Raw genomic sequence first — 57671 nt, 5'->3', positions numbered from 1 at the left:
ACATCTCAAAAATTGAATAAATTTCTCTAATCCTTTAAAAATATCAGGGTAATTTGTTTGCACTTGTATCTCTTCTTCTAGCTCTGGAAACTCATCTAATATGTCTTCATTTGCAATATTCAAATAAAATGTAATCGTAAGAATAATTTTTTCTAGATCATCTATTGAAATAGGATTTGAAGGTTTAGAAATGGAATAGGGACTTATATGGACAAAGTTGGATAGATACTTGTATAAAAAGCTGTATCTTTTATTAATCTTTTCTTTATCCTGCTCACATACAGTATTAATTTTTACTAATCTGTTTAAAAGTACATCATAATGCTTTATGAAGCATCCATTAGCCTTGATCACAGCTTTATCGAAATCCTTAGAAAATAAATCTTTACATTTTCCATCCTTAAGAAGATTTTTATATTTTTCATTTTGTAATTCTATTTGTTTATAATATTCATTTTTATGAATTTTGTTTTTTAATTCATCTAATTGTTCTCTTAGCTCTTTTAAGTCCGTTTGTTCTCCTACCTGTTTTAAATCAGTCGCTTTTAATCGCCTAATCATTTCTTGTCTTTCCAAAATATCATGTATTTCAAACATGAGAAATCTAAATTTAAACTCGGACTCATTAATATCAGCAGATGTTAAATAATAAAACGTTTTGTAAGACTCAATTATGCTTCTTGTTAAAATTGCTACCGATGAAAAATCAACAAAATTTGGGTTGTCAATATTTTGATTTAAAATGCGAAAAATAGTTGTGCTGGTAGACTTCATTCTATATAAAATATGATGCCTTAATTTATTTTTATCATCTAATTTTTCATAAGTTTTATTCAAAAAATTAAAAACTTGATTAGTTAGAATGAGAGATGACTTAAAAATCTCTAATAGTTCTGAGTAATTCATACTTATTACTTTGGGAAATTTTGGTTAGTTCAATTTAATCTTTCTCATATTTCATAACTAAAAGAAAAAAGATTAGGGTAAAGAGTATACATAACTCCTCACCCCTCAATCTTATGAATTAAACTCTAAACTAAGCTCCAACAGCTTCCTTCGCAGCGTACAACACCTCAGCGTTGATTTCTTTAAAACCGCGATCGCGCGCAAATTTTTCAGTATTACGCTTAACTTTCCCGCGCACAAATCCCGGAATCTTATTCAATTCTGCTTGACCATCTTTTGTCCAATTCAAATCAGAATCAGCAGAAATTCCCCTAGTAATTACTTCTTTGGTATCGTGACCGCCAAAGATTTCTAATAGGTGATCTTCCATTCCCAAAGTGAAGGAATTGTAGATCAAATCTGTAATCTGATTTGTACCTTCGTAACCCATAAATGGTTTGTAACCAATAGGGAAGTTTTGGACGTGGATGGGTGCAGCAATTACACCGCAAGGAATATCTAAGCGCTTACCAACATGGCGTTCCATTTGCGTGCCGAAAATGGCAGAGGGTTCGACACGAGCGATCGCATCCCCAATTGCACCATGATCTTCGGAAATTAGCACTTCATCGCAATACTCGCTAACTTGTTCGCGGAACCAGTCTGCATCATATTTACAGTAAGTTCCAGCCCAAACAACATGAATCCCCATTTCTCGCGCCAAAATCTTGGTAATGGCGGCGGCGTGGGTGTTGTCACCAAAGACTACAGCTTTTTTGCCAGTCAAGTTTTGACAGTCAATCGAACGGGAGAACCAAGCAGCCTGAGAGACATGTAAGGTTTGCTCATTGATGAAGTCTTCATAGTCAACTTCTGCGCCTTGAGCGTTAATTACCTGCTGAATCTTGCGAATACAACGGGCAGTTTCCACTACGCCCATTGGAGTAATGTCTATATAAGGTGTGCCAAATTGTTCTTCCAGGTAACGGGCTGTAGTCAAACCTAATTCGCGGTAAGGCACTAGGTTAAACCAGGCTTTGGGCATCTTTTTCAAGTCATTCACCGAAGCACCTTCGGGAATTAAGGTATTTACCTCAATTCCCAAGTCAGCCATCAACCGTTTGAGTTCGGTGCAGTCGTGATTGTTGTGGAAACCGAGGGTGGTAGTACCGATAATGTTAACTGAGGGTCTTGCTGTTTTGCCCTCTGCCAATTCGCCCCGCTTCCGGGCTTTTTCAATGTAGTATTGGACAATTTGATCCAAAGTGCGATCGGCGGCTTGCAGTTCGTTGTAGCGGTAGTGGTTCACATCCGCCAGCATGACATCACCTTTCGCTTCCAACTGCGCCCGTTCGACAAAGTTGTGCAGATCCTCTTGCAAAATGCTGGAGGTGCAGGTGGGAGTTAACACAATCAAATCTGGGTGTTCCTCAGCATCCTTGCGGGTGATGTTATCTACCACCTTTTCTTGGGAACCGCGTGCTAAAACGTTGCGATCGACGACACTGGTTGTCACCGGAGTAAAATCCCTTTCCCGCGATAGCATAGAGCGCATGACGTTGAAGTAATCATCGCCAAGTGGGGCGTGCATGATCGCATGAACATTTTTAAAAGAACTAGCGATTCGCAGAGTGCCGATGTGGGCTGGGCCAGCATACATCCAGTAAGCCAATTTCATGTTTGTGTCTCCCTTTTAAACTCAAATAACTAAGTAAATGGGCGTAAAAAATATAAGATAGAGCTTACCATCAACCCCTTTGGTGCGTAGTTTACCGCCGTAGGCATCGCCCAGTGTGCCGTTGGTAGAGAAGGGGAGAGGTTTGGAGAGAGGTATTATCTTTAATTCAGCCCATTTACTTATAACTGCTTGATTATTAAATCGTTTCTGATTTTCTCAAACCTGCTGGCTGAAAAAAAATAAGGTTTGTTGCGGGTTTTAGGGGAGGCGATATGGCTGAAATCTATTTACTGCTTGGGATACAGCTATCAATTTCAACAACATTGCTGGTGATTTTGTAAAAAAATCTTAATGTTTCAGTAAATTAGACCTAACAAGAACAGCCCCTTCCCTACTAGCCTTGGAGAGTAAAATTCAAAGCCTCTCTCCTTTTAGGAGAGAGGAATGGACGTGAGGTCAGAAGTCCCTCATTCCCTACTCAGCAGCGTTTTTACCTAATTCGCTAAGATGTACACAAGCTCATTTTCACAACAATTATGGTGAAATATGGTGAAAACACCCTCCCAGCTTTGGACAATTCCTCCTTTGGAAAATGGCGACAAACTCACCCGTTACGAATTTGAGCGTCGCTACAATGCCACCCCTAACCTGAAAAAAGCTGAATTAATCGAAGGGATTGTCTATATTATGCCTGCTGCTTTGCGTTTCCGAAGTCACGGTCAACCGCATGGTTGGATTTTGACATGCCTTGGTACTTACGAAGCTGCGACTCCTGGTGTAGCGTTGGGAGTTGAACCTACCGTCCGCTTAGACTTAGATAACGAACCTCAACCCGATATTGTTCTGTTGATTGAACCGGAAGCAGGTGGTCAAACGCGGCTGAGTGAAGATGATTATATTGAAGGTGCGCCAGAGTTAGTTGTGGAAATTGCTGCTAGTAGTGCGGCTATCGATCTTCATGGCAAAAAACAGGCTTATCGTCGCAATGGTGTTAAAGAATATATAGTTTGGCAAGTTTTAAACCAAAAATTGACTTGGTTTTCTCTGGAACAGGGTGAATATCTAGAATTAGTACCTGACAATGAAGGTATTTTGCGAAGTCGGGTATTTCCAGGCTTGTGGTTAGCGGCGACGGAGTTATTAGCAGGTAATATGCAGGGTGTGTTGAAGGTTTTACAAGCAGGTTTACAGTCTGCTGAACATGAGGATTTTATCCAGAAATTGGCTAGTGATTAACCCTTTCTAAATAGGTAAAATATCTTAACCAATTATGTTTTCACACCAAATTCTTCTGCTTTAGTATGTATAGTTAATTCAGCAGATATTTCAGAATTTTTGGCAGCCGTCATAATAATTCATGGCTTTCGTTATTACATCTAGTGTAATAGCAAGACTTCAGTCCTAATTTTGTTTGCGTAGGATCTCGTCAGAGAGGACTAAAGTCCTCATTACCAACCATGAAGATTTTGATGGTGTTATATTTATTATTTGAATCACCCACTTTTTCAAGAGGAAAAATGCTGTTTCACCACATCTAAGCGGGAACAGTTCCAATAATCGATATGGGAGACAATCAAACCATCAGAGTTAAGACCTAATTCACTCCAACCAGGAATAGAGATCCGTGGTTTCCAGGGGAGAGGAGTATTCCAACTAAGTGTCCACTCAGTTTTGATTGTGTCTCCTAAACGTTGAATATTATGTAAGTCCATCTTGGGATTTAAAAACCAAGTTTCGATAAAATTAATCATTGCTTTGTAACGTTTAACACCACGGAATTTATTCATCGGGTCTTGAAAATAAACCTCTGGGGCATAAATGCTGTAAGTTTGATTGACTGGGAATCTTTGATAGTCTTCTTTGAGGATTTCAACGAGATTCATGATAGATAAATATATCTGTAAATTGGTTGAATCTAAAAACTGAAAAACCGAAATTAACCCTCATTCCATAAACGTTCTAACTGACGCCGCCAAGCAGTTAAGACTTCTTCTCGTCCTTGTGAAGTTTGATTTATTTCGCCCATCATTCCTTCGGCGTAAAAGCGTTCTAAGCTTTGCATAGTAGCTTGCAGAGATTGTCCTTGCTGTTTTGCTGCCTGAATAATTTGCCGGATACGGCTTTCAATTAATTGATTAAAGACATTATCTAATCTAGCCTGATGGAGAGATAAAAGTCGGTTGATTGCATTGGATAAATCTGCACTCACTAAAGTATCAATGTTATGTTGAAATACCCCCCAAATTACTCTTTCATACAAAGCGTAACGTACTTCTTGAGTGTCATCAAAGTTGGCTTCTAGGAACTGTTCTAAAAATGGTTGGGCTTCTTGGATGGGCAGAATAGGCAGTAAAACTCGCAGCCAAGTATTATCTTCGGAAAGCAGCACCAACAGCCGAAAAGTAGGAGTGTCTACTTGCCACGATCCAGGAGCAGTCGTAGTAACAGCCGATGTGTCAAATAATTCTGTAAGCGTAGCCGCAACTTCTTCAGGTGTCATAACTTTTTATTTATATATAGCCTCTAGATTAGCGCAGAGGTGCATCAACATATTCACTAACTCGATCCAATCTGAAAACGCAGTGGGGGCGCACAGCTAGGTGTACGCCCCCACAAATGAATGTATTCCACTGAATTGAAATATCTGATTTAAATAAGCGAATTACTCAAAAACACAATACCGATCGCACACAAAGCGAAACCAGCAAGGCTGATTTTCCAGGGTAAAATTCGGTTTATCTCTCCCATACCCATCCCAACACCAATTTCTCTAGCACTCATGGCAACGGCAAACAGAGTTAAGGTGATACCTAGTATATAGGCAACTACTGATATTGTTCCTGCACTAACAATAAATTCAGCATTAGCGTAACCCTGAAATAAACCAGCACTGATGCCCACCAGAGCAAGCACCAGAAAGTTTAGTTGATTTGGCATCATCAGCATAGTACCAAAAACAATGGTAGAAATGGCGATGGCTATTTCTGTGCCTGGTAAATCTAGCTGAAATATATGAATTACAATGCCTAAAACTGTTGCCAAGACAAAACATCCAGCGATCGCAGCGCCACGAACAAACACAGATGAGAGTAAGCCAATTGCAACAATACCAACTAAACAATTTAAACTAATTACTGGATCTGCCAATCCCCAGACAAAGGCTTCCCAGCCGTTAGAGATGTTATGGTCAAATGGTGTTCCACTCAATGAACTCAGTAAGCTAATTAAAATTAAAGCTGCGATCGCCCCAACATGGCGATCCATGAACTTTGAGGTCTTAAGTTCCCCCCAAGTATGGGATTCTGATAATTTAGTCTTGAACATCGCTATATACCAAATTAGTTTTTAGGTAATTTATACTACCCACCTATTCCAAAAAACTAACGTGGTAATTACCCTAGATCGTACTAGCTTCAAAAAGTGATGTAAACCCGCAGTGGTAGAAAAAGTTCTTTCATAAGCAAGTAGGATCGGGCTATTGATATTGAGATTCAAGATGCGATCGCTAATCAATCATCATTCCAACGACTGTTGACAATACAACTCAACTATATAAATAAATCTAAACTAAGGTCAATTCCATATATTGGAGCGAGAACTAGAAAGGCTTTCACCAAATATTTTATATATTCCTTAATAAGTAAAAGCACTGAATACAGCAATTCGAGCAATCGCTTAGGCAAGTAGAAAAAAACTTTGCAATAATTAGAACCCGCGTAGATACAGTGGGTTTTTTTACGTGGATCATAACTACTTTTTTATACTAAATTTTGGTAATTGTTGTATAGTGTAATTGCATAAGTTGTTAGTATAATATCATGCAATGAAAATTTTATTAAGCATCGCCACAATATTTACTTTTGCTTTGGGATTTTACACCACACAGACTATTGCTGCTCCTCTGGAAAATCCCAAAAGCTTTACAGATTGGTGTCAGCAGAAATCAACTTTACCTCCACAGACAAAACATACTGTTGAGGTATTGTTAAAAATCGCCCAGACTCAAAATTGCAAGCAGGCTAACCAAAAGCTGACTAATTTAACTTTTCTTGACCTTAACTCAAATCAAATCAGCGATATCAAGCCTTTGTCCGCTCTGACTAATTTGACTTCTCTTTCGCTGAGATCAAATCAAATCAGTGATATCAAACCTTTGTCTACTCTGACTAATTTGACTGATCTTTTGCTCCACTCAAATCAAATCAGCAATATCAAGCCTTTGTCTACTCTTACTAATTTAATTGTTCTCGACCTCGGCTCAAATAACATCAGTGAGATCCAGCTTTTGTCCAATCTGACTAATTTGACTATTCTCTCCCTGAATCTGAATCAAATTAGTGATATCAAGTCCTTGTCCACTCTGACTAATTTGACTTTTCTCGACCTAGGCTCAAATAAAATCAGTGATATCAAGCCTTTATACACTCTGAATAATTTGACTATTCTCTCTCTGAATTTGAATCAAATTAGTGATATCAAGTCCTTGTCCACTCTGACTAATTTAACTTTTCTCGACCTCGGCTCAAATAAAATTAGTGAGATCAAGCCTTTATACACTCTGAAAAAGTTAAAGATTTTTAAAGCTATAAATAACCCGATCGCCAGCAAAATATGTCCTGTAAAACCAGAATCTATTTGTAACTTTTGATGATTATCAGTAATTATTAATTAGATATCTTATTTCTTATAAATTTGTGAATGAAGCATACCCAAAAGGTTATTTTTATATTTGTTTGACGATGCTATCAACAAAATTTTGAATCATTTGGGCATCTGTTTCACTTAAACTTTCTAACTCAATTCTGTTGTTTTCTTGTGGCGTACTAGAGTCGCTATTATATATACGACGAGTCAAGCCTACAGGACTATTCTCATAAAATGTTGTATAGAATACACACGCTGCTACATACGATCCAATCGGACTAGGGTGGCTTCGATCCAAACTGTAAAGGTTTAATTTCAGATTCGCTTCCTGAATTTTTTGCCAAGCTATTCCCACAGGTGCAACTTTAGCTTTCAGTTCTTGAGCAATGCTCATATAAGCATCAGTCAATATCTGTTGCGTTTCTGGTTGATTTTGCTTTGCCCAAGTTAAGTAAAACACTGTTTGGGAATTCACTCGCTTAATCTCGGCATCAAACAGACTAGCGTACTTGTACATTTCCTTGGGATTAGTAATTGGTAAAGTACTTTGCTCTTGCAGTACTACGTAATCCCAGCGTTTTGCTTTCAAAAGCCTGAGTGCTTCACCACGTTTCCAGTGGCTTTTGAGTGTAGCTCCACCAACCACAACCATTTCAGTTTCCAGCGTTTTAGGTTCTTTCGCTGAAGCAGCCAACTGTTGTGTCAACCAAGGAAGATCGTTGAAATATGTATAACTATTGCCAATAAATAAAACTCTGATTGCCTGCTGTTCAGTTACTGGGAAATAATTTGCCTGAGTCTGCCTTCTTAGCATTTGAAACAAGGCAATCATTATCAAGAGGAATAAACATACATATACAATGTTGGCTTTGCTCATCATCCCTGAAATTTTTGCATTATAACTTATTCTTGGACAATATTTTTTTGGCAATAGTTCTGATTATTGATGAGTGGATGAAATTTTTTCCCAAGAGATTGCAAATTTTACCCAACCTAAAACTTCTCTTAACTGAACTGTATTAAGAAGATGCTATGGTATCAAGCCGACAGGAAAACCAGGATACAAAGTTTCTTGCATCAGAGAAGTGATGCAATTCCCGCAATTAACACTACATCAAATACAAGAGTGAAGATGGTTAAAGGCTCCCACTTTCACTACTTTTCAATATATTGGCGCAACAATAGACAAGATGAGTTCACCTACAGATGAGCAAATAGCACGCACTGATTCGGCTAACGCTCGAAGATAGGAAAATGAATTACGCCGATAGATTTAAACAGGAAAAGCTGTTGAATTTGCACAAAGCTAAGATGCTTGTTGAGCAAGCTTTTACAATGTTGAGCCAGTAAACAGCCCCGATCGCAATTTTTAGGTAATTAAACCATAGTACCCGGTAGCACAGATGTGCTGCCCTACGGGGGATTGAAACAAAATCCCTCGATACTTTAGAGTTAATAATAAACTCAACTGCAAAGCGCGATCGCAATGACTGATAAAGAACTCAAACATCTAATTGAGAGTAATGCTAAAACAGTCCAAGCTATGTTAGATGAAATGGCGGAAGCACGTCAAGAACGCCAAGAACTCCGAGAAGGAATGCTCCAAATTCAGAATGCAGTAGCACAATTAACGAATATACAAGAGAGAATAACCAATTTACTAATTTCTATTGATGGCGATCGCCCTACAATTCTTAAAAAACTCTCAGCACTGGAAACTAAGCTTGACCAGTTATTGCAGCAAAACCCAACAGACGAGTTAGGGTAAATACTCATAATAATGCCTAGACGTGTTGAAACAACATTTATTTTCCTTAAACAGTCGATAATGTAAATAAATGTAAAAAATTCTCAGGCAGGATAAAAACATCTATGCGTGTAATTTTAATGACTGGTAAAGGCGGCGTGGGCAAAACTTCTGTCGCTGCGGCAACTGGACTCCGTTGCGCAGAACTAGGCTATCAGACGTTGGTTTTAAGTACAGATCCCGCCCACTCCCTCGCAGACAGTTTTGACATGGAACTGGGACACGCACCCCAAAAAATTCGCCCAAATCTCTGGGGTGCTGAACTGGATGCACTGCAAGAACTGGAGGGAAACTGGGGTGCTGTGAAACGTTATATTACCCAAGTTTTACAAGCAAGGGGTTTAGATGGCGTACAGGCGGAGGAATTGGCAATTTTACCAGGGATGGATGAGATTTTTGGCTTGGTAAGGATGAAACGCCATTACGATGAAGGTGAGTTTGATGTGTTAATTATCGACTCAGCCCCCACCGGCACAGCACTGCGTTTGCTGAGTTTACCTGAAGTCGGTGGCTGGTATATGCGCCGTTTTTACAAACCATTTCAAAACATCTCGGTGGCACTTCGACCTCTGGTTGAACCTTTGTTTAGACCAATTGCTGGTTTTTCGCTACCTGATAAAGAAGTAATGGATGCACCTTTTGAGTTTTATGAACAAATTGAAGCTCTGGAAAAAGTATTAACAGATAATACTCAAACCTCAGTGCGTCTTGTCACTAATCCCGAAAAAATGGTGATTAAAGAGTCTCTCCGGGCCCATGCTTATCTGAGTTTATATAACGTTGCAACAGATTTAGTCGTGGCTAATCGGATTATTCCCAATGAAGTCCAAGACCCATTTTTCCAACGTTGGAAAGAAAGTCAGGAGCAATATCGCCAAGAAATTCATGATGATTTTCACCCTCTGCCTGTGAAAGAAGTTCCCCTATTTTCTGAGGAAATGTGTGGATTGGCTTCATTAGAACGCCTGAAAGAAACTCTTTATAAAGATGAAGATCCAACTCAGGTTTATTACAAAGAAACAACTCTTAGAGTGGTGCAAGAGGAAAACCAATACAGCTTAGAACTTTACTTACCTGGTATTCCTAAAGACCAAGTTCAACTAAGTAAAACTGGAGACGAATTAAACATTACTATTGGCAACCATCGTCGTAACTTAGTTTTGCCACAAGCCTTAGCAGCACTACAACCAGGCGGAGCAAAGATGGAAAATGACTATCTAAAAATCCGCTTTGCTGACAACACAAAAATTTAATTTTGTTGAACGTTACTCTGTCAACAAAAAGTTAAAACTAAAAAACAAGAGTTTTCTCTTGTAGCTAGTACAGACGCAATATTTTTAGCGTCTGTTTTTATGATGTTTTGGTGAATTTTAATAAAAGCCAAAAAAATATTTTTATTAATGATTTGACCGTAGTTTTACTGAAGACAAAATGATGAAATAAAATTCACAATGTCTTTAGATTTAATTATGCCAGTTTTCAAATTATTAATTTATTTTGCTATAACAATGACTTCCAATCCCCAACAAGATTTACCCTTATGTCGCGATGAAGAAAGTTTACTACGCCGCATTACAAATCGTATCCGACGCAGCTTAGAGTTAGAAGAAATTATCACAGTGACAACAACAGAAGTGCGATCGCTATTAAAAACCGATCGAGTGATGATTTACAAATTTCATCCTGATGGTAGTGGTCAAGTGATTGCTGAATCAATTAATAAAAATTGTTTGCCGTCGCTACTGGGGTTAAATTTTCCTTACGATGACATTCCATCCTATGCCCGCGAACTATTTATCAAATCACGCGTGCGTTCTGTTGTGAATGTTGAGACTAAAGAGATTGGTCAAATTCACCTGCGTGACTTGGATAATGGAGATATCTCAGAGGAGATCCGTTACCGCCCTGTAGACCCCTGCCATATTGAATATTTGACGGCAATGGGGGTAAAATCCTCTGTAGTAGCGCCTATTCTTTATCAAGATCGACTTTGGGGACTGCTGGTGTCTCATAATTCCCAAGCGCGTTTGATTTCAGAATATGAGCTAGAAGCCATACAAGTGGTAGTCGAGCAGCTGTCAATGGCGATCGCTCAAAGTACCCTTCACACTCAAGTTCGCAAAACAGCCGAGCGAGAAGCGATCGTTAACCGCATTGCTACCTTATTACATTCACTGCCGACGATCGTCTTACAGCCAGCCCTAGAAGCGGCTGTTGCTGCCTTTAATGGTATTGGTGGCAGGCTTTGTATTAGAAATGAAGCTCTTGATTTCCATAATGGCAACGTCACCAGCTTAACAGAATGCTTAATACCAGGAAATACTTGTATCAAGCTTTATATCTGTGGAGAGCAACCTGTAATGCCAGAACAAACTATATATCCACTGATCGAACAGTATAGTATCTGGCAGGAACACTACAAGTCTACTAACTACGATGTTTGGGCAATTTCAGATATATATAACACTCCTGGCTTGCGAAGTTTGCAAGTTGCTTTTCAACCAACTAAAATTCGCAGCATATTAATGATTCCACTCCAGTATCGTCAGCAGTTGCTCGGCTACCTAAGTATTTTCCGCAATGAAGTAGATACAGAAACTTTATGGGCGGGGCAGCATGAGGGCGACCAAAGGCAACAGTATCCCCGACAATCCTTTGAGGTTTGGCGCGAATTTAAAAAAGCACAAGCTCAAAAATGGACGGTTGAAGAGATTGAACTGGCTAGAGACCTCAGTAAACACTTTGCTTCTGCAATTCAGCAGTATGAATTATACCAACAAGTACAAGTCTTCAATGAAAACTTAGAAAAACAAGTTAAAAGGCGCACTGCTGAGTTACAACGGACTGTTGAACAAGAACAGGCTGTGTTTAAAGTTATTACCGAGATTCGGGAATCTCTGGACACAAATACGATTTTTCAAACCACTACTAAAGAAGTTTGTCAATTAATCAAAGCCGATCGCGTTTCTGTTTATCGTTTTGATTCTAATTGGGGTGGTGAATTTGTCGGAGATTTTGAGGCTGCTAGTCCATACTGGTCGAATGAGTCCGAACTAGGTATTAATACAATTTGGAATGACACCTACTTACAAGACACACAGGGAGGGCGTTACCGCCACAATGAAACATTTGCAGTCGATGACATCTACAAAATGGGGTTTACTCAGTGTCATATCGACAATCTAGAGCAGTTTCAAATTTACGCTTTTGTGCTTGCGCCGATTTTTGTTGGGCAAAAACTTTGGGGTTTACTAGCAACTTATCAACACACTGGCCCTCGGCAATGGAAAACTTCTGAAGTTAACTTCCTCAGTCAGATTGCCGCCCAAATGGGCGTAGCACTCCAGCAAGCTAATTTACTCTCTCAGACACAACAACAGACATTAGATTTACAACAAGCAGCAGAACAACAACGGGTATTGTTTGAAGTTGTGGCAAAAGTTAGAGAATCTCTCGATCTAGATGCGATTTTTCAGACAACCACCCAAGAAATTTGTAAATCATTACAAGCAGATCGAGTTGCAGTCTACCGCTTCGAGGCTGATTGGAGTGGTGAATATATCGCCGAGTTTGTGGGTGATAACTGGTTAAAGCTAGTAAGTTCTGATAGCAATACAGTTTGGCTGGATAGCTATTTACAGGAAACCCAAGGTGGGCGATATCGTCACAATGAAACCTTTGTAGTCGATGACATCTATGAAGTTGGCCACTCTCAATGCCATGTTACGGCTTTAGAGCAAATTCAAGCAAGAGCTTATGCGATCGCACCTATATTTATCGGGCAACAGTTATGGGGCTTATTAGCAGCTTACCAAAATTCTGCACCCCGCCATTGGGAAGCTTCAGAAATTAAATTTATTACTCAAATTGCCAATCAGCTTGGGGTTGCACTCCAACAAGCCCAATTGCATAATCAAACCAAAGAGCAGACGCAAAAGCTAGCTCAAGCTTTGCATGATTTACAGCAAACTCAAACCCAACTGATCCAAACTGAAAAAATGTCTTCACTAGGTCAATTGGTAGCTGGTGTGGCTCACGAAATTAATAATCCCGTAAACTTTATTTATGGCAACATCAATCATGTCAACGATTACACCCAAGATTTACTCAGTATTCTAGAACTCTATTTACACAATACTCCCAACCCTAGTCTTGAAATTCGCGATCGCGCCTTTGAGATCGACTTAGAATTTATCATAGAGGATTTGCCCAAAACTCTATCTTCGATGAAAATTGGGGTCGATCGCATCCGGCAGATTGTCTTGGGTTTACGGAATTTCTCTCGTCTTGACGAAGCAGAAAAAAAACCAGTTGATATTCATGAGGGTATTGATAGCACCTTGCTAATTTTGCAACATCGCTTGAAAGCAAAACCAGAAAGTCCGGCGATTAAATTAGTCAAAGAATACAGCAACCTTCCTTTAGTAGAGTGCTATGCCGGGCCGCTAAATCAAGTATTCATGAATGTTTTAAGCAATGCGATCGATGCTTTAGAAGATTACACAGAATCTCAATCAAAACCTCATAGCAGCCAAATTACTATCCGTACTGCTTTTGGAGAACTTGAAGGCAATATCAAGAGTGTAGTAGTTCGGATTGCAGACAATGGGCCAGGAATACCCGAAGCTCTCAGAGCAAGAATCTGCGATCCCTTTTTTACAACTAAGCCAGTGGGAAAAGGCACTGGTTTGGGATTATCAATTAGTTATCAGATTGTTGTAGATAAACACGGTGGTGTTTTTAAATGTGATTCTCAACCGGGGTTAGGTACAGAATTTTGGATTGAAATTCCGATTAAACAAATTCGTCATTAATTATTTGTCATTTGTCATTTGTCATTTGTCATTTGTCATTTGTCATTGGCCATTGGCAAAGACTTTTACCTTTAACTGAAGCGTATTGCCGATCTCCAATTTTTTGAAAAAGTTGGGGATCTAAATCAACGTGAGTTCGACAAGCCCTTTTTTGACCTCTCCCCCAACCCCTCTTGGACACAGAGAGGGGAGCCAAAACCCTAATTTCTCGTTGCTCCTCCCTTTCCCCGTGGGAGAGGGAGGTTGTCCGGGAGAGGTTCATCGAACTCACGCTAAATCAGGGTTAAATAACATTTTATTTTACAGTAAGAAGACTTACGCAACTGGCACAGTGCGATCGCCATTTTATAGTTTTGTTGAATGTACCTTGCAGTAGGCAAGATAAGCGTAATTAATCGGAAGGGAGCAAGCGTACACAACAAACTTTGCTGCCAATTTTCTAAGCTCGTCCTGCTAGGTCTGCAACTAACAACGCTAATTGATCTGGCTCGACAGGTTTAGCAACGTGCATTTGAAACCCAGCCTCAATGCTCTGTTGTTGTTCTGACTCACTTACATAGGCAGTCAGTACAATGGCTGGAATTTGCCCTCCGGCTTCTGCACTGAGCGATCGCACTTGCCGAATCAACCAGTAACCATCTTCCTCTGGCATTCCCAAATCGCAAATTAGCAGATCGTACCGACTGGGGTTTTTACTTAGAACCGCTAGAGCAACTCTTGCAGATGCCACGGTCAGCACTTGGGCCCCGTACTCTTCCAGCACAAATTTAACTATCTCACGGGCATCGGCTTGATCGTCAACCGCTAAAATCTGCAAACCCGACAATGAGGGGACAGCATCGCTCGAACGATCTGGGGCGACTTCTAACGCAGTCGGCTCTAAATCGCTCGACAGTGTAAACTCCCCTTGTAGATCCCTTTTTGGCAGCCTGACGGTGAACGTTGCTCCTTGTCCTGAACCCGGACTCTCTGCCTGAACCGTGCCACCATGCAGTTCAACCAGATGCTGCACAATTGATAGCCCCAGTCCCAGCCCTGGCTTCGCTTTCGTGGTGCTGGAATCTCCTTGACGAAATCGCTCAAAAATATACGGCAACAAGTTTGGCGAAATTCCTTGTCCTGTATCACTGACTTGAATTTGAGCGTGAGTTCTGTCAGACATGAGCCTAACTTCGACTCGTCCACCTTCGGGCGTAAATTTGATCGCATTCGATAAAAGATTATACAGGACTTGCTGTAAGCGCTCGGCATCGCCGATGACGATCTCAGAATTCAAGATTGAAACGATTTGAATATTTTTTGCTTCGGCTGATAATTGCACTGTCTCGATCGCGGCTTGCACTACTAAAAGCAGATCGATCGGACTGGTGCTGAGATTGAGCTTACCGCTGACAATCCGAGAGGTATCTAAAATATCATCAATTAACTGAGATTGCGCTTTTGCACTCCGCTCAATGATTTCTAAAGCACGAGTTACCGCGGCTCGATCGAGTTCGCGGGTGCGTAGTATTTGTGTCCAGCCCAGCATGATGTTTAGGGGATTGCGGAGTTCATGCGAGAGGTTCGAGAGGAATTCATCTTTGGCTCGGTTAGCGGTTTCTGCCTGCTGACGAGCTAACTCTAACGTGGCGGTATGGCGTTTGAGCGCGTCAATATCCAGGAAAACCATTGTCACCCCATCAATCTGGTTTTCTGTTGTGCGATAGGGGCGAATGCGGAGGGTATACCAATAGCCTGCTTGAGTTTGAATTTCCTGTTCTTTGGTGTTAAGTGTCTCCAGCACCTCTGATATCATCGATTTTAAGTTGGGAACTTCAAAATTGATGCGGAGGTCGCTAAAAGGTCGCCCGACATCGGCAGGGATGAAATTGAAGACTCGCTCGGCTGCGGGCGTAAAGCGGTGAATAATTAAATCGTTGGTCAGCATCACAATCAGAATACTGATGCTGTCAATAAAATTATTCAGATCGCTATTGTCTCGGTTTTGGCGCAAGTTGCGGTTGCGAAGTTCGTCGTTGGTCGTGGAGAGTTCTTCATTGGTGGCTTGAATCTCTTCTTTAGCCGTTTGGAGTTCTTCATTTGTGCTTTGCAACTCCTCGTTGCTCGACAGAACTTCTTCGTTCGCCACTCGCAGGCTTTGGTTGAGATAATTGTGTTCTTGAATCACCGCTTGCAGATGCGCTTGAACTGAAAATTCGCGTTGCATCGCAGCTGCTAGCGCCTGCCGTAGCTGAATAACTTCCCGTTCTAAGCTTTCATTTTCTAATTCTTGGCTTTGAGCAGTAGCAAAGCTTTGTTCAACCACAGGTAAAACCGCTTCAAAAATCAGCAGCAAATAGGGAGGCTTCGGCGTAGTGGTTGCGGCTTTGAATGGAATCACTTCCAAATTCAGGAGGGTCGAGCGCTCACCCGCTTCAATGCGAATTTGCTCTTGTCGAACTGAAAGGTTTTGGGTTTGGGCTTGATAAATTGCAGTTTGCAGCACGACGGTCAATCCTTCTCTTGCTATCAGCAGCACATTTAAGTTGGTTGTGTCAGTAGGCAACTTCAGGTAGAGATCGGTGTCTCCTCGCAGTTGCAAAATCTGCATTTGGTCATCGACTACGACAGATACAGGCGCGTAGCGATTTGAGATTATTTGATCGACTTCTCGCGCTAAATCAAAATTAGCAGCGATGGTTTCAGTTTTTCGCTGCCGCTCAACGTTCATGGCGGGGTAAGAATTGGTCGTGAACGAAAACAAAGGACGGCTCAAGCTGAATTTTTTGGCATAGATTTTGAAGGTCTCGTGGATAGGCTTAAACAGGTCTGAGGAGTTTTTGACGCTTTCTGAACTACCCAACATCAGAAAGCCAGTCAAGTTGAGACTGTAGTGAAACAGGGACATAACGTATTCCTGCAACGAATCTGATAAGTAAATCAGCACGTTGCGACAGCTAATCAAGTCGAGATTCGAGAATGGCGGGTCGCTCCCCAAATTATGCCGAGCAAAGACGCACAGTTCGCGGACAGTGCTGCTAACTTGATAGCCACCGCTTGCCAATGGCACAAAAAAGCGGCTGCGGCGCTGTACTGAAATTCCTTGCAATTGAGTGTCTAAATAAAAACCTGAGCGAGCTTTTTCGATCGCAGTTTCGTTGATGTCTGTGGCAAATATCTGAATTGGAGGAACGCTGGCGCGATCGCTAAAAAACTCTAATAGGCAAATAGCAATCGTATAAACTTCTTCACCGGTTGAACATCCCGCTACCCAAATCCGAATCGGATTGTCTGCTGATTTGTTTTGACTAATGCTAGGAAAAACCTGGCTTTTCAAGTATTCAAAGGCTTCTGAGTCACGGAAGAAACTGGTGACGTGGATCAGGATGTCTTCATACAGCGCTTGCAGTTCATTAGGATGCGCTTGCAGGTACTGAGCGTAGTCTTCCAGCCTATTTAACTTGTACAACACCATCCGTCGCTGTATTCGTCGATCCAGTGTTGTTGGTTTGTAGAGGGTAAAGTCAACGCCAGTGGTTGTCCGCAGCAGCGCAAAAATGGTGGTCAAAGGATCGCCTGGTTGAGGCAGTTGTTCGATCGCCGTTAGCGGCTCTGGGTGCAACAAAAAGGGATTATGACTAAGCTCTGCCAGTTTTTTAGCAATGGCTTCCGGCGGCAGCACAAAATCAACGTTTCCGGTGGCAACGGCAGTATTCGGCATATCGTCAAATCTAGCCGTGTTTTGGCACTGAGCAAAGGTGACGCCTCCTGCAACCTTGACGGCTTTCAGTCCTTCCGCCCCGTCTCCATCAGTACCCGATAGAACGATCGCGATCGCTTTGTTGCCCTGCTCTGCTGCCAATGAGAAGAAAAACGTATCTCCCGGCATATATTTTCCAAAAGTTTTCTGACGGGGAGCCAAATGCAGCATTCCATTTTTTAGCGTCATTTGAGTGTTAGGCGGAATGACGTAAATTTTGTTTGGCTCGATCGTCATCTGGTCTTGCGCTTGACACACAGTTATTTCGGTCACTCTACCTAGAATTTCGGACAGCACGCTTTCGTGGTTTGGGGATAAATGCTGAATCAGCACAAATGCCATACCCGTATCTGTAGATAGATGGCTGATGAGTTCTGTAAATGCTTCTAGCCCACCGGCTGAAGCAGCGATGCCGACGACAGGAAAAAGGGCATCGGGTTTAATTGGGTCAGATGCAATATAAGTATTCAATCCTGATGAACTGTCTGGAGCAGGTGAGTTAGAAGTCATAGAAGCAGGAACGGATGGGGTCTTGTGAGGCTGGGGCGATCGGTCTTTAAGAAAATACTGCGTTAGCAGACGGTAAGCACTCTGTTGGCTAGCCTTAATCTCAGACTGACTCCTTGTGAGCAGCAAGGCTTGCAGTTATCGGAGTGCCAGAGGTATAGGGGGATTCATTGAAGAAGACACGGCGACGCGGAGCGTCGCCGTGTCTTCTTCGATAATTCGAAAAAATGTAATGGGAATATTTGGCAAATTAAAAACTCGAAGCCGCTGCGATTTCGCTGCCATACCGGGCATTCCTTTACTGCCAATGTCTTGTTGAGTCAACAAACTGAGAATATTGAAAATACCTTGTGGTCGGCTGTTCGAGCTTTAGAGGAAAAAGTAACATTTTCGCGTGAAATGGCTGAACAAATGAAAAGTTATAATTTGCAGAAAGCAAGCATAAAATATGAAGATTATGCGCGTAATTTAGACAAAGAGGTGTCAATTATTCGCGGATTAATCCTCAACGGCTTTGCTACGAACCGAGACATTGTAGAGTCAACTCAAGAACAGCAAGAATAAGGAGAGACTTGCTTGTGTTGCGATCGCACCTCCTTTGATGTCAGTCGTCATTAGTGCTAGTGCTGACGATACACGAACAACCAGTGATATCGTGCCCGGTGGGTGAAAGACTTATCATTAAGACGGCAGGGAGCAGGGAGCAGGGGGAAAGAGGGTTTCCTGCTTTTTGCATAGATGACAGTAATTATAACTAATTAACCGGACATGATATGAACAGGCAAATCTCAAACAAAGCGCGATGGCAGCTTAAGCGCCCGCCTGATTGCGATCGCGATTTGTTAACGTGAGTTTGACGGACTAAAAAAGAGCAGGAGGTAGTGCAGGCAAGTCTTTAGGGTAAAGAGTACAAGCTCCGTTTCAGCCTCTCTCCCCTGCTCCCTGCTCCCTGCTCCCTTGCCTCTTTTGACCTCTAACTTCTAAGTTGCACCGGCATAGCTAAATACGTCATTTTCAAACCTCCCAATGGTGTAAAAATCACTGGAGTTAGGCTTTGATTTAAATGCATTTGAATTTCAGAAGATGGCAACTCTTTCAAGCCTTCCATCAAATATTTAATATTAAAGGCAATCTCGATATTTTCACCAGAAATTTGGGCAGGCATCGGCTCTCTACCACTGCCTACATCTTGAGCTTCACAAGATAAGGTAATTTCTTGGGCTTCGCTATCAATACTGAGTTTAACAATATTATTTTTTTGATCTGCTAACACAGCAATCCGCTCCAAAGTGCTGACAAACTGTCGCCGTTCGATTGTTACTTGTCGCTCAAATTGGCGGGGAATTAATTGTCGATAAGCAGGATATTGCCCTTCTAATGTGCGACTAGTCAAGCGTTGATTTTGCCATGCAAACACAACTTGACCTCGATCGAAATATAAAGCTACAGGTTCATCTGATGAGGCGCTATGAGCTAACATTCGTTGAAGTTCGCGTAATGCTCTAGCTGGTACTGTCACTTCTACTTGACTAGTTCCGCCTAAAGGACGCTCGTTGCTAGTTTCTACGACTGCGAGGCGATGTCCGTCTGTAGCTGCAAATTCTAGGGTGTCTTGTTTAACTGTTAAATGCACGCCAGTGAGTACTTGCTTGGTTTCATCAGCACTGGTAGCAAACAATGATCCGCGTAATCCTTCAATTAATGCGGTGGTGGTGAGATGAATTACTTCTGTATTTTCAATTACAGGGAGTTCGGGAAATTCTTCCGGCCCCATTGCTCGGACTTGGTAATGTCCACTCTTGGGTGTGAGTGTGACAATTAAACCTTCTCCACCAGATGTTGCACCTGTCAAGGCTGATTCATCGTCTAAAGTGATTTCGCCTTCTGGAAGACGAGAGGTGATGTCTACAAGTAACTTAGCAGGAAGTGCGATCGCCCCACTTTCCCATACCTCTGCGTTAAAGCTGGTGCGGATTCCCAAGCTGAGATCGAAGGCTGTTAAGCTTACTTGGTTAGTTTGGGCATCCGCTTGTAACAGCACATTGGCAAGTACTGGATGAGTTGGTCGTGAAGGTACTGCACGACTAACAAGTGAGAGGTTTGTACTGAGATCGCTTTGGGAGCAAACTAATTTCATAAGTCAGATACAGCTTGTGAAAGATATCCTAACATCCTTATGTTTATAGGCGATCGCTATTTGTTTGATTAGCGCTTAGGCGTAGTCCGCCACAAGTATCGCTTCTACGCTTCAAACTGTAATAATTGAAACACTTGCAACAAATATTCTTCCATGTATAAGAAACCCTTAAGTATTTCCAAAAAATATATAAGCATTTGCTGCAAAGGCTTAATACTTTGCAACACACATTCTTCCATGTATAAGAAACCCTTAAGTATTTCCAAAAAATATATAAGCATTTGCTGCAAAGGCTTAATACTTTGCAACACACATTCTTCCATGTATAAGAAACCCTTAAATCATTGCAGCATTTGTTGTAATGAACTTATAAATTTATTTACTACCTAAAATGTCAAAATAATCTAAGTAAAATTAATTAAACTTTGGGAGATGGGATGCCTACTATGGTCTATGTCTACGCAACTTATTTGTAGTATTTCCCCATGACATAAAATATATTTTTGTATAAAACAGTACTATAAATCTAGTAGCAGAGATGGATTATGGCACGTCGCAAAAGAAATTCCAGCGTTTTAGAACGAGCCGATCGCCGAATTGAAAGTTTACAATCTATCAGCGTAGAACTTGACTTTGGGGAAGGACTAACTATACAAGCTTATAATACGACAATTAACGATCTCCGGTCTAAGCTTGCTGCTTACAATACTGCTTTATCTACCATTGACAAACTCACTGATGACGTGAATAACGCAGAACAGGCTGTAATAACCATGTCAGAAAAAATGTTACTAGGAGTTGCCAGCCGTTACGGTAAAATCAGCCAAGAATACGAGATGGCGGGTGGTACTAGACGAGGTAATACCAAAAAGAAGCGAGGCGTACTAGGCAATTCCAAAGTCACCAATTCTTTAGCAGCCGATTCTATTCAGCCTTCTTCTGGAAATAAATCTATGAATGGGGTGTCGGGTGCAAATATAAGTTAGCTAAAATCCAATAGGAAAACAATACCTACCAAACGGGAGATTCACAACATCGTCACTCTCCCGTTCAAGGAGTTACCTCTTGGCTGAATCTATTTGAGTAACTTCAAGGCGAACGAATCGAAAATCAAGGTTTTTAACTCAGCAAAAGTGGGTTTTGCCTATGTAGCCACAAATTCTATTCGCTTGGTGTAATATCCGTAGCTCAAAAAATATTACAATTCATCAGAAATACTTTTAACACCACTAAGATGCTTCATAATGGCAACCACATCTAATGTTCAGGTGACTATTTCCCTGTCGGAACTGGGTTTAGACGAAGAGGAGTTGCAAGCAGAGACACAGAATTTGCTCCCACAGCTTAGAGAAGTTGATGGAGTAGAAGAAGTAGGTTTAGTGGCTGCAACAGAAGCCCCAGAGCATTCAAAAGTTGGTGGCGATTTTTTATGGCATTTGTTAAACGCACAAGTAAATCCAGCCAGTTTTAAGGCTTTATTTGGGTTTTTGAGCGATCGCTTTGGCAATAAACCAATTAAACTAGCACTCAAAGCACCTGATGGCAGAGAACTTAACTTAGAAGCCAGCAGTCGCAAAGAGTTTGAATTTGCTATGCAGCAAGCTCAGGATTTTCTGAACAATACAAAAAAGACACAAGATAGTAAAGATGGCGAAGGTAGCACTGCTAATCGGGATTAGTGAGTATGAGCCGGGGTTAAACTCGCTACCTGCTGCTGTTAAAGATGTCGAGGCGATGCAGCGAGTGTTAGTAAATCTAGAAATGGGTGGCTTTGCTGAAGCAGATATCACAGTATTGAAAAATCCTCAAAGGCAGGAAATAGAAGATGCTATCTACCACCTTTTCAGTAGCCGCCAGAAAGATGATTTGCTGCTATTTTACTTTTCTGGGCATGGAATTAAAGATGATAGAGGCAAACTTTACTTATCAACTCGTGCGACCAAAACACAAAATGGCAAACTGGTAACACCTTCAGCAGTTGCAGCTAGTGTTTTGCACGACAATATTAACGATAGCCGATCGCAGAGACAAGTTGTAATTCTCGACTGTTGCTTTAGTGGCGCGATCGCTCAAGGCATGAGTGTCAAAGATGCTGGTATCATCAATGTGCAAGAGCAACTAGGCGGTAAAGGCAGGGCAATCTTAACTTCTTCCACTTCTACCCAATATTCCTTTGAGCAAGAAGGCTCAGAACTCTCCATTTACACCCGCTATTTAGTTGAAGGTATTGAAACAGGTGCAGCCGATAAAGATACCGATGGCTGGATTTCTATTGATGAACTGCATGATTATGCCAGTACAAAAGTGCAAGAAGCTGCGCCTGCAATGACTCCCAAGTTTTACCCAGTTGAAGAAGGTCATAAGATTCTGTTGGCAAAGTCGCCTAAAGATGACCCAAGGCTGAAGTATCGCAGGGAAGTAGAAAATCGCATCAATCGCGGCAAGTTTACCATACCCGCTCGTCGGATGCTAAATTCGCTACGCCTCGAATTAAAACTTACCTCAGAGGTTGCCGATGCCATCGAAGCCGAAGTTAAACAACCTTATCAGGAGTATCAGCACAAATTAGAAGAATATGAAGCAACGCTGATTGAGGCAATTGCAGCTGAAACAACTCTAAGTGAAACTACATTTAATGACTTGAGAGATTATCAGCAATATTTAGGGCTGAGAGATGAAGATATAGCTTCAATAGAAAAACGAATTATTGGTCAGCAAAAACCGACTGTAGCCATAGAATCAAAGCCGTTTGAGTTTGAGGTAGTGACGGTAAATACTAAGGGAAAACCAATCAATCGTAGTCAGCAACGAGCCGAGTTTTTCTCAGAAAATTTGGGTAATGGTGTAGTTCTGGAAATGGTTGCAATTCCTGGTGGAAAATTCTTGATGGGTTCCTCAGAGAATGAACCAGAACGATCTTATTCTGAAAGTCCACAGCACACCGTCACCGTTCAACCCTTTTTCATGGGGAAATTTCCAGTTACACAAAGCCAATGGACTATTGTAGCTGCGCTGAAAAAGGTAAATATTGATTTAAATCCCGAACCATCCAACTTCAAAGGCGCTAATCGACCTGTTGAACAAGTCTCTTGGGATCATGCAATTGAGTTTTGTGCCAGATTGTCTAACAAGACTGGGAAAACCTATCGCTTGCCTAGTGAGGCAGAATGGGAATATGCTTGTCGTGCGGGAACGACTACCCCATTTTATTTTGGTGAGACGATTACAACTGATTTAGTGAATTATAACGGAAACAACATTTATAATTCTGGGACAAATGGTGAATTTCGTCAGCAGACAACAGATGTTGGACAATTTCCACCAAACCCCTTTGGTTTATTTGATATGCATGGCAATATATGGGAATGGTGTCAGGATGCTTGGCACGAAAATTATAACGGAGCGCCAACAGACGGCAGCCTTTGGGAGGGTGAGAATAATAATCGCAGCCTGCGTGGTGGTTCGTGGGGCGACAGCCCTGTGGGTTGCCGCTCGGCGTTTCGGGGCAATATTGCGCGTGAGAGTATGCTCGGCGGCTTGGGTTTTCGGGTTGTGGTTGCTGCTTCGCTCACGACTTAGTAGCCCTTTACACTTTTGCCCTTTTGTACTGTTCGCTTTTTTATTTTCCCTTCTTTTCTTCTTTCTCTCGCGCTCTGTGCGAGCAATGCTCAGAGTCAGTCCATATTACTGCATTGTTGCATAATTGGATTTTAGACTTGTCCAGCCGTCAATATTTGGACTGCGGTTATATCCAGCATTGGAAAAGTCTCTGACTTAATAATGTCTGTTCCCTGAAATACAGTTTCTTCATACAGTCCATCTACCAGAGTCAGCAGGGTAATTCGGGCTTTCTGGGCATCAACAATCCAGTATTCAGGGATACCTCGTGCGGCATACTCAGAACGCTTATAGCGGTAGTCTCTATCCTCATTTACCTTTCCAGGAGAGACGACCTCAACCACTAATGTTGGAGAAGGCATATCTGGAGTGATTGTCGCTCGTCCGCCTGCGATCGCTTCTAGTAACTCTTGTGTCAATATCATTAAATCAGGTAGCCGTACACGAGTGCGATTGCCTATGACCACGAGTTCTGTATCTTTATGCCGAATCAGTTGAATCGGGACAAACTTGAGAAACTGTGACAGTAGATAGAGAGAAATCAAGTTATTCTTATCGCTTTCCGGTGGCATTTCAACTAACTCTCCATCCACAAGTTCATAGCGAACATCTGTGCCATCATCATAGACAAGATACTCGTCCAGAGTGAGTTTTTTAATTGCTGTGGTCATAAACTTTTTACTTAATCATCACTCTAAACATAGATTTTACCTTTTTCTGATGGGCTACGTTCCACATTTTGGTGATGGTGTTTTGCCAATAGGACTACTATTTGATTTTTCAAAAGATACGTAGGGTGTGAGCGCGGAGAGTACGGCACCAAAGCCTTAAGAATGGTGCGTTATGGCTTACGCCTAACACACCCTACAAATACTGTTTCTGTTTGATATTAGGCAAGACTATCTGTGGAAAACTTGTGGAAAAACTCAATTACTTTTCCACAAGGTAATTATACTTAATTAAGTTTTACTAGCAAAATATCAAGTTTTCCACAGTTTTTTCCACAATCTAAGTTAAATTTAATCAATTTTTAGACGTTACTTAATATTCTTGACTAATTCTTGACCCGTCAAAGCTCATAATTCAGACTGCTGCTTGTGGAAAACTTACAATACATCTTCAAGATGGTTTTTGAGAACGGCTAGTCATATTGATGCGATCGCTCAATTCACGTAGAGTTTGTACTAAGGTGCGATCGCTCTCTTGAAGTTGGGTAATTTTATCGCAACTATAGATTACCGTTGTATGGTCTTTACCACCAAACTCCTCGCCTATTCTCGGCAAACTCAAAGCCGTGTGTTGGCGCATGAGATACATTCCTAATTGACGCGCCCAGCTAATCTCTCTTCGTCGCGAGTTACCTTTGAGGTCATCTATTGAAACATCAAAATTATCCGCCACCACCTTTAAAATTGCTTCTGGGGTAGCTGCCATTTTTTCGTTAGGCGGTTCTAAAACTGGCGTGATATTTTCTACCGTCATCGGTAAACCCCAAATAGAAATATAAGCCACCGCTCGAATTAAAGCTCCTTCTAATTCTCGAATATTAGAAGTATAGTTAGAAGCAATATACTCAATCACATCGCAGGGAAGATTAATATTTTCATCCTCAGCTTTTTTCTGCAAAATTGCCATTCTCGTTTCTAAATCGGGCTTTTGAATATCTGCAATTAAGCCCATAGAAAACCGAGAACAAAGACGTTCTTGCAAGCTAGGAATCTGGTTAGGCGGACGGTCGGAAGCAATGACAACTTGTTTACCAGCTTCATGTAGAGTATTAAAAGTATAAAAGAATTCTTCTTGGGTATACTCTTTCCCTTCAAGAAACTGAATATCATCCACTAATAAAACATCAGCCGCTCGGTAATGCTCTCGGAAACTTTGCATACTATCCTTACGGATGGCTGTAATTAAATCATTAGTAAACTGCTCAGTAGAAACATAAAATATTTTACAATTAGGAAAAATTGCATAGCGATAATGACCAATAGCTTGCATCAGATGAGTTTTACCCAAACCGACACCACCGCATAAAAATAAAGGATTAAACTCTTTACCTGGAGATTCTGCAACTGCTAAAGAAGCAGCATGAGCCATGCGATTATTAGCACCAACTACAAACCGCGAAAAGACATATTTAGAGTTTAAGTCAGTAGTTTGATGATTGCGATTAGGAACAGCTTCAGAAATACTGCTGGAATTTGGTGATTCCCAAGCAACCTCTCGTTCACTAAAATGAGAAACTTCATCACCTTGAGCAACAGTAATGTAAATTCCTACGGGATGACCGAGAATATCTTGGACTACATGAGCAATCGTATTGATGTAATACTTCTGTAACCAATTACGAGCAAATGGGTTAGGAGTGCGGATAACCAAACAATTATTTTCTAATCGCTCTGCACTAGCAGTTTTGATCCAAGTTTCAAAGGTAGGTCGGGATAGTTCAAGCTTTAGGCGCTCTAGTACCTGACTCCACAGACTTTCTATGGGAATTTCCATTATCCACCACCTTTGCTGCTAATCGTCACAATAGAAGAGAAAGCACTAATTTAGCATTGAGACACGCTAGACCTAAAATAAGCTTTTAAGTTGTAACCATTTTGGGACATACCCAGTAGGCAAGATCCTAACACCCACTGACTGACAAGGGAGAAGCAACGATACATGAAGATAACAAACCATCACTCAGCACCCAAAAAAATTAAAACCAGAGGCTTACCCCATAGGTTGTGGATGCTCTCATACGGGGTAGCAGTGGTGTTCCTGGGGAGCTGCTCTCTTTTACCTGCTAGGACTGTTGATAATCAGCAAAGCGATACTCAAGTCCAAAACACAACACAACCTAATCCGGCAATTGTCCCCCCGCCGATTTTTTCTTCATCTGGAGATCCTAATTTTGTCGTAAAAGTAGTGCAACAGGTAGGGCCTGCGGTAGTTCGCATTGATTCTTCCCGAACAATCACTTCTCGCGTACCAGACGAATTTAACAACGATCCATTTTTCCGACGGTTTTTTGGAGAGGGAACCCCACAGCCTAGACAAAGGGTAGAGCGCGGTAGTGGCTCTGGATTTATTATTAATTCTTCCGGTCAAATTGTTACCAATGCCCATGTCGTAGATGGTGCTGATAGAGTGACTGTTATACTCAAAGATGGCCGGACTTTTGATGGGAAAGTTTTGGGTGAAGACCCAGTAACGGATGTAGCAACGATCAAAATTAATGCGAATAATCTGCCAACTCTAGCTGTGGGTAACTCCGATGCTTTGCAACCAGGAGAGGCTGTAATTGCCATTGGTAATCCATTAGGCTTGAATAATACCGTCACATCTGGAATTATTAGTGCTACAGGGCGTTCTAGTAGCGATATCGGTGCAAGTGACAAGCGGGTTGATTACATCCAAACGGATGCTGCGATTAACCCTGGTAATTCCGGTGGGCCATTGCTCAATGCTCGCGGTCAAGTGATTGCAATGAATACAGCGATTATCCGAGGCGCTCAAGGCTTGGGATTTGCTATACCCATTAATACTGTGCAAAGGATTGCCCAAGAATTAATTGCTAAAGGCAAGGTGGATCATCCTTATTTGGGTGTGCAGATGGTGACATTGACACCAGAAAATAAAGAAAGAATCAAAAATGTCGCAGGCGATCGCTTAAATATTACAGCAGATGACGGCGTTTTGCTGGTTGAGATTGTGCCGCGATCGCCTGCATCTGTGGCTGGTTTACGAGTCGGTGATGTGATTAAAAGCATTAACAGCCAGCCTGTTACTAAAATTGAAGAAGTACAAAAGCTAGTAGAAAAGAGCAAAATCGGTACTAAATTACCCATAGAAGTGGAACGCAATGGGCAAATTGTCCAAGTAGGAGTTCAACCTGCTCCTTTGCCAGTCAGACGTGAAGGATGATGTTTGTCATTTGTCATTAGTCATTAGTCATTTGTCATTGGTCATTTGAAAAACAACTGACATACTCCACTCTCCAATGCCCCATGCCCCATGCCCAATTCCCCATTCCTAAAAGGAGTTTTATCATGACTGAATTAGCGCCAATAATTCAATTAGGCAATCCAACATTGCGCCAAAAAGCTGCTTGGGTTGAAAATATTCAAGATGAGCAGATTCAAAAATTAATTGAAGATTTAATCGCCACTGTTGCCAAGGCTAACGGCGTGGGAATCGCTGCGCCTCAAGTAGCACAATCCTATCGTTTATTTATTGTGGCTTCCCGTCCTAATGCCAGGTATCCCAACGCCCCAGAAATGGAACCTACTGCCATGATAAATCCCAAAATCATTGCTCATTCAACTGAAGTTGTCAAAGATTGGGAAGGTTGTTTAAGTGTTCCAGGAATTCGGGGGTTAGTTCCTCGGTATAAATCTATTGAAGTCGAATACACTGACTCTGAAGGCAATTTACAAAAACAAGAATTAACCGATTTTATCGCTCGGATTTTTCAACACGAGTACGATCATCTCGACGGTATTGTATTTGTAGATCGTCTAGAGAACACTCTTGATATGATTACTGAGCAGGAATACCAACAACGAGTAGTTAACAAATAAATGGGAGTGGGGAGTGGTGGTGAAAAAGCTAACGATTAACCTAACCCCCTAACCCCCTTCCCGACCTTTACGGAAAATTATGTATAAATGTTAAATAGCTAAGGGCAACACCAAGTTAAACGCGAAGTAGCAAGAGTCCACTTCTTAAAGCTTGATTCCACAGAGATGATTTTTGCACTTCTGGCAAAGAAAGAGGCTGATTTACTGATAACGGTGGCTCTTGTTGCAGAGATAATTGCCACCAGCCAACATCGTGCCATTTACTAAATTTATACCCAACTCTGTAAAAAACACCTAGAGGCGAAAAACCGACAGCCTCATGCATAGCTACACTTGCTGGGTTGGGTAAAGCGATCGCAGCAAAAACGTTATAAAATCCTTGGAGTTGCAGCAAGCCAAAAAGAGAAGTGTACAAAGCTTTAGCAACTCCTTTTCTGCGATATTCAACATTTACATACACGGATGATTCTACAGACCATTGGTAAGCAGCACGAGTCCGGTAGGGAGTAGCATAGGCATAACCTAGAATCTCACCGTTAATTTCACACACTAGCCAAGGCATCTGCTGTTGATAGTTATTGATGCGTTTTTCAAATTCCGTTTTGCTGGGAGGCTCTATCTCAAAGGAAATTGAAGTTTCCCACACAACTGGCGCATAAATTGCCAGCATTTTTAAAGCATCACTTTCGTTAGCTAGTCTAATTGCAGCTTTCACAACAGATCCTTTTTGGATTTTAATAATTCGCTAGAAACGAGGTTTGAAAAGGCTTTTGGCTTAAGTTTACATCAATGTCACGCATGAGGGTGCAATGACTGTGAGAATTAGACTTTTTGCAGAAATCGGGAAAAGGTTTGGTATTTTCCCTTTCCCCAATAAAGATGAGTCCCTTTTCCCACAAGAGTGCAAAAAGCACAAATGCCAAGAGGTCTATTGTCTTAAGCATGTGCTTCACAAACTTGCTCGCCCCGCCACAATTGATATAGCCGCGTCGCTGGCATTGTCATATATAAAACGTCACCATCACTGAGATTAGTTTCTAATAAATCCCAGCCGTGAAGAGTTTGGTGGTTTGTTTCTACGTACAAAGGTACACAGTCAGCAGACATTGCTACATCTTTCACCCATTGACCGCAAAAGACGTGTGAAGCTGTAATTACAGTGGCAAAAGCTACCCAAAGACTATCGGCTGTGATGCCATTGCCCAGGATACGTCCCCCTAGCGCAGCAGCAGCAAAAGCTGGCGCTGCTAATTCAGCCGGACTCAGCACTGCATCGAAGCCAAATAGCTGTTGGGCTATGCCAGCAAAATCAGGATCGCCATAATGAACAATCACCGGAATACTGGGTGCCAAACCTTTGGCTTTGAGGGCAATTTCCAAATTGGTAGCATCATTGCTAGTAACAGTAATCACTGCGGCAGCAGAGTTTATATTGCTAGCTTTGAGTATTGTGCGGAAGCTGGCATCACCCTGAATCACAGGAATACCGAGTTCGCGGGCGGTGTTGATATATTTACTGTTGGAGTCGGGTTCAACGACGACAACTTCATGTCCGCTGGCGTGGAGTTGCTGAACAATTCTCACCCCAATACCACTTAAGCCACAGACAATGTAGTGCGATCGCTGAGGAATTCGGGCTGCATCCCAAAATTGCTTAAAGCGGCTTCCTAAGACAAAATCCGTGAGCATGGCATACCAAATACCAATCACTACTGCTCCAATCAGCATCATCACAACAGTAAATAACTTAATACTGTTAGGAGCATTTTCTACTACTTTGTCATTACCACCGGCTCCGGTAATCATGCCGACAGAAAAATATAGAGCATCCACAGGAGACAAACTCAACTCAGCCGACATATAAGTGAATGTAGCGATCGCAATAACCGTCAATAGTGCAATAGCACCCACCACTACCGATCGCCCGTGTTCCTGAAACTGCCTAAAATTAGTCATAACTTTTAGCAGTTTTCTAATCAACGATCTCCGGGGGGAACGGATGCGGGGTTGTGTACCAATAATTATGCGATCGCCTACTTGAATCTCTTGGCCAGCTATGACAGCTGATACCAAATCCATCTCACCTTTGACTGGTAAGTAATAAATTAGCATCCGCGATCGGTCTGACCACAATTCACTCAGCTTTCGACCTTTCCAGAAGTGGTTTTGATCGATGTATTCTTCGTGAATTGGCCAAGTTTGCTGAAATAATTTAATTTGTCCGATCGCTCGGTTTCCCAGCGCTGCAAAGGTGAATACGGGTGCTGCTAATCCGACAACACTCATACTCAAATGGTCTGGCAAACTTTGATCTAGGCGCTCTCCTAAATTTGTATTATAAAAACGGTTGATAATCCGAATCTGGGGATTCAGCACCCGCGCTTGCATCATAATAGATAAATTCAGAGCATCTTTAGATCCAGCGATGACTAAAGTGTGTGCCTGTTGAATTCCTGCTGCTGTCAGGGTGGAAGCTGCTTGTAAATCTCCAACAATCACATCTCCTGCGGTTTCGCCGGGGATAGATTGGTGATGAATGCCAACAACGAAGGCTCCCTGATGTCTCAGCAGACGAAAGGTTTTATATCCGGTACGTCCTAAGCCACAAACAATAATTCTGGGTTTCATGAAACGGCAGCATCTTTTACAGGTAGGGCTGCATTTCTAGTTAGTTATCAATATTGTTGCCCATTTTCCTGGAATATTACTGTAGCTGACAACACGATTGTTTTAATTGGAGGCAGAAGGCAGGGGGCAGAGAAACAGAGGGGAAAAACTTACTGCAACTTCTCCCCTGCTCCCCCTGCCTTCCTCGATAAAATAATCTAGAAAAATATGGCAATTTTTGTAGGTTGTGATACGCTATCTGCTTGAGAAGTGTGGAGGAGCCGAAAATGACTAAGCTGCGGGTGGGGTTACTGTTTGGCGGTCGTTCGGGAGAACATGAAGTTTCGATCAAATCAGCACGGGCGATCGCTAACGCCTTGAGTGCCGGGGAAAATGCTAGTAAGTACGAAATATTGCCTTTTTACATCCAAAAAGATGGCCGCTGGCTAGCAGGAGAAGCACCCGAAAAGGTTTTAGCAACCGGCACTCCGCTACTGGAATCGGCATCAACTTCTGTTGGAAACCTGACATCCAACCCTCAAGCCCAAACTCTGAGCAATTGGCAATCTCCCTCTCAAGTTGCCCAAGTGGATATTTGGTTTCCCATCCTCCACGGCCCTAACGGTGAAGATGGAACAATTCAAGGGTTACTGACTTTGATGCAAGTCCCCTTTGTCGGTTCTGGGGTGTTAGGTTCGGCAATGGGAATGGATAAAATTGCCATGAAAATGGCCTTTGAGCAAGCGGGATTACCACAGGTAAAATACAAAGCGGTAACTAGATCGCAGGTTTGGTCTAATCCGTGCGTATTTCCGAAACTGTGTGATGAAATTGAGGCAACATTAGGTTATCCAGCTTTTGTCAAGCCTGCTAATTTGGGTTCATCAGTGGGTATTGCCAAAGTGCGATCGCGCCCAGAATTAGAAGCTGCTTTAGATAGTGCTGCCAGTTACGATCGCCGACTAGTTGTAGAAGCTGGAGTAGTCGCTAGAGAAGTTGAGTGTGCCGTTTTAGGTAACGATCGACCCCAAGCCTCTGTCATTGGAGAGATTACTTATGACAGCGATTTTTATGATTATGAAACTAAATATACTGAAGGTCGGGCAGATTTACTGATCCCCGCACAGCTTCCAGAGGCGATCGCCCGTCAAATTCAGGACATGGCTTTACAAGCTTTTGCCGCTGTTGACGCTGCTGGGTTAGCAAGGGTAGATTTTTTCTATGTGGAAGCAACACAAGAAGTATTTATTAACGAAATCAATACCTTACCAGGCTTTACTGCGACAAGTATGTATCCTCAACTCTGGGCACATAGTGGAGTCTCCTTTCCAGAATTAGTCGATCGGTTAATTCAACTTGCTCTTAAAAGACATTCTCCTAGCTGACAGAATAAATCAGCAAACTGATTTCAGATTAGTACGGTAAAAAGTCACAATAAATACAGAACTTTGGCAAAATTTAGCCAGATTTTGTAGCTGATGTTTTACAAAAAAGCTACTAAAATCTGAAATTTGTTACGGATACCTGATGCTTGACTCCTCCAGTACAATTTATTCACTAGAGGGGTACAAATCTGAAAGTAATCATGGAAAAAAGTCAGAGTGTACAGCGCGAGCGAACCCAATTTAAAAGGGCTACTCCAGAGCTGACAAACAGGAAATCGAGACTAAAAAACAGCTCGAATGTTCTGATATATCTGGTTGCACATCATCCTTGGCTATTGTTAACCGGGTGTTTAGCCATGTTTCTAGGTGGTGGTGCCTTTGCCTTATACAGCTTAGGTAATGCTGGCCCGGTAGCACAAGAAGAACCAGAAAAAATCCCAGTTATCGTTGAAGAACCAATCGGTGTGCCCTCTGAGAGTAGTAATCCTACACCTTTATGGATGGTTGCTGCGATCGTTCTCAGCTGTGGTGGTGGTTCTTTGCTGATTTTCCGAATGCTTAACCGCACAAAGCAACCGCAAAAAGTTCAAAAACAGGTTAATCGCCAGCAGGTACGCTTGGCACAGAAGCATTACCAAAAATTGGAACCAAATCTTCCCAAGAGTCAGCCAATTTTTGTGCCACAGCCACAACTAATGCCCCTGATGCAGATGCAACCTAAAACAAAGCATCTGGTAACTGTTCTCCCAGCAGAACACAAGCACCACCTGGATACGCGCACAGAATCCTTAGCAGAATTGATGGATCTTCGTAAAAATAGTTCATTGTCTGCTATTTTACGCCAGTCTTAATACTACGGTAAAGTAAACCCCGTTAAATTAACACTTTTTGCCAATTAGCTAGGCTTAGATTCCCGACTTTCTCTAAGAAGTCGGGAATCTTGTTATAGCGTTTTCCATTCAGATGTGGTACGAGGTCATATCGCAAGGTGTAGGGGCACGGTATGCAAAAATCTCGTTTCTAGCCAGAGGCTAGAAATGCTGCTCCTGGCGGCTCTGCCGCGAGTTCGGGAGGCTCTGCCTCCCATTAGGCATTCCCAGTCGGAGACTGAGAACGAGATAAAGGTGTAGGGAACATAACGTGCCCCTACTTAAACAAGAACCGCTATATGTACGAATAATTTATTTGCTATATAGCGGTTTAACTGCTTTTCAAAAGTTAGATATGAGCAATTAGGAAATTTAAAAACTTGCCAAAATGGCAACCAGCTTTTGATGATTCAAGTTAAATTGTATGAAGATAAACGACTTCAAGGGTTTGATTATCAGGGACTACCACCTAAGCGAATTCCTTTTGTAAAACACTATTTACCAAGTGATTTACAAAAACAAAAAGCTATCTCCAACAATTCTTTGCTAAATAAATTCAATAATCAGGTTTGGCATTTGCTGCAACAGGAATATTAAATGCGTGCAGGCGTTGTTGAACTACGCATTAGCCCCTAATAAGGGTAACGTCTGTATACATTCCTGTTCACTTCAGCAGCAAATGATAGAGTGGGAGTTTGAAAGCTGACTGATATGCTTCCTCCCACTCTCTTTTTATCGAAACAGAATTCAGGAGTCAGGATTCAGGAGTCAGAATGAATTTTGTGCAACTGGTATATAGCGCAACAGTAGCACTCCTGTACAAAAGCAAGCTACGCGCATCGTCTATCTGCAACACGCTGCGCGAAGTAGAGAGCGTCTGAATCACCAGATTAATATTACTGAATTCTGAATTCTGGCTTCTGAATCCTTCTTTAAAAGTTAGTATCTTGTAAAAACTCAAGAATCGTTTTATTCAACACCGCAGAAGCCCCAGTTGAGGCATCATGATAGCAGTTAGATAAAATCTGTAATTTAGAATTGGGGATATGTTGATGTAATTTTTTACCATGACTAGCAGGAAACCAACTATCTTGCTCACCCCACAAAACTAGTGTGGGACACTTAATTGCACTCAGGTTATTTTGAATTTTGGTGAGCATATTAGGCTTATTTGCTTGCCAATTCTCAATTTCTCGCGCGGCTATTTGTAACTCTTCGGCAACTTTTGCGATCGTACCAGGCAATTCAGTAAACGGGTAAGTTATCCAATAGATATCTTCCTGCGTTAAAATTGAGGGATCGAATAATACTCTACGTCTTTCTATTGCCATAACTTCTCTAAATAGAGGTGCAAACAAATATGTCAGACGTAAAGAATCAATTGTTTGCATTATTTCTAAAGGCATTTGGGCAAGCAACCACATAGACCAATGGGGTAGCTGTTCGGCAAAAACAGGTACGTTTACTACTATAAGCCGTCCGATTAACTGCGGGTTTTCTTGAGCAAGAGCAAGGGCAACTAATCCCCCTAGAGATTCGGCCACAATGACTGCGGGTTCATTACATAATGCCTGAATAATTCTTTGAAACTCAATAACTTGATGACCGTTGTGTTCTTTACGAGACAATGGTTTTTCAGAAAAACCAAAACCTTTGGCATCAAAACAAATTACTCGGTAATATTTAGATAATGCTGCTACGCTGTGCCGCCAATTGTAGCTCCAACTCCCCATACCATGTAATAAAATTAGCGGTTTACCTCTACCTTTTTCGCCATAAGCAATTTGTACGGGATACCCTTTAGCATCACTAATAACTAAACTTTGCCGCCCTTTGGGAAAAGTAGCTTGCCACCAATCTTTCATTCTTTTATCAATAAACAATTTAACCGCCTGTAAAAACGCTCCACAGGATTCTAATTAAGATCACAGGCAATGCTACTAAGACAATGGAGATGAGCAATAATCCAGCCAAAACGGCAAAGATAAACCATCTGTCTGCACTCTTTTGCTCGCTAGGAAACTTTAAGTATTCTTCCAAGAGCTTGATATTATTAGTGTTAGCTCTCCAGGCAAAATCAAAAAAGTCTCCCAAAACTGGGACAGCTCCTACCAAGCCATCAATGATTACATTCAAAACCATTTTACCTAGAGTGGCTCTAGATACGCCTAACCGTGCTGCTTCTAGAATGATGTAGCTAGAAAACATTATTCCCAAAAAATCACCACCAATCGGTATGAATCCTAAAATTGGATCTAAACCAAAAGCAATCTTTGTGCCAGGAATGGTAATAACATTATCCAGCAGCCGACTTAGCTGACGCAGGCGCTTCAAAGTGGGTGCTTTGGCATCAGGTTCAATCATCGGAAATCGAGGAGGAGAATCAGGCATGGAGGCGATCGCTTACTTTGTATTGAATCGTTAGATATTTTACTCCCCTACTGAGCTTTTGAAATCATTTTCTCAGGGATTTACGAATTAATATTTTACTTTCGATTGCGGCTGGGCTTTTAAGCGCATATCTTCGCCGACAGTCACGTTTAACTGATCGCCGATTAACAGAACAGCAGCACTCATTGACAGCCAGAGCATTAAAACTATCACTGCTCCTACAGCACCATATACTTTATTATAATTGCCAAAATTCGCCACATACAGCCGAAATAGGGCAGACAACATTGCCCAAAAAACAGCTGCTAAAATTGCTCCAGGCATCATTGGCGTGCCTGAGTTCCACTTGCTTGGGCCATAGCGATAGACAAAGCCAAAGGCGACAGCAACAATACTTAAAGCTAAAGGCCAGCGTAACAGTAGCCAAATATGCAACAAAAAGATCAAAGAACTATTTTCGCGCACTACTATTCCCAAAAGCCAGTCGCTAGTAAACACTGAGAAAGAAGCCAAGACTAAAAGCAACATAGTACCGACTGTTAATCCCAGAGAGACAAGCTTGGCTTTCCAAAAGGGACGGATGTTTTCTGAGGGAATTTGATGGATTTGATCGAGGGCTGTCATTGCGGTACTCACCGCCCCAGAAGCAGTCCAAATTGCTAATACAAAGCTTAGAGAAAATAAACCACTGTTTTTGGAGTTAGTAATTTCTGTAGTAGCAAAATCACGAATCAGCTCCAAGGCTTGATCGGGTAGGACTTGACTTAGTTGTGCCGCCAGCTGTTTAAAGGTATTTTGTAAAGATTCTGCCAATAAGCCAATGGCTGTGATGATAGCAAGAATTGCTGGAAACAGCGATAGCATGGCATTAAAGGCGATTTCCGAGGCAAGTCCAAAAAGTCGCCTTTCGATTGTTCGGGAAAAAGTTTTTTTAATCGTGCGCCAATTGAGGTGGCCAAAGAAGCGAAAAAAACGAAGCTTTGGCATAATTTAGAGTTAAAACTGGTTGGGTTGATTAACTACTGTGCTAAATTTTGCGTAGCGATCGCATCTGTCTTTCTACCGCAAGAATACCGAGTCAAGAGTTTCTAACTAATGACCATTGACCAATGACTAATGACTAATGACTATTAATGTATGAATCAAGATTTAACACAACAGTGGTTGACAGAAATCCAGGTAATCAAAGAGCAGATGGCACAGCTGCAACACGAGCGCGATACAGCTTGGGAAAGTGCCCAAAAATGGCGTCAGCTTTACAATACAGAAGCAGAACAACGCCGTACAGATACTCAACTTTCCCAACAGACGATCGCCTCCCTCAAGGCAGAACTGCATAAACTCCAAGGTTTTGAAATAGAAACACTAGCTGCTGGGACACCAGTAGCTATCCAACAAGAAATAGAACAGCTAAAATCTGTGGAAGACTTGCAAGCTAAACTGATCGCCGCAATTAAAGAACGCGATCGCCTCTTGCAAGCTTTGAAAACTGAGCAAGACAACCATACCCAAAGCCGCAATAGCCTTACTACTGCCTTGGGTGATGCTATTGATAGCTTGACGCAAGAGCGAGCAGGAGCAGCGAGAAAGGGGGAGTAGGGGAGCAGGGGAGCATAAGGGAGAAATAACCAATGCCCAATGCCCAATGCCCAATGCTTTAAAATCCCATTGCCTTGGCTACTGCGCCCAGTTCTGCTGCGATACCTTGTTGAAATTGACTTTGATTGTGTTTAATGGCTGTATCTGGGTCTTTTAGTCCATTGCCTGTGAGGACACAAACCACTGTCGCACCTGTGGGAACTTGGTCTTTTACCTGTAACAACCCGGCTACAGAAGCGGCGCTAGCAGGTTCGCAGAAGATACCTTCTGATGCTGCCAAAAGTCGATAAGCGTCGAGAATTTCGGCATCGGTAACGGCGTGGAAATTCCCCTGACTGGCGGTTTGGGCTGCGATCGCTAACTCCCAACTTGCAGGATTGCCAATGCGAATTGCTGTCGCTAGGGTTTCGGGATGCGCCACTGGCTGACCGTGTACTAAAGGGGCTGCTCCTGCGGCTTGGAATCCCATCATCCGGGGTAGGCGATCGCACTTTCTGGCTTGATGATATTGACAAAATCCCATCCAATATGCTGTGATATTCCCCGCATTTCCCACAGGAATACACAACCAGTCTGGTGCGTCACCCAATGCATCGACAATTTCAAAGGCTGCTGTTTTTTGTCCTTCTAACCTGTAGGGATTGACCGAATTCACCAAAGTGATCGGATAGCTTTCGGCCATCTCGCGGACAATTTCTAGGGCTTGGTCAAAATTACCTTTAATTGCCAATACTTCTGCGCCATATAGTAATGCTTGAGCTAACTTGCCCAGTGCCACATAACCGTCGGGAATCAGTACAAAGGCATTCATGCCTCCCCGTCTAGCATAAGCGGCGGCGGCGGCTGAGGTATTGCCCGTGCTAGCACAAATTACTGCTTTTGCCCCTGCTTCCTTGGCCTTGGAAATTGCCATAGTCATTCCCCGGTCTTTGAAGCTGCCGGTGGGATTGAGACCGTCATATTTTACAAAAACCCGTACTTGTCTGCCAATGCGTTCTGCGATCGCTGGCGCTGGTATTAGAGGTGTATTGCCCTCCAATAGAGTCACAATCGGGGTTTTTTCGCTGACAGGCAAGTATTCGCGATAGGCTTCTATCAGTCCGGGCCAGGGTTGGCGATGAGATGTAGCAACAGACAGGCTCAAAGTCACGGGATTTAAAATTTCTTAATGTAAGGATTGGATATTTAGAAAGGGTGGGATCGGGAAGCGCAAAATGGGAAAGAGGAAGAAAGTAGATTTTTCGTTACCAGTTGCCTATTCAGAGTTCCCTAATCCAAAATAATCTTGTTAAGAATATTATTTTTTGTGGTGCAGGCGTTTCACTTGCTATTTTTATTTAGAACGTTAATTTATCATAAACCGCCACGGCGACCTTCGGTTCAACAAATTACCTTAGAGGAGAATGACGAGATGAAAAATCATCTGTAAATCTATAGGACTCTTATTTTATTTTTTAACAAGACTGAGTACGTATTTATCCTATTGCTTATTCCCTGTTCTCTGTCTATAGAAGTAAATTTAGAAATCAAGCCTAATTCCCATATCAGACTTATGTCATAACTCTCTGAAACTCTTATTTATCCGTGTTTAAAGTTGCGTTTAGTGAATTATTTTATTCAAAATTATCTATGTATTTTCACACCCTATACGTTTCAGTGAAGATAGGAAAATACTTAAGAGGCTGTCTCTTTTTGATGTTAGCCTTCCACCTCCCTTTCTACGAGAGATTGCACCAAATGCAAGTGCTTCGCCCTAGGTTTTTTCATGATTTAGCATAATTCTTGATATAGTCTACATATAATTTCTTGCGTAAATTCCCTAAAAACGGCGATAATCATTAGTACAACCATAATTGACAGACTATAAATTAACTACTCCTAAGTACCGTCCAGCGGAAGGAAGCTTTACACACTTGAGTCAGTGTTTTTTTGGAACACAGCGATTATAATCACCGTCTTTTATGATTGAACGCAAAATCCATTAGAGTAATTGATTGAAAATATACAATAATGTAATAAAGCTTAAAAGAGCATTATTATAATATTTCTAATGGTGTGAGTTAAATAGTGGATTTAATTAGCGATGCCTACTTATTTATCTAGTGTTTCCGATGGCGAGTCCCAGACTGCCTGGGTCAGTAAGTTAACCAAGTCTTATTATCAAGACGATCAGCAAGCTAAATTGATGCATTTACAAGCAGAGGTAGACTCTCTGTTGCAGCAATTGGAAAATCTGAAGCACCAACGTTTAGCCGAAACCAACCAAAAAGAAGAATAAGTCAGTCTTCTAGATAGCGATTAGATAGCGATGTCTACGACGGGCTATTCGGCGTCGCTTTTCTCCTCTTTAATTTAAATTTGAGTAAAGGGGAAATTTGAGTCAGGGGTGCGTTATTCAAAGCGCTGATTTTTCTCTGACCAGCGCCTCAAACTGTAGTTATGAGCATTTTCTACCAGTAAAGCTAAGGATTGCACCCCTGAAAGCTTGGCGATCGCAGACAGTCTTTGTAAGTAATTTCCTGTAAAATCAGTGTAAATAACTTTATTTACATCAGACAAAATTATAGTCCGGTCGCGGCGCTGCTCTGTGTTTTCTCTTTGAATTTCAGGTGTCCCCTGATTCAAGGATGCTATTGCTTCTGGTGAAATAGTTAGGATTATTTCTGGTTGAGCGTTATTTGTTAAATCAATCACTTGAACGGGCCAATCACCCAATTTTTCCTGCATCTGTTCAAAGCTGGGAATAGCACCAACCGGAAATTCACCAGATTGCTGCAAAGATTGCCACAAACTCGATAACATTACCTTTACCCCTTGGGGATTTTGTTGATGCAGCTCTCGTAGAGTAATAGGAGATGGTTGCACCCATTCCAATGCTGCATTTGTCAAAGCTAAAGGTTTGGGTTGGAGAACATCGTTTGGATTATCTGGAATTTTGGGGCCAGCAGCTAATAGGCGCAAAACTTTACCCCGTAGTTGCACCGCTTTGATAGCGGCTATAGTAATTTTTTGTTCTCCATTTGGCAACCAGACTACAATCTGGATTTCCGGGTCAGAACTGATTCCCAAAGTTTTCCAGAGAAATTTGGCGGCGTCAGTTTTCGGTGGGTTGAAATTATCAAAGGGGAAATTTAGCCAGCGTTTCCCGTCATTAAATGCACTCACCTCCACCTGATACCAAACTTGGTTATCCGTAAGTTTCAAATCTGCTGGGGAATTTGGTTGCAGCCATTCGGTGTTAGTAACTTGAGTGATTGGTTGCACCGTACCAACAATCTGACTAGGGTGAGTAGAGGATATTTGCGATGTACCCTTACCATTGAGTCTTGCCAACAGACCTTGAATATAGTCAAGATTCTCTTTTGTAATTTTTGGTTGCGCCTTTAACCAAGAATTAGCATGTCCTTCTCCTCGCTGAACTGCTAAAATCAACGCGAACCAAGCTTGCACCTCTCGTCTATTTGGGTTTACCTGCAACGCTGCTGCTGTGCGATTCCACAACCGTTTTTCATCAGATTTAAGTAGAGTAGCAATTTCTTGGGCATTATGTGGCGACGCTTCAAACACCTGTAAAGCTTTCTCCCAGCGACCATCAATCAAATCTGCCAGCACTTCTTGACTAGGACTTGCCCAAATTTTCTGGGCTTGGGTTTTAGTAAGTTGGGAATGCAAGCGAATCAAATCCATTTGCGCTTGCGCCGTTTCTGGTAAAACTCCTTTGTGCTGTTTCTTGATAAATTTCAACCATTCAAAAGCTGGTGTCCACAATCCACTACGGGCAATTGACAAGGCACTTTGGTATCCAGAATCCTTGAAGGTCGATGATTGGAGGCTAATCGCCTCCAATTGAATTGGTTTGAGGAATAACTTCAGAGGTTTGACTTGGTAAACCTGTAAATGCGGTTCTAAACCTACTGTTTGATCGATAACTAACTCTTTTGTACCATCACCAGTTACCTGCTGCCATTTCGGCAATTGTCCGTTAGGACTAGTCCAAGACAACATTTGTAGTAAGTTTGTGCGTTCTGGATTGTAGTATACGACGTAACCGTAGCGGATCGTATCAGTTGCTTGTTGGCGTTTACCCCGCAAATCAAACCAAACCCCTGATGATGGTGTCTTACCTTCAAAGCGTTGCACTTCAGTTAAAGGTAGGGAAATACTGATATCTTGGGGTTCTGAAGTTCCATCAAGCAAAGAAGAAATCACAAAGGATTCATCTGGGCCAGTTACAGATAATTGAGTCGCTAAATAGTAGTAATTTTCTGACTGAGATTTAAACTCTAACTCTTCTGAGCGTTCGTAAACCCTGAGTTCCACCAGTTCTTTACAATCAGATTGACAATTAGCACGTTGTTGCAAAACTGGTAGTAAAAATGAGGTTTTCACATCTTGATTTAAAGGCAGAGTTTCCCCAAATATTTGGTTTTTTTTACTCAAATCCAGTTGAATTTGTTTGAGAGTTTGGGGGCGTTCGTGTTTACCAAGGGGAATTTGTGCCCATGCAGGTAAAATTTTATTTAGCCAGCTTACTTCGTCTGGATTGAAGATGAAGAGAACACTAATCCAGGCAAAAGCCATAATTAGACTAGCACTACTTAAGATAATTGCGTAGTTTGCCGCCGTAGGCATCGCTAATATTGATGACAACCAACTTCCTCGTTTTAGCTTTTTCTGGGGTTTTTTAGCGACGCGTTTCATCGCACCAGCAGGAGGTTGATTTAGTTTAGAGGCTTTTGGCTTCAGCTTGCGTGAACGATTTGCCATAGATTGGGGATTAGGGATTAGGGATTGGGGATTGGGGATTAGGGATTGGGTATTAAGAAAACTCTTTCCTAATCCCCAGTACCTAGTCCCCAGTACCCAGTCCCCAGTAACCAGTCCCCAATACCCAATACCCTGTTATACTCGCCCTTTCAAAAGTTGCCCAGAAGCATTAAGTCTAATTTGGGACAAAATCCGTAAATGTCCCCATGTGAACCCTAGATAATCGCGAATACACTCTTCACTTAAGTATGTGAGCAGAGTGTAAAAAATTGAAAGGTAGACTTATTAGCCGCAGTTATCGCAAAACCTGGATGCTCGCATCGTTACTAATTGCGGGAGTAAATGGAGTTGCACAAAAAGCATTAGCACAAGAGTACATCAATCCAGAAACTACTCAGGAGATAGGAGTCAAGGACGATAATATTATTCCCCCATCCCCCTCCCTCTCTCCAAAAGAACCGATGGCGCAAGTTACATCGGTATCTCAACTCAAGGACGTACAACCCAACGATTGGGCATTCCAAGCCTTGCAGTCTTTAGTAGAACGTTATGGTTGTATAGCCGGCTATCCAGATAGCAGCTATCGCGGTAATCGCGCCTTAACTCGATATGAATTTGCTGCGGGTGTAAACGCTTGTTTAGATAGAGTCAACGAATTAATTACTACAGCCACCAGTGATTTAGTTACTCGTGAAGATTTAGCAATATTACAAAAATTGCAGTTAGAATTTGCCCCTGAATTAGCAACTTTGCGGGGTCGTGTCGATAATTTAGAAGCCAAAACTGCTGAAATCGAAGCCAACCAATTCTCAACAACAACTAAACTCAGTGGACTACTGATAGTTGGCATTCAAGGACGGACTAATAATCGTGGTGATGTTAATCCTAGAGATGGACAAAAAGATACAGATGATAGAGGGACAAATATTGATGTTATATCCTTGGCGCAACTGTATTTAACTAGTCAAATCACTCCTAGCAGTTACTTGTTTACAGGTCTTTTAGATGGTAACGGTACTAGTGGCCCTAGATTTACCAATAGTGTTTCTCGGAATGATGTTTTACTTGGCTACGAATTTCCTACAGAGAATTTGATTGTAAGTGACCTCAATTTTCATTGGCTGGTGACAGATAAATTAGCAGTAATGGTAGGAACAGAGGGCGTAAGTATGCCAGCTGCTTTCCGAGGCCCCAATCGGGTAGAAAGTGCTGCAACAGGGCCATTATCTTATTTTGCCCAAAGAAACCCAATTTTAAATATGGGATATGGTCACGGTGGTATAGCTATTGATTGGCAATTTGCTAAACGCGCTAGTTTGCAGGCAATTTATACTAGTTATCAACCAGGAAATCCTGGTAAAGGTAGCGGTTTATTTGATGGAACCACCACTACAGGTGTGCAATTACTGCTGACACCAACCGATACTCTAGATTTAAGTTTATATTACGTTAATAATTACGCTTCAGATGGTTGTTTGCTAACCTTTGTTGGTGATGAATGCTTAACTACAGTTAATACCACTACTGGAAAATCAGCACCGCTACAAACTAACGCTGTGGGTGCGACTCTCACTTGGCAAATTTCTCCCCGTATTAGTGCAGGCGCATGGGGTGGTTACACTAAATCTTATATTCCTGGGCAATCGGGAAGTGTAGAAACGACAAATTATATGGTGTTTCTGAATTTCCCTGATTTATTGAAGAAAGGAAATTTAGGAGGAATTTATGTCGGTCAACCTCCTAAAATCACTAGTAGTGACTTACCTGTAGGAAATAATGTCCCTGATTTTATCAATACAGGTTTAGGACGAGCAGGTGGACAACCAGGCACGACCACTCAAATTGAGGCATTTTATCGTTTTCAATTAACAGATAATATCAGCATTACACCAGGAATAATTCATCTTATCCAGCCTGGTAATACACCAGATAGTGACTCAGTTACTATCGGCATTTTGCGGAGTACTTTTAGTTTTTAATTTCAGTTTCACATAATAAGAAGCTTCTGCACCTTAACACAGGATTCCCTGTAAGCCAACGCTCAGAACTTTGGAAGATGCGGAGATTCATTGATAATAAATCTTAGAAGCTTGGTATAAATAATAAACATATCTCCCTTTATGGCTAGCAATAAAAAAGACGGGTTTAGCCGCCTTCTGTATAATAAGTAAAAACATCTTGATAATTTATGCAATATATCAAGATACTCTAATCGCAATCTGCCAAATTGCCAAATACTTACTTATAAAACACAAATGTTAATTCTCTGTAATTGGATATTTTTATCAGCTATAACTTTTACAATAAACATAATTTAATAGTTAAGCTTCTATAGCAATCCGATTTGATTTCTGAATTAATCGTAGGGGCTAGGGACTGGGGACTGGGGACTGGGGACTGGGAAGAAGGAATAAAGGTGTACTGAGTTTTTTTCAAAAATGAAATATGAGTCCTATATCTTATTTAGTGTTCTGTGTATTAAGGGACTTGCAAAAAATAAATTATCCCAAATTATTTATAGATTTGTAGGGGCGCAAGGCCTTGCGCCCCTACAACGGGATATTTTTTTAACTGGAAGTCCCTAACCACCGGCGACAGCTGGGACAATACTTACTTCATCGCCATCTTTAAGTGTTGTGTTTATACCATCTAAATGGCGAATATCTTCGCTATCGACGTAAAAATTTACAAACCGACGTAGCTTACCTTGTTCATCGCACAACCGGGATTTAATGCCAGGAAAGCTTTGTTCTAAGGAGTCCAACAATTCAGCAATGGTGCTACCGTTGGATTCTAGACTAGCTTGATTATTAGTCAAATTCTGAAGAGTTGTAGGAACTAAAACTGTTACAGCCATAGAAGTACAAAGTGAAGAGTTAAAAGTGAGGAGTATAATTTAAGAGTTAGGTAGTCATGAATAAAAAACTCATAACTCATAACTCCTAACTAAACGAGAACTTGTTGCCATTCCAAGCGATCGAGAGTACGCGATCGCTCTAACGCACGTTCAAAACTATCGAGTTTCGCATCAATAGTCAAGGGTTCACCAACGTAGCCTTGGACTGCTTCTTGGGTTTTCAAACCATTGCCTGTGATGTAAACCACGGTAGTTTCATCTGGATCGATTTTGCCAGCTTCTACCAGTTTTTTCAGCACGGCCACGGTTGTACCACCAGCCGTTTCTGTGAAGATGCCTTCGGTTTCTGCCAGCAACTTGATGCCATCAATAATTTCGGCATCATTGACTGATTCAATGTTACCACCAGTTTTCTGAGCTAGCTCCACAGCATAAATACCGTCTGCTGGATTGCCTATTGCTAGCGATTTCGCAATTGTATTCGGTTTAACTGGTTTAATAAAGTCACGTCCTTCTTTGAAGGCTTGGGCGATGGGCGAACAACCTTCAGCTTGAGCACCACTGAAACGGACGCTCTTGTTTTCTACTAAACCAACTTCGACAAATTCTTGGAACCCTTTATAAATTTTTGTAAAGAGCGAACCAGACGCCAAAGGAGCAACTACATGATCGGGTAATTCCCATCCTAGTTGTTCTGCAACTTCAAAACCTAGCGTCTTAGAACCTTCAGAATAATAAGGACGCAGATTAATATTGACAAAACCCCAGCCATGTGTATTTGCAACTTCCGAACAGAGACGATTGACTTGATCGTAGTTGCCTTTGACGGCCATGAGGGTGGGACTGTAAATCAAGCTACCGAGAATTTTACCGGCTTCTAAATCTGCGGGGATGAACACACAGCAGTCTAAACCGGCATGAGCTGCGATCGCAGCTGTAGAATTTGCTAAATTACCAGTGCTAGCGCAAGAAACAGTAGTGAAACCTAACTCCCGCGCTCTGGATAGAGCGACTGACACCACCCGATCCTTAAAGCTCAGGGTGGGCATATTCACGGCATCATTTTTTATATAAAGCTTATTTAGACCCAGGCGACGGGCAAGACGGTGAGAACGAACTAGGGGAGTCATACCAGTTCCCACATCTATAACATTGTCAGTTGCGACAGGCAAAAAGGGGCGGTAGCGCCAAATTGAATTAGGCCCAGCTTGAATTGTTTCACGAGTGACTGTCAGACGTAGGGTGTTGTAGTCATATTTAACTTCTAAAGGGCCAAAACATAACTCACAAACATTACTGGCTTTGAGTTCATATTCTGCACCACATTCCTTACACTTCAAGGCTTGAAAGTAGGCAGTGCTGGTTTGGGTTTGGGTTTGGGTTTGGGTTTTGATTGCCTGAGTCATAAACTAGCTTTCCCTGTTTGTCTGTCACTTGTCGCCTGATATTAACACGAGCAAAAATACCAGTCAAACATACCCGACTAAAAATATCGGATATGTCTGGTATTGATAGGATTGATTCTTGTAAAACTTTAATACTAGTAATCTCCATTTATAGTATTTACACGTACATTGTTAATGTTATGAAAAAATAAAATGGCTTTCATTATCCAGCATTAACACTGAAAAACACTATGATAAAATTGCATTTTTTTGTGATAAAATTGCATTTGTTGAAATTGCTATCCTATTTAAGCGATCTAGAACGCTTAGTTAATTTTCAATTTTTTTTATCTAAATGACTCTCCAGGGCAGTATATATTTCTGATAACAAAGACTCAAAAACATTTTTATATATAAGTTTTAGTGTTTTTAGCATCTGAATCAAGCCACTAAAATTCCTATGTGTGTTGCCAAAATAAAGTTAATTTTTCAGCTTTGATGCACTCATTCATAGCTCAAGAAGTTACTTATTTATACGGAAGATTTTTTTTGCTTTAAAAGCTACATTGCTATTTACATCTCTAACTAAGCAAAATACAGTAATAAATTACACATATTTGCGATTGCCAGTCTTGATTCTCAAGGGTAAGCGTAAAACCACTAGACAAGTTATTTCTGGTTATTGTCTCAATATAATTTCCCAGGAGTGTCAATAATTTAACTCCTTAAATATGCATTCCCAAAACTTTAACGTTTTGGGCAGCCATAATCGGTAATTCTTTAAAGGGAATTGCCGAACTTTATCCTGTTTCAAAATCCGAGATACAAGTTCAGCAAACAAACTACTTATATGGTAAATCGAAATCAATCCGTAAATAAGCAGCGTAAACTTTACCAATTTCTAGTAGCAACAGCATTATTAACTGGTAGCCTTTTCCAATTTCTCGCACCCGTATTAGCTGACGGAACGACTGCGGGTACATCTATCAGTAACACTGCAACAGCAACCTACGAAGATCCTAACAGTCCAGGGACAACTATAAATGCCACTTCTAACACTGTCGTTGTCACTGTAGCAGAGGTTGCTGGAATCACCGTTACAGGGTCTGGAGTTACAGATAACAATGGCGGTAATGTTGCAGTTGGCGACTTACTAATCTACACCTACACCTTAACCAACGTAGGTAATGACCCCACCAAATTCCACATTCCCAATCAAGCGACAACAACTGGGCCGGGTACAGTTTCGGGCACATTACCAAATGGTGGTACAGTTAATAGCCTGCAATATAGCACTGATGGTGGTCAAACTTGGATAAACGTCCCTCAAGGTGGCGTAGACACACCTTCTGTTCCGGTTAACGGTACTGTGTTAGTACGTGTGCCAGTAACTGTACAAGCTGGCGCTCAAACCAATGATGTCATTACCGTCACTCTTGGTAATACTCCTGGTGATGCCCAAAACCAACTGCGGAGTCCTGATGGTGGTGACGTATTCACCGTAGATAACCCCGATGGTAGTACTGGTGAGGTATCTGGCACACCAGTTAATGGTACACGGGAAGCTAGCGCTACCGAGCAAATTAAGGTTGGTTTAACGGTGAAGACCTATGCTTTAGCCAGCATTCTGAAGATTCGCAGTGGTTATAACAATGCTGGCACAACTGCGATTACAGATGATAAATTGACCTACGATTTGAGTTTGCGAGTTGAGTCCAACGATCCCACAGGGCAGGGAATTACACCCTCAGCTTTGACGGGTACAAGCATCAATATTAATGGTGCTACTGGTACTTATATCTTGGTTTCTGATGCAATTCCTGCGGGTACAGATTTAGCAGTAGCACCAACTGCACCTCCTGGTTGGCAAACTGTCTACACCACTAATCCAGTTACAACTAATGCTAATACAGCTAGTTGGACTACGACAGCACCAGCCTCTTTGGCCTCAGTCACTCGCGTTGGTTTTATCAATAATCCAGCGACTATTACTTCCATCGCTCCTGGTACAACGGTAAATGGCTTCTCAATTCAGCTAGCTGTTGAATCAACTGCATCTTCACCCTTAACCGTCGCTAATATCGCTCAATTGTTTGGTCAAACACCCAGTAGCAATTTACCAGTATACGACGAATCTGGCGACCAAAACCCCAGCAACTACAACGGTTCCCCAGGCAGTATGACTCCTCCTCTGGGTACTGATAGCAATGGTGATGGTATTCCCGATACTCTACCACCCGGCAACGTTGATGATGGCTATATTAATACTCCAGCATCTCCAGAAACTGGAACTGACGCAGGTAATAACAACACTGGTACTGGTACAGGTGGTGAGGCGAACGTTTTCACGGTGCAAGCACCTGTTGCTTCAGCGTTACTCAACGGGCCGCAAAATGCCCCAGATGCTACTGGGCCATCAGGTTTAACTAACGATGACTTCACTAATAAATCTTCTCTCGTTCCTGCCGGGACAGCACCTGGTAGTACACTCGATCCTCAGTCAGTTGGCTTCACCAACACTGTTAAGAATAGTGGTACTGACTCAGGTGTCTTGAAGATAGAGCCAACGCCACCAGCAATTCCAGGAGATTTACCGAATAATACAAAGGTGACTATTACTTATGGTAGTCAGTCTGCTGTCTATACCTATAATAATGGAGCGTTTGCATTAACTACTGGTACAGCAATTACAATACCCAACGTTGCTCCTGGTGCAAGTATCAACTATGGTGTGGAAGTTGATTTACCTCCAGGCACGCAGTTATCTACTGATATTAGTAAAGGCTTTCCAGTACCTATCACTGCTTCGATTGACAACTATACGACAGATACCAACGGTGATGGAATTAAAGATACTGGCAACGATAATACCTTTGATTCGTCCAATATTACCATAGATCGCGTGTACACTGGCTTCCTGAAACTGCTGAAAATGTCACGAGTTTTACAAGGAACTGGGCCTGTAGTCCAAGGGAATGATGGCACATTCAGTATCGATCCGAAAAAGCCTGCACCAGGAAACATTATTGAGTACCAAATTCAATACACAAATATTTCCGATCCTCAATCTGGAACTGGGAATGTGATTTTGAATGCTAACAAAGTTGTGATTACTGAAGATGGTACGAAAAGCCCCAATAACTGGGCATTAGACAATGATGCTAGCGGTCAAATTGATACTAGCAATATTGTTGGTTCAGCTAAGGATTCCGGGAGTGCAACCATCCAATTCTTTAGTGGTAATCCAGCTACTAGCTCTGGCATCGACCAAACTGGAACTACGGCAAACACTGATGTTGCTAAGTACATAGATACTGTCACTGGCACGATCGCACCGGGTATTCAAAGAACATTTACCTTCCAACGCAAGGTGAACTAATTCGTTGGGATTGGGGACTTTGAAGTTTGCAGACTCTGGTACAGAAGAGTCTGCGAACCATTTGACCTTATCCCCAACCCCAAACAGCAAGCAAATAGGAGAGTGACTTTTTCTTAGCAAAAGCTGGGAAAGATAAGTCAACAATTCACATTCTGGAAGTTTTTTGAGGTTATTTATATGAAGCGTGTTTCTCTTGCAGGTTTAGGAGCATTCGCTCTCATTACTACAGTTCCATTTTTCGGACAAATTCCGGGAATCGCAAATGTATGGCATTCAGAAAGTGCTGTTGCTCAGAATATCAAAACTCAAGGGCAAATTCAATTGCGTTTAGAAGCAGAAAAGCAAGTGGTGGCACAAGATCAACAGGGTAAGCAAAGCCAGAAATGGGAACCTTTGAAAGGTCAAGTTGTGGTGCGACCAGGAGATGTATTGCGATATACCTTGAGTGGCGAAAATCAGAGCGATCGCCCAGTGAAAAATTTGACTTTTAATCAACCTATTCCTAAAGGAATGGTCTACGTGCTGAATTCTACTACTGTCGCCAAAAATTCCAAAATTACTTACAGCATTGATGGCGGGCGTAGCTTTGTTGAAAATCCTACGGTTAAAGTTACTCTTCCTGGCGGCAAAGTGGAAACAAAACCAGCACCAGCTATTGCTTACACTCATATCCGTTTGCAGATTCCATCACTTGCAGCGAAGACAACAGTCAAGGCAACTTATCAAACCCAAGTGCGCTGATTAACACGCCGCCTTGCTAACTCGAAAAAGAACTGCAATCAAGAATATTTTCAGATTCCACTGGAAACGAGATTTTTAAAGGGTTTTAGCTTAATTGGATTTCCCCGAATAAATAAGTGCTTTTATTAACAACAAGCTTGACATTTCAGAGGAGATGTGGTAAGTGAACCGTCCTCAAAACCAAAAGCAAATTACTTCTAGCGGTAGCTGGTGGCGACGGTTAACAGCTACTGTTCTTCTGGGAAGTTTTTTGCATACTACTATATCTATGCCAGCGATCGCGCAACAGACTAACAATCTGGTTGCGTCTGTGCCATTAATAAATCAAGCTACTTATACTTATACAGATTCTGCTAGCAACGATCAATATCAAGGAAGTTCTGAGCAAATTAATGTTAGTCCTATCCCCTTACTCGATCCATTAGGACGGATTTTAGGTTGTGCTGGCACTATTTTACCTGACTATACAGGTTTTTCAGTTGGCGTATACGAACCCAACTCTAGCGACCCAACGGGGACAGAATTGGGCAGTTTGGTTGCTTTGACCCGAACAGAGTTACCAGATATTCCTAATAACAACGTTCCTGGTGGGAAATCGCCGAATACTGAGAATAGTAATCCCTACTTCGTTACGAATAACCCTGCGGGTGTCTACAATTTCCTACTCGATCCGAATAAGGGTCAAACCGCTCCAGGTAGAACCTACATTTTTGTAGTTAATCCACCACCAAATTCTATCTATAAACAGCGACGGGTCAAGATTGAAATCCTTGCTAACACTGGAACACAAGGTAATGGTGTTGTGCGATATGTCGCCAGTTCTCTAGATGGTCAACCAATCAGTATTACGGGTGAAACCAGAGTAGAGCAAACAGTTGTTTTAGTTCCCAATGCAGAAACGGTGGGACTGGATTTATTAGCCTTTGAATTCACTACAAATTTGTGTCAAGCCAATCAGTTACAGATTATCAAAACAGGCGATCGCGCTACTGCTGAACCTGGAGATACGGTAATCTACCGCCTGTCGGTAAAAAATCTCGCTGATGCTGGTTTGAATAATATATTTGTCACCGACAACCTACCTTTAGGATTCCAGTTTTTACCGAAATCTGTGCAAGGAGAGCTAGATGGTCAACCAGTCGCGATCGCTTCAGAACGCAACGGTAACACAGTGACATTCCGCACAGACGTAACAATTTCCCCAGAGAAAGTCTTGAATATTGCCTACGCTGCTCAACTAACAGCTGATGCGCTGCGTGGTACTGGTCGCAACACTGCGATCGTTAATGGTCAACGAGCTGATAACCGTTTTAGTACTAAGGATGGCCCAGCAACCCACCAATTGAAAATTCGTCCAGGGATCGTTTCTGACTGTGGCACGATTATTGGTCGCGTGTTTGTTGATAAAAACTTTGACGGAGAACAACAGCGTGGTGAGCCTGGAGTAGCCAATGCGGTGATTTTTCTGGAGGACGGAAACCGCATCACTACAGATCCTAATGGTTTGTTCTCTTTAGCTAATGTCTTACCTGGATACCACACAGGTGTACTAGACCTTAGCAGTGTAGCGGGTTACACCCTAGCTCATAACGAAAAATTCCGCGAACGAAATAGCCAATCTCGCTTGGTGCATTTAGAGCCTGGTGGCTTAGTACGCATGAACTTCGCTGTCACCCCCACATTTCAGGAGCCAGTCAAGAAATGAAAACCAGACTGCACTGTATAACTACATTTAACCTGAGATTGATGGGGGCGATGCCAGTAGCTCTCTGCCTTGTTTTGTACCCGACAATTGTCAAAGCAGAAATCACTAGTGAACAACCCCTTTTCCCTGATTCCCATTTGCAAGCCGATAAAGGTGTTGAAGATCGAGCGGATCGGAATAAAGTTGCTGAAAAAAGTATAGATTCAAATTCTCCCGATCTCTTGGGAAGTTCTGAGCAAGATTCTCCACCTCTTGAATTTACCTCAACTTATAAAGCATCGGCTCCTGAAATTCCAGATATCCAGCCAAGTGAAACAGAAATATACCCATTTCAACCAGAAACTTCTATTGATTTGCCCAGTGGCTCACGCAAAATAGGAGGAATCAACAACGACGGACGCAAAGATACTGAGACACTGTTTCATGCTTCTACAACGGAAATACAACCATTTCAACCAGCAACTTCTGTAGGTTTGACTAGAGGCTTGGGCAAAATTGCTGGAGTAGAGGACGCGGGGACAAAGGGACAACAAGTAAATGAAAATCTTCCTGTGTCCCCCACTGTCCCTATCTCTACAGCAATCAAAATCCTGACTCCGACGGCTGACAGTGTTGTAGATGTCCAAGCTAGCACGGTGGTTGTGCAGTTTCCTGCTGGTAGTCAAGTAGAATTGCGGGTAAATGGTGCGTTGGTAGACCCTTCTTTAGTAGGACGGACGGAAACCGATCCTACCACCAATTTGGTAACGCAGACATGGTATGGTGTCTCGTTAAAAGAAGGTGCAAACACCATTTCTGCACAGGTTGTTGGAGGAACAGAACCCCCTGTAACAGTGCAAGTTGCAGTGCGAGGAGCGCCGCAGCAATTAACTGTAGAAACAGTTGAGTCTCGTATCCCGGCAGATGGACGTTCTACGGCTACAATCCGGGGTCAACTCACCGATGCAAGTGGTAATCGCTCGAATCGTGATGCTGTTGTCACCCTCATACCCACTGCTGGGGAGTTGGTCGGGAAAGACTTCAAGCCTAATGAACCGGGATTTCAAGTGGAGGCGAAAGCGGGGCAATTTACAGCGACTTTGCGATCGCAGCTAAAGGCGGAAACTGTGACAATTCGCGCGATCGCAAATGATTTAGAAGCCTTCACCCAACTACAATTTGAAACGTCACTGCGTCCGAGTTTAGTTACTGGAGTCATAGATTTACGTTTGGGAGCTAGAGGTACAAATTATTACGGCAGTTTCCGTGATTTCCTCCCTCCTGACAAAAACAATGGAACGCAATTAGATTTCCATTCAGCGATATTTGCCACTGGTGCGATCGGAGAATGGTTATTTACAGGCGCATACAACAGTTCTCGTAGCCTCAATGAAGATTGCAACTGCGATAATCGCCTGTTTAGAACTTATCAATTCAGCGAGCAAAACTATCCTGTCTACGGCGATAGCTCGAAAGTTGATGTGGTCGCTCCTTCCATTGACAGTGTATTTTTGCGTTTTGAGCGTTCAGCTCGTACCCCTGGCTCCGATCCTGATTATGCGATGTGGGGTGACTATAACACAGAAGAATTTGCGCGGCGATCGCAGCAATTTACTTCTATCACTCGTCAACTCCACGGTTTTAAAGCTAACTACAACTTAGGAAACCTCCAAATTACAGGTTTCTATGGCGACCACTTAGAAGGATTTCAACGAGATACTATTGCTCCCGATGGTACTAGTGGCTATTACTTCCTCTCTCGCAGACTACTACAAGCCGGTAGTGAAAATGTCTTTATCGAGTTAGAAGAACTCAATCGTCCTGGGACTGTATTAGAACGCAAACAACTTAACCGAGGCCCAGACTACGAAATCGACTACGATCGCGGTACTTTATTATTCCGCGAACCGATTCTTCGTACCGATATCGATCGAACCGGACAAGTGTTGGTACGTCGGATTGTTGTTAGCTATCAATATGACAGCGAAGACTCTGACGGGAGCATCTATGCTGGTCGTTTGCAATATAATCTTTCCCGCAAACTTAATCAGGAAAGTTGGATAGGAGCAACTTACATTCAAGAAAATCACGGGGTGCGCGACTTTCAACTCTACGGCGCAGATGCGCTGATTGCTTTGGGTGACAACGGTAAGTTAATCGCAGAATATGCCCATTCCACTAATGATTCTGATGTTTTGGGAAAAGTTAGAGGTGATGCTTACCGTTTAGAAGCTGAAGGAAAGATTGCTAATGGAATTCAAGGTCGAGCCTATTATCGCTTTGCTGATACGGGTTTTGCCAATAATGCCACTATCAGTTTTGTCCCAGGACAAACCCGTTATGGAGCGCAGGTTACAGCTAAACTCACCTCAACTACCAACGTCAGAGCGCAATACGACCATGAAGACAATTTTGGGATTGCTCCCCAACCCCTAGACACCTTTGAAGAACTCTTTGCACCGCGTTATGAGGCGATACCTGGTAGTAAGGTTGATAATTCACTGACGACGATTTCTGCTGGGATTCAACAACGCTTGGGTAGCGCCACTATCGATCTCGATTGGATTCACCGTCGTCTGGAAGACCGTATCCCCGACAGTACCCTAAGTAGTAATTCCGATCAATTGCGATCGCGTTTTTCAGTTCCTCTAGCTAAAAACCTGACCTTCCAAGCCCAAAATGAACTCAGCTTATCTTCCCAAAAAAATGCTATTTACCCAGACCGTACCATTTTGGGGTTGAATTGGGCGGTAATTCCTGGTGTCAATGTCAGTTTAGCCCAACAGTATTACAGTAGCGGTCAATATTCGGGTAATTCCATCACTAGCTTGAGTGTCAACGGCGAACACAAACTCGGATCGGATACTACCTTGACTGGTCGTTACTCAATTTTGGGTGGTGCTAACGAAATGACTACTCAAGGAGCAATTGGTATAAATAACCGTTGGACTATTGCTTCGGGATTGCGACTGAACGTTGCTTACGAACACGTATTTGGCAACTTCTTCGGACGCACTTTGGCGGGTCAACAATATGCTCAACCCTACGCCTTTGGTCAAGCTGCATCTGCGATCGGGTTTGATGGTGGGGATAGCTATAGTGTTGGGCTGGAATACAGTGATAATCCGCAATTTCAAGCCAGCGTCCGTTATGAACATCGTTCCTCTTCTGGCGGTAGTAATACAGTAATTACCGCAGGTGCTGCGGGTAAAATTTCTCCGGCTCTCACCGCTTTGGTACGTTATCAACAAGCTGGTTCTTCCAATCAAAAGCTTTCAGGATTGGGAGATACTGCTAACCTAAAACTGGGTTTAGCCTACCGCGATCCCAATAGTGATAAATTTAATGCTTTATTGCGTTATGAATATCGCCAAAATCCATCAACCATCCCTGACACTATCCTCTTAGGAAGTGGTACGGGTTCTCAAGACCATACCTTTGCTTTAGAAGCGATTTACGCTCCTAACTGGCAATGGGAATTCTACGGGAAGTATGCGTTGCGTAACAGTACCTCTTACATAGCTAACGATTTAGCCGGTACTAGCACAGTAAATCTGGCCCAAGTACGCGCTACCTATCGTTTGGGATATAGCTGGGATTTGGTGGGTGAGGCTCGTGTAATTAGTCAGTCTAGCTACAGTGAGACAGGCTTTGTTCTGGAAACAGGCTACTACCTCACGCCTAACCTGCGCGTTTCGGCTGGTTACGTCTTTGGGAAAGTTGATGACCGAGATTTTTCTGGCACACGTTCTGCGGGAGGCGCGTATTTAGGCTTTACGGTTAAGCTCAACGAATTGTTTGACGGCTTTGGACAACAAAGACCTGTAGCGCGCCAGCCACAGGAATCGGCGATGAAAACTTTGGTCGGTAAACTCAAGGCTGCAATGAGGGGGATGCAAAGGCGTGAAATATAAAAGGGTTATTTGATGTAAAGACGTTGAATGAACCTCTGTTACGAATTTAACCCTTTCTTGTGGGAATACTATTGTCGTAACGATTTTTATCCGCTTTGAATCTAGTGCAAAAACGTTTCGATTTTCATTCTGGTATTTGTATATTTATAAACTCAATATCATTACTTACATATTATGTATTTTTATTGGAACTAAATAATGAAATCTTTATTTAAGAAATTAAGAGCGATCGCCACAGTAAATATTGATGAAAATGATAAATTTTCTCTAACTGTGGACAATCCAGTAAAAAAAAATATGGAAAAGCCATTAACAAGTAGACGCCAAAAACTATGGCTCAGTAGCTTGGGCTTTTTTTTATGTATTTTCGGAACTAGTATCCAACCTAGCTGGGCTGAAGGCAGCAAAGAGTTAGTTTCTGATGGCGGATACAGACCTTACCTGGAATGGTCAGATTTACTACTGGCAGGTATTGTTCGGAAAACCATACTCAAAGTTTATGTTCAGCAAGGAGAAACAGTTAATCTTGGCTCTAGCGTGAATACTAGTTTCTCGAACCCACAAGATATTGTTTACCGCAGTCCCTTTGGTACTCAAAATGGCTCTTGTGATGTTCTGGCTAGTGGTTTTGGTTTTATTGACACCGTTACCAAAGAAACGGCTGGCCCTTTACCTAATGCTAGTGGCTATACCCCTTGTACTTTCGTCGCTACAGAAACAGGTATTTACGAAGTTGAGTTTCATTCTCCGAATACAGCTGGTGCAAGCAATCCGCCGCCAACAGCTGCAACAGCGGCATTTCCTACAGGTAATACTCAATTTTCAGGGGTAGCTGCTTGGGATATCACAGTTCGAGATAGTAACGGTGTTGCCAAAAAAGGGCGAGTATTTACTAGCTATATTGCTATGAATATGGGGGCAAATGCCAGTGGTGGTACTCCCGTAGGACTCAACTCTAAGCTTTATATTCAAACCAAAGATGGGTATCGTTACGAAACTGACATGAATGGAGTCGATCCTTTTGGCTTCATCTTTTTTGCTAATAACCGGGGATATATTGACACAACAAATAACAGCACTCTTTATCATTCTGCTGGCGGTGCTAGTAATAATAGTTTGATCTTTCCCGGCAATGTGCAAGTTCAAAATCCAAATGTTTCTGATACTACAACAGACATTACCCACCTAGTTTTCTTCAATCGACCCGACACGGCAACTCTCAATTCTTTGAGTATTCCTATTGCCGCGACGATTCCCACAGTACCGACTTCGTTCAAATTCACTGGGGGTAATGGAGGTAGTGGGAACCAAACTTCTGTGGGTGTGGGAGGCAATTTTAGTTTCAATGCTGCCTCAACTGGTAGCTATCAAATAATTATTGACACCAACAATGATGGCATTTTTGACCCTAGTAGCGATAGAGTAATACAAAATGTGCTGTCTGTCGGATCAAATGTGGTGCTTTGGGATGGGAAGAATGCAAGTGGGGTAAATCTCCAACCTCTACCAGGAAATGCAGCATACAATGCCATAATCACAACACGATCGGGTGAATATCATTTTCCCATGTTGGATGCTGAAAATAATCCACTGGGGTTTAAAATCACAATGGAAAACCCTCCTGCTGCTTTTCCTAACCTTGTAGATCAAAATGGACAGCAGATTGGATCGACTACCGTTTATTACAACGACAACA

General features: G+C 42.1%; 41 protein-coding genes (2 of these 41 cut by a window edge). 22 read left to right on the top strand and 19 right to left on the bottom strand.

Going from position 1 to position 57671, the window contains the following annotated elements:
* Both RM049_RS14795 and bchB read right to left on the bottom strand, forming a co-directional pair.
* Nucleotides 1-906 carry the 5' portion of a DUF5677 domain-containing protein gene (locus tag RM049_RS14795; RefSeq protein ID WP_322704692.1) on the bottom strand. It extends 12 nt beyond the left edge of the window, so only the first 906 of its 918 coding nucleotides appear in the window; it begins with the start codon at nt 904-906; its stop codon lies beyond the left edge, outside the window.
* A 130-nt stretch (nt 907-1036) separates the two neighbouring features.
* Entirely contained in the window at nt 1037-2563 is a 1527-nt protein-coding gene (gene bchB, locus RM049_RS14790; protein WP_322704691.1) for a ferredoxin:protochlorophyllide reductase (ATP-dependent) subunit B, read from the bottom strand.
* A gap of 546 nt (nt 2564-3109) precedes the next feature.
* Between bchB and RM049_RS14785 the strand changes: the two genes are divergently transcribed.
* Nucleotides 3110-3799 carry a Uma2 family endonuclease gene (locus RM049_RS14785; RefSeq protein WP_322704690.1) on the top strand — a complete coding sequence of 230 codons (690 nt, stop codon included), beginning with the start codon at nt 3110-3112 and terminating at the stop codon, nt 3797-3799.
* Nucleotides 3800-4068: 269 nt separating this feature from the next.
* Here the strand turns inward: RM049_RS14785 and RM049_RS14780 are convergent, their stop codons facing one another.
* The 3 genes from RM049_RS14780 to RM049_RS14770 form a co-directional block, all read right to left on the bottom strand.
* Nucleotides 4069-4446 carry a DUF2358 domain-containing protein gene (locus RM049_RS14780; protein ID WP_322672689.1) on the bottom strand — a complete coding sequence of 126 codons (378 nt, stop codon included), beginning with the start codon at nt 4444-4446 and terminating at the stop codon, nt 4069-4071.
* Between the two features lie 53 nt (nt 4447-4499).
* Nucleotides 4500-5063, bottom strand: a complete 564-nt coding sequence (locus RM049_RS14775; RefSeq protein ID WP_322672688.1) for a hypothetical protein — start codon at nt 5061-5063, stop codon at nt 4500-4502.
* A 149-nt stretch (nt 5064-5212) separates the two neighbouring features.
* Nucleotides 5213-5887 (bottom strand): HupE/UreJ family protein, encoded by a 675-nt coding sequence (locus RM049_RS14770; protein ID WP_322704689.1) that lies wholly within the window; start codon nt 5885-5887, stop codon nt 5213-5215.
* A gap of 499 nt (nt 5888-6386) precedes the next feature.
* Here RM049_RS14770 and RM049_RS14765 point away from each other — a divergent pair, with 499 nt between their 5' ends.
* A complete protein-coding gene (locus RM049_RS14765) occupies nt 6387-7211 on the top strand; it encodes a leucine-rich repeat domain-containing protein (protein ID WP_322704688.1) in 825 nt (274 codons plus the stop codon).
* Between the two features lie 75 nt (nt 7212-7286).
* Here the strand turns inward: RM049_RS14765 and RM049_RS14760 are convergent, their stop codons facing one another.
* On the bottom strand, nt 7287-8021 hold the full coding sequence (locus tag RM049_RS14760; RefSeq protein WP_322704687.1) for an SGNH/GDSL hydrolase family protein: 735 nt from the start codon (nt 8019-8021) through the stop codon (nt 7287-7289).
* 672 nt (nt 8022-8693) lie between these two features.
* Between RM049_RS14760 and RM049_RS14755 the strand changes: the two genes are divergently transcribed.
* The 3 genes from RM049_RS14755 to RM049_RS14745 all read left to right on the top strand — a co-directional run bounded on the left by RM049_RS14755 (nt 8694) and on the right by RM049_RS14745 (nt 13828).
* Nucleotides 8694-8975, top strand: coding sequence for a hypothetical protein (locus RM049_RS14755; protein ID WP_094350381.1), 282 nt, complete (start codon nt 8694-8696; stop codon nt 8973-8975).
* A gap of 104 nt (nt 8976-9079) precedes the next feature.
* A complete protein-coding gene (locus RM049_RS14750) occupies nt 9080-10267 on the top strand; it encodes a TRC40/GET3/ArsA family transport-energizing ATPase (RefSeq protein WP_322704686.1) in 1188 nt (395 codons plus the stop codon).
* 255 nt (nt 10268-10522) lie between these two features.
* Entirely contained in the window at nt 10523-13828 is a 3306-nt protein-coding gene (locus RM049_RS14745; RefSeq protein ID WP_322704685.1) for a GAF domain-containing protein, read from the top strand.
* 439 nt (nt 13829-14267) lie between these two features.
* Here the strand turns inward: RM049_RS14745 and RM049_RS14740 are convergent, their stop codons facing one another.
* Nucleotides 14268-18203 (bottom strand): CheR family methyltransferase, encoded by a 3936-nt coding sequence (locus RM049_RS14740; protein WP_322704684.1) that lies wholly within the window; start codon nt 18201-18203, stop codon nt 14268-14270.
* Between the two features lie 186 nt (nt 18204-18389).
* Between RM049_RS14740 and RM049_RS14735 the strand changes: the two genes are divergently transcribed.
* Entirely contained in the window at nt 18390-18638 is a 249-nt protein-coding gene (locus RM049_RS14735) for a hypothetical protein (RefSeq protein ID WP_322704683.1), read from the top strand.
* Nucleotides 18639-19047: 409 nt separating this feature from the next.
* On the opposite strand, the gene dnaN is transcribed toward RM049_RS14735, so the two are convergent.
* Nucleotides 19048-20211 (bottom strand): DNA polymerase III subunit beta, encoded by a 1164-nt coding sequence (dnaN, locus tag RM049_RS14730; protein ID WP_322704682.1) that lies wholly within the window; start codon nt 20209-20211, stop codon nt 19048-19050.
* 545 nt (nt 20212-20756) lie between these two features.
* Here dnaN and RM049_RS14725 point away from each other — a divergent pair.
* From RM049_RS14725 to RM049_RS14715, 3 genes are all read left to right on the top strand, one after another.
* Entirely contained in the window at nt 20757-21197 is a 441-nt protein-coding gene (locus tag RM049_RS14725) for a hypothetical protein (protein WP_322704681.1), read from the top strand.
* A gap of 258 nt (nt 21198-21455) precedes the next feature.
* The gene (locus RM049_RS14720) at nt 21456-21890 is read left to right on the top strand and encodes a sugar ABC transporter permease (RefSeq protein WP_322704680.1); all 435 of its coding nucleotides are present in this window, start codon (nt 21456-21458) and stop codon (nt 21888-21890) included.
* A complete protein-coding gene (locus tag RM049_RS14715) occupies nt 21859-23790 on the top strand; it encodes a caspase, EACC1-associated type (RefSeq protein WP_322704679.1) in 1932 nt (643 codons plus the stop codon). The genes RM049_RS14720 and RM049_RS14715 overlap by 32 nt, the downstream gene beginning before the upstream one ends.
* Nucleotides 23791-23921: 131 nt before the next feature.
* Here RM049_RS14715 and RM049_RS14710 read toward each other — a convergent pair whose 3' ends face one another.
* Nucleotides 23922-24500: a Uma2 family endonuclease gene (locus RM049_RS14710; protein WP_322704678.1), complete on the bottom strand. Its 579-nt coding sequence runs from the start codon at nt 24498-24500 to the stop codon at nt 23922-23924.
* Between the two features lie 448 nt (nt 24501-24948).
* Nucleotides 24949-26331 carry a chromosomal replication initiator protein DnaA gene (gene dnaA / locus RM049_RS14705; protein WP_322704677.1) on the bottom strand — a complete coding sequence of 461 codons (1383 nt, stop codon included), beginning with the start codon at nt 26329-26331 and terminating at the stop codon, nt 24949-24951.
* Nucleotides 26332-26496: 165 nt separating this feature from the next.
* Between dnaA and RM049_RS14700 the strand changes: the two genes are divergently transcribed.
* Complete coding sequence (locus RM049_RS14700) at nt 26497-27741, top strand: HhoA/HhoB/HtrA family serine endopeptidase (RefSeq protein WP_322704676.1); 1245 nt, start codon at nt 26497-26499, stop codon at nt 27739-27741.
* Between the two features lie 125 nt (nt 27742-27866).
* Nucleotides 27867-28397, top strand: coding sequence for a peptide deformylase (gene def / locus RM049_RS14695; protein WP_322704675.1), 531 nt, complete (start codon nt 27867-27869; stop codon nt 28395-28397).
* 115 nt (nt 28398-28512) lie between these two features.
* Here def and RM049_RS14690 read toward each other — a convergent pair whose 3' ends face one another.
* Together RM049_RS14690 and RM049_RS14685 are read right to left on the bottom strand one after the other, a co-directional pair.
* Complete coding sequence (locus tag RM049_RS14690) at nt 28513-29112, bottom strand: arsinothricin resistance N-acetyltransferase ArsN1 family B (protein ID WP_322672847.1); 600 nt, start codon at nt 29110-29112, stop codon at nt 28513-28515.
* A 221-nt stretch (nt 29113-29333) separates the two neighbouring features.
* On the bottom strand, nt 29334-31025 hold the full coding sequence (locus RM049_RS14685) for an NAD-binding protein (protein WP_322672848.1): 1692 nt from the start codon (nt 31023-31025) through the stop codon (nt 29334-29336).
* A 266-nt stretch (nt 31026-31291) separates the two neighbouring features.
* On the opposite strand from RM049_RS14685, the gene RM049_RS14680 reads away from it, so the two are divergent.
* The 3 genes from RM049_RS14680 to RM049_RS14670 all read left to right on the top strand — a co-directional run bounded on the left by RM049_RS14680 (nt 31292) and on the right by RM049_RS14670 (nt 33855).
* Nucleotides 31292-32389 carry a D-alanine--D-alanine ligase family protein gene (locus tag RM049_RS14680; protein WP_322704674.1) on the top strand — a complete coding sequence of 366 codons (1098 nt, stop codon included), beginning with the start codon at nt 31292-31294 and terminating at the stop codon, nt 32387-32389.
* A gap of 356 nt (nt 32390-32745) precedes the next feature.
* Nucleotides 32746-33240, top strand: a complete 495-nt coding sequence (locus tag RM049_RS14675; protein WP_322704673.1) for a hypothetical protein — start codon at nt 32746-32748, stop codon at nt 33238-33240.
* Nucleotides 33241-33663: 423 nt separating this feature from the next.
* Nucleotides 33664-33855 (top strand): hypothetical protein, encoded by a 192-nt coding sequence (locus tag RM049_RS14670; protein ID WP_322704672.1) that lies wholly within the window; start codon nt 33664-33666, stop codon nt 33853-33855.
* A 335-nt stretch (nt 33856-34190) separates the two neighbouring features.
* Here the strand turns inward: RM049_RS14670 and RM049_RS14665 are convergent, their stop codons facing one another.
* The 3 genes from RM049_RS14665 to RM049_RS14655 all read right to left on the bottom strand — a co-directional run bounded on the left by RM049_RS14665 (nt 34191) and on the right by RM049_RS14655 (nt 36636).
* The gene (locus tag RM049_RS14665) at nt 34191-35123 is read right to left on the bottom strand and encodes an alpha/beta hydrolase (RefSeq protein WP_322704671.1); all 933 of its coding nucleotides are present in this window, start codon (nt 35121-35123) and stop codon (nt 34191-34193) included.
* Between the two features lie 19 nt (nt 35124-35142).
* On the bottom strand, nt 35143-35649 hold the full coding sequence (locus RM049_RS14660; protein ID WP_322704670.1) for a DUF4112 domain-containing protein: 507 nt from the start codon (nt 35647-35649) through the stop codon (nt 35143-35145).
* Between the two features lie 87 nt (nt 35650-35736).
* On the bottom strand, nt 35737-36636 hold the full coding sequence (locus RM049_RS14655; RefSeq protein WP_322672853.1) for a YihY/virulence factor BrkB family protein: 900 nt from the start codon (nt 36634-36636) through the stop codon (nt 35737-35739).
* A 150-nt stretch (nt 36637-36786) separates the two neighbouring features.
* On the opposite strand from RM049_RS14655, the gene RM049_RS14650 reads away from it, so the two are divergent.
* Nucleotides 36787-37248 (top strand): hypothetical protein, encoded by a 462-nt coding sequence (locus RM049_RS14650; RefSeq protein ID WP_322702132.1) that lies wholly within the window; start codon nt 36787-36789, stop codon nt 37246-37248.
* A gap of 58 nt (nt 37249-37306) precedes the next feature.
* On the opposite strand, the gene thrC (RM049_RS14645) is transcribed toward RM049_RS14650, so the two are convergent.
* Entirely contained in the window at nt 37307-38398 is a 1092-nt protein-coding gene (thrC, locus tag RM049_RS14645; RefSeq protein WP_322704669.1) for a threonine synthase, read from the bottom strand.
* Nucleotides 38399-39331: 933 nt separating this feature from the next.
* Between thrC (RM049_RS14645) and RM049_RS14640 the strand changes: the two genes are divergently transcribed.
* Nucleotides 39332-39526, top strand: coding sequence for a hypothetical protein (locus RM049_RS14640; protein WP_322672856.1), 195 nt, complete (start codon nt 39332-39334; stop codon nt 39524-39526).
* 113 nt (nt 39527-39639) lie between these two features.
* Here the strand turns inward: RM049_RS14640 and RM049_RS14635 are convergent, their stop codons facing one another.
* Nucleotides 39640-42015: a hypothetical protein gene (locus RM049_RS14635; RefSeq protein WP_322704668.1), complete on the bottom strand. Its 2376-nt coding sequence runs from the start codon at nt 42013-42015 to the stop codon at nt 39640-39642.
* 311 nt (nt 42016-42326) lie between these two features.
* Between RM049_RS14635 and RM049_RS14630 the strand changes: the two genes are divergently transcribed.
* Nucleotides 42327-43994: an iron uptake porin gene (locus RM049_RS14630; RefSeq protein WP_322704716.1), complete on the top strand. Its 1668-nt coding sequence runs from the start codon at nt 42327-42329 to the stop codon at nt 43992-43994.
* Between the two features lie 602 nt (nt 43995-44596).
* Here RM049_RS14630 and RM049_RS14625 read toward each other — a convergent pair.
* Both RM049_RS14625 and thrC (RM049_RS14620) read right to left on the bottom strand, forming a co-directional pair.
* Entirely contained in the window at nt 44597-44872 is a 276-nt protein-coding gene (locus RM049_RS14625) for a ubiquitin-like small modifier protein 1 (protein WP_322687954.1), read from the bottom strand.
* A gap of 89 nt (nt 44873-44961) precedes the next feature.
* On the bottom strand, nt 44962-46278 hold the full coding sequence (gene thrC, locus RM049_RS14620; protein ID WP_322704667.1) for a threonine synthase: 1317 nt from the start codon (nt 46276-46278) through the stop codon (nt 44962-44964).
* Between the two features lie 829 nt (nt 46279-47107).
* Between thrC (RM049_RS14620) and RM049_RS14615 the strand changes: the two genes are divergently transcribed.
* The 5 genes from RM049_RS14615 to RM049_RS14595 all read left to right on the top strand — a co-directional run.
* Complete coding sequence (locus RM049_RS14615; RefSeq protein WP_322704666.1) at nt 47108-49636, top strand: hypothetical protein; 2529 nt, start codon at nt 47108-47110, stop codon at nt 49634-49636.
* Nucleotides 49637-49813: 177 nt separating this feature from the next.
* Nucleotides 49814-50377 carry a hypothetical protein gene (locus RM049_RS14610; protein ID WP_322704665.1) on the top strand — a complete coding sequence of 188 codons (564 nt, stop codon included), beginning with the start codon at nt 49814-49816 and terminating at the stop codon, nt 50375-50377.
* Nucleotides 50378-50645: 268 nt separating this feature from the next.
* Entirely contained in the window at nt 50646-52082 is a 1437-nt protein-coding gene (locus tag RM049_RS14605; RefSeq protein WP_322704715.1) for a hypothetical protein, read from the top strand.
* Nucleotides 52079-55975, top strand: a complete 3897-nt coding sequence (locus RM049_RS14600; RefSeq protein ID WP_322704664.1) for a TonB-dependent receptor — start codon at nt 52079-52081, stop codon at nt 55973-55975. The genes RM049_RS14605 and RM049_RS14600 overlap by 4 nt, the downstream gene beginning before the upstream one ends.
* A gap of 198 nt (nt 55976-56173) precedes the next feature.
* Nucleotides 56174-57671, top strand: partial view of a hypothetical protein gene (locus RM049_RS14595; RefSeq protein WP_322704663.1) — the 5' portion only. 1370 nt of this gene lie beyond the right edge of the window; the window shows 1498 of its 2868 coding nt (coding positions 1-1498); the start codon lies at nt 56174-56176; its stop codon lies off the right edge, out of view.

It is taken from the genome of Nostoc sp. DedQUE04, assembly GCF_034530995.1.
Taxonomy (GTDB): Bacteria; Cyanobacteriota; Cyanobacteriia; order Cyanobacteriales; family Nostocaceae; genus Nostoc.
Note: the sequence above shows the minus strand (reverse complement) of the source record. Positions and strands in the feature narration are given on the sequence as shown.

Bases quoted from the DNA above. Each gene is read 5' to 3' on its own strand.
- def (WP_322704675.1), top strand. From the start codon at position 27,867: ATGACTGAATTAGCGCCAATAATTCAATTAGGCAATCCAACATTGCGC.
- RM049_RS14685 (WP_322672848.1), bottom strand. From the start codon at position 31,025: ATGAAACCCAGAATTATTGTTTGTGGCTTAGGACGTACCGGATATAAA.
- RM049_RS14785 (WP_322704690.1), top strand. From the start codon at position 3,110: ATGGTGAAAACACCCTCCCAGCTTTGGACAATTCCTCCTTTGGAAAAT.
- RM049_RS14720 (WP_322704680.1), top strand. From the start codon at position 21,456: ATGGCAACCACATCTAATGTTCAGGTGACTATTTCCCTGTCGGAACTG.
- bchB (WP_322704691.1), bottom strand. From the start codon at position 2,563: ATGAAATTGGCTTACTGGATGTATGCTGGCCCAGCCCACATCGGCACT.
- RM049_RS14670 (WP_322704672.1), top strand. From the start codon at position 33,664: ATGATTCAAGTTAAATTGTATGAAGATAAACGACTTCAAGGGTTTGAT.
- RM049_RS14640 (WP_322672856.1), top strand. From the start codon at position 39,332: ATGCCTACTTATTTATCTAGTGTTTCCGATGGCGAGTCCCAGACTGCC.
- RM049_RS14680 (WP_322704674.1), top strand. From the start codon at position 31,292: ATGACTAAGCTGCGGGTGGGGTTACTGTTTGGCGGTCGTTCGGGAGAA.
- RM049_RS14715 (WP_322704679.1), top strand. From the start codon at position 21,859: ATGGCGAAGGTAGCACTGCTAATCGGGATTAGTGAGTATGAGCCGGGG.
- RM049_RS14610 (WP_322704665.1), top strand. From the start codon at position 49,814: ATGAAGCGTGTTTCTCTTGCAGGTTTAGGAGCATTCGCTCTCATTACT.
- RM049_RS14755 (WP_094350381.1), top strand. From the start codon at position 8,694: ATGACTGATAAAGAACTCAAACATCTAATTGAGAGTAATGCTAAAACA.
- RM049_RS14775 (WP_322672688.1), bottom strand. From the start codon at position 5,063: ATGACACCTGAAGAAGTTGCGGCTACGCTTACAGAATTATTTGACACA.
- RM049_RS14770 (WP_322704689.1), bottom strand. From the start codon at position 5,887: ATGTTCAAGACTAAATTATCAGAATCCCATACTTGGGGGGAACTTAAG.
- RM049_RS14765 (WP_322704688.1), top strand. From the start codon at position 6,387: ATGAAAATTTTATTAAGCATCGCCACAATATTTACTTTTGCTTTGGGA.
- dnaN (WP_322704682.1), bottom strand. From the start codon at position 20,211: ATGAAATTAGTTTGCTCCCAAAGCGATCTCAGTACAAACCTCTCACTT.
- RM049_RS14660 (WP_322704670.1), bottom strand. From the start codon at position 35,649: ATGCCTGATTCTCCTCCTCGATTTCCGATGATTGAACCTGATGCCAAA.
- dnaA (WP_322704677.1), bottom strand. From the start codon at position 26,331: ATGGAAATTCCCATAGAAAGTCTGTGGAGTCAGGTACTAGAGCGCCTA.
- RM049_RS14725 (WP_322704681.1), top strand. From the start codon at position 20,757: ATGGCACGTCGCAAAAGAAATTCCAGCGTTTTAGAACGAGCCGATCGC.
- RM049_RS14650 (WP_322702132.1), top strand. From the start codon at position 36,787: ATGAATCAAGATTTAACACAACAGTGGTTGACAGAAATCCAGGTAATC.
- RM049_RS14675 (WP_322704673.1), top strand. From the start codon at position 32,746: ATGTTTCTAGGTGGTGGTGCCTTTGCCTTATACAGCTTAGGTAATGCT.
- RM049_RS14605 (WP_322704715.1), top strand. From the start codon at position 50,646: ATGCCAGCGATCGCGCAACAGACTAACAATCTGGTTGCGTCTGTGCCA.
- RM049_RS14625 (WP_322687954.1), bottom strand. From the start codon at position 44,872: ATGGCTGTAACAGTTTTAGTTCCTACAACTCTTCAGAATTTGACTAAT.
- RM049_RS14665 (WP_322704671.1), bottom strand. From the start codon at position 35,123: ATGAAAGATTGGTGGCAAGCTACTTTTCCCAAAGGGCGGCAAAGTTTA.
- RM049_RS14700 (WP_322704676.1), top strand. From the start codon at position 26,497: ATGAAGATAACAAACCATCACTCAGCACCCAAAAAAATTAAAACCAGA.
- RM049_RS14710 (WP_322704678.1), bottom strand. From the start codon at position 24,500: ATGACCACAGCAATTAAAAAACTCACTCTGGACGAGTATCTTGTCTAT.
- RM049_RS14630 (WP_322704716.1), top strand. From the start codon at position 42,327: ATGCTCGCATCGTTACTAATTGCGGGAGTAAATGGAGTTGCACAAAAA.
- RM049_RS14615 (WP_322704666.1), top strand. From the start codon at position 47,108: ATGGTAAATCGAAATCAATCCGTAAATAAGCAGCGTAAACTTTACCAA.
- RM049_RS14750 (WP_322704686.1), top strand. From the start codon at position 9,080: ATGCGTGTAATTTTAATGACTGGTAAAGGCGGCGTGGGCAAAACTTCT.
- RM049_RS14780 (WP_322672689.1), bottom strand. From the start codon at position 4,446: ATGAATCTCGTTGAAATCCTCAAAGAAGACTATCAAAGATTCCCAGTC.
- RM049_RS14635 (WP_322704668.1), bottom strand. From the start codon at position 42,015: ATGGCAAATCGTTCACGCAAGCTGAAGCCAAAAGCCTCTAAACTAAAT.
- RM049_RS14760 (WP_322704687.1), bottom strand. From the start codon at position 8,021: ATGCTAAGAAGGCAGACTCAGGCAAATTATTTCCCAGTAACTGAACAG.
- RM049_RS14745 (WP_322704685.1), top strand. From the start codon at position 10,523: ATGACTTCCAATCCCCAACAAGATTTACCCTTATGTCGCGATGAAGAA.
- thrC (WP_322704667.1), bottom strand. From the start codon at position 46,278: ATGACTCAGGCAATCAAAACCCAAACCCAAACCCAAACCCAAACCAGC.
- RM049_RS14600 (WP_322704664.1), top strand. From the start codon at position 52,079: ATGAAAACCAGACTGCACTGTATAACTACATTTAACCTGAGATTGATG.
- RM049_RS14655 (WP_322672853.1), bottom strand. From the start codon at position 36,636: ATGCCAAAGCTTCGTTTTTTTCGCTTCTTTGGCCACCTCAATTGGCGC.